The sequence below is a fragment of the Klebsiella sp. HMSC16A12 genome (genome assembly GCF_001808265.1).
Classification (GTDB): domain Bacteria; phylum Pseudomonadota; class Gammaproteobacteria; order Enterobacterales; family Enterobacteriaceae; genus Klebsiella; species Klebsiella pneumoniae.
In genome coordinates, this window is the sequence record NZ_KV792620.1 from 34066 (window position 1) to 91736 (window position 57671).

51 protein-coding genes (1 of these 51 running past the window's edge) are annotated in these 57671 nt (G+C 56.6%); 36 read left to right on the top strand and 15 right to left on the bottom strand.

The genetic code is table 11. The features are described from left to right. Positions 1-38: 38 nt before the first annotated feature. Positions 39-1229 (bottom strand): maltose/maltodextrin ABC transporter substrate-binding protein MalE, encoded by a 1191-nt coding sequence (malE, locus tag HMPREF3140_RS15395; protein ID WP_002884740.1) that lies wholly within the window; start codon positions 1227-1229, stop codon positions 39-41. A 370-nt stretch (positions 1230-1599) separates the two neighbouring features. Here malE and malK point away from each other — a divergent pair, with 370 nt between their 5' ends. From malK to ubiA, 5 genes are all read left to right on the top strand, one after another. Then, entirely contained in the window at positions 1600-2709 is a 1110-nt protein-coding gene (gene malK, locus HMPREF3140_RS15400) for a maltose/maltodextrin ABC transporter ATP-binding protein MalK (RefSeq protein ID WP_002884743.1), read from the top strand. An 83-nt stretch (positions 2710-2792) separates the two neighbouring features. Further along, positions 2793-4082 carry a maltoporin gene (locus HMPREF3140_RS15405; protein WP_002884747.1) on the top strand — a complete coding sequence of 430 codons (1290 nt, stop codon included), beginning with the start codon at positions 2793-2795 and terminating at the stop codon, positions 4080-4082. Between the two features lie 114 nt (positions 4083-4196). Next, positions 4197-5120 (top strand): maltose operon protein MalM, encoded by a 924-nt coding sequence (gene malM / locus HMPREF3140_RS15410; protein WP_004151749.1) that lies wholly within the window; start codon positions 4197-4199, stop codon positions 5118-5120. Between the two features lie 187 nt (positions 5121-5307). Next, positions 5308-5805 (top strand): chorismate lyase, encoded by a 498-nt coding sequence (gene ubiC, locus HMPREF3140_RS15415; RefSeq protein ID WP_002884807.1) that lies wholly within the window; start codon positions 5308-5310, stop codon positions 5803-5805. Positions 5806-5817: 12 nt separating this feature from the next. Continuing rightward, the gene (gene ubiA / locus HMPREF3140_RS15420) at positions 5818-6684 is read left to right on the top strand and encodes a 4-hydroxybenzoate octaprenyltransferase (protein ID WP_032412762.1); all 867 of its coding nucleotides are present in this window, start codon (positions 5818-5820) and stop codon (positions 6682-6684) included. A gap of 48 nt (positions 6685-6732) precedes the next feature. Here the strand turns inward: ubiA and plsB are convergent, their stop codons facing one another. Next, positions 6733-9156 (bottom strand): glycerol-3-phosphate 1-O-acyltransferase PlsB, encoded by a 2424-nt coding sequence (gene plsB, locus HMPREF3140_RS15425; RefSeq protein ID WP_004178269.1) that lies wholly within the window; start codon positions 9154-9156, stop codon positions 6733-6735. 128 nt (positions 9157-9284) lie between these two features. Here plsB and HMPREF3140_RS15430 point away from each other — a divergent pair, with 128 nt between their 5' ends. The 3 genes from HMPREF3140_RS15430 to dinF all read left to right on the top strand — a co-directional run bounded on the left by HMPREF3140_RS15430 (position 9285) and on the right by dinF (position 11770). Beyond that, positions 9285-9653, top strand: coding sequence for a diacylglycerol kinase (locus HMPREF3140_RS15430; RefSeq protein ID WP_002884819.1), 369 nt, complete (start codon positions 9285-9287; stop codon positions 9651-9653). A 122-nt stretch (positions 9654-9775) separates the two neighbouring features. Then, a complete protein-coding gene (lexA, locus tag HMPREF3140_RS15435; protein WP_002884822.1) occupies positions 9776-10384 on the top strand; it encodes a transcriptional repressor LexA in 609 nt (202 codons plus the stop codon). A 69-nt stretch (positions 10385-10453) separates the two neighbouring features. Next, positions 10454-11770 (top strand): MATE family efflux transporter DinF, encoded by a 1317-nt coding sequence (gene dinF, locus HMPREF3140_RS15440; RefSeq protein WP_004151748.1) that lies wholly within the window; start codon positions 10454-10456, stop codon positions 11768-11770. Between the two features lie 19 nt (positions 11771-11789). Here dinF and HMPREF3140_RS28840 read toward each other — a convergent pair whose 3' ends face one another. After that, a complete protein-coding gene (locus HMPREF3140_RS28840) occupies positions 11790-11939 on the bottom strand; it encodes a hypothetical protein (RefSeq protein WP_020802408.1) in 150 nt (49 codons plus the stop codon). A 65-nt stretch (positions 11940-12004) separates the two neighbouring features. Between HMPREF3140_RS28840 and HMPREF3140_RS15450 the strand changes: the two genes are divergently transcribed. After that, positions 12005-12214 (top strand): CsbD family protein, encoded by a 210-nt coding sequence (locus HMPREF3140_RS15450; protein WP_004151747.1) that lies wholly within the window; start codon positions 12005-12007, stop codon positions 12212-12214. Positions 12215-12309: 95 nt separating this feature from the next. Here the strand turns inward: HMPREF3140_RS15450 and zur are convergent, their stop codons facing one another. Continuing rightward, on the bottom strand, positions 12310-12825 hold the full coding sequence (gene zur / locus HMPREF3140_RS15455) for a zinc uptake transcriptional repressor Zur (RefSeq protein WP_002884931.1): 516 nt from the start codon (positions 12823-12825) through the stop codon (positions 12310-12312). A 249-nt stretch (positions 12826-13074) separates the two neighbouring features. On the opposite strand from zur, the gene HMPREF3140_RS15465 reads away from it, so the two are divergent. The 3 genes from HMPREF3140_RS15465 to pspG all read left to right on the top strand — a co-directional run bounded on the left by HMPREF3140_RS15465 (position 13075) and on the right by pspG (position 15044). After that, entirely contained in the window at positions 13075-13563 is a 489-nt protein-coding gene (locus tag HMPREF3140_RS15465) for a cupin domain-containing protein (RefSeq protein WP_002884935.1), read from the top strand. 100 nt (positions 13564-13663) lie between these two features. Beyond that, the gene (dusA, locus tag HMPREF3140_RS15470; RefSeq protein ID WP_025368550.1) at positions 13664-14662 is read left to right on the top strand and encodes a tRNA dihydrouridine(20/20a) synthase DusA; all 999 of its coding nucleotides are present in this window, start codon (positions 13664-13666) and stop codon (positions 14660-14662) included. Between the two features lie 139 nt (positions 14663-14801). Next, positions 14802-15044 (top strand): envelope stress response protein PspG, encoded by a 243-nt coding sequence (pspG, locus tag HMPREF3140_RS15475; protein ID WP_002884940.1) that lies wholly within the window; start codon positions 14802-14804, stop codon positions 15042-15044. Positions 15045-15226: 182 nt separating this feature from the next. On the opposite strand, the gene HMPREF3140_RS15480 is transcribed toward pspG, so the two are convergent. Next, positions 15227-16210: a quinone oxidoreductase gene (locus HMPREF3140_RS15480; protein ID WP_002884941.1), complete on the bottom strand. Its 984-nt coding sequence runs from the start codon at positions 16208-16210 to the stop codon at positions 15227-15229. Between the two features lie 169 nt (positions 16211-16379). On the opposite strand from HMPREF3140_RS15480, the gene dnaB reads away from it, so the two are divergent. The 6 genes from dnaB to HMPREF3140_RS15510 all read left to right on the top strand — a co-directional run bounded on the left by dnaB (position 16380) and on the right by HMPREF3140_RS15510 (position 22087). Then, positions 16380-17795: a replicative DNA helicase gene (gene dnaB, locus HMPREF3140_RS15485; protein WP_002884942.1), complete on the top strand. Its 1416-nt coding sequence runs from the start codon at positions 16380-16382 to the stop codon at positions 17793-17795. Between the two features lie 31 nt (positions 17796-17826). Further along, positions 17827-18906, top strand: a complete 1080-nt coding sequence (gene alr, locus HMPREF3140_RS15490) for an alanine racemase (protein ID WP_004214117.1) — start codon at positions 17827-17829, stop codon at positions 18904-18906. 176 nt (positions 18907-19082) lie between these two features. Continuing rightward, positions 19083-20276: an aromatic amino acid transaminase gene (gene tyrB, locus HMPREF3140_RS15495; RefSeq protein WP_032412764.1), complete on the top strand. Its 1194-nt coding sequence runs from the start codon at positions 19083-19085 to the stop codon at positions 20274-20276. 190 nt (positions 20277-20466) lie between these two features. Then, entirely contained in the window at positions 20467-21180 is a 714-nt protein-coding gene (gene aphA, locus HMPREF3140_RS15500; RefSeq protein ID WP_004151745.1) for an acid phosphatase AphA, read from the top strand. A 130-nt stretch (positions 21181-21310) separates the two neighbouring features. Continuing rightward, the gene (locus HMPREF3140_RS15505; protein ID WP_002884951.1) at positions 21311-21727 is read left to right on the top strand and encodes a secondary thiamine-phosphate synthase enzyme YjbQ; all 417 of its coding nucleotides are present in this window, start codon (positions 21311-21313) and stop codon (positions 21725-21727) included. A gap of 3 nt (positions 21728-21730) precedes the next feature. Further along, entirely contained in the window at positions 21731-22087 is a 357-nt protein-coding gene (locus HMPREF3140_RS15510) for an MmcQ/YjbR family DNA-binding protein (protein ID WP_002884953.1), read from the top strand. Here HMPREF3140_RS15510 and uvrA read toward each other — a convergent pair whose 3' ends face one another. Next, positions 22088-24913 carry an excinuclease ABC subunit UvrA gene (uvrA, locus tag HMPREF3140_RS15515; protein ID WP_004146620.1) on the bottom strand — a complete coding sequence of 942 codons (2826 nt, stop codon included), beginning with the start codon at positions 24911-24913 and terminating at the stop codon, positions 22088-22090. Positions 24914-25164: 251 nt separating this feature from the next. On the opposite strand from uvrA, the gene ssb1 reads away from it, so the two are divergent. Beyond that, entirely contained in the window at positions 25165-25689 is a 525-nt protein-coding gene (ssb1, locus tag HMPREF3140_RS15520) for a single-stranded DNA-binding protein SSB1 (protein ID WP_004151744.1), read from the top strand. Between the two features lie 124 nt (positions 25690-25813). On the opposite strand, the gene HMPREF3140_RS15525 is transcribed toward ssb1, so the two are convergent. Continuing rightward, the gene (locus HMPREF3140_RS15525; RefSeq protein ID WP_002885017.1) at positions 25814-27394 is read right to left on the bottom strand and encodes an MltF family protein; all 1581 of its coding nucleotides are present in this window, start codon (positions 27392-27394) and stop codon (positions 25814-25816) included. A 586-nt stretch (positions 27395-27980) separates the two neighbouring features. On the opposite strand from HMPREF3140_RS15525, the gene HMPREF3140_RS15535 reads away from it, so the two are divergent. After that, positions 27981-30239 carry a TonB-dependent siderophore receptor gene (locus HMPREF3140_RS15535; RefSeq protein WP_004177845.1) on the top strand — a complete coding sequence of 753 codons (2259 nt, stop codon included), beginning with the start codon at positions 27981-27983 and terminating at the stop codon, positions 30237-30239. A gap of 263 nt (positions 30240-30502) precedes the next feature. Here the strand turns inward: HMPREF3140_RS15535 and HMPREF3140_RS15540 are convergent, their stop codons facing one another. Next, entirely contained in the window at positions 30503-30871 is a 369-nt protein-coding gene (locus HMPREF3140_RS15540; protein WP_004177844.1) for a helix-turn-helix transcriptional regulator, read from the bottom strand. Positions 30872-30904: 33 nt separating this feature from the next. Then, positions 30905-32665 carry a tannase/feruloyl esterase family alpha/beta hydrolase gene (locus HMPREF3140_RS15545; RefSeq protein WP_032412768.1) on the bottom strand — a complete coding sequence of 587 codons (1761 nt, stop codon included), beginning with the start codon at positions 32663-32665 and terminating at the stop codon, positions 30905-30907. Between the two features lie 625 nt (positions 32666-33290). Here HMPREF3140_RS15545 and bamA point away from each other — a divergent pair. Beyond that, the gene (gene bamA / locus HMPREF3140_RS15560) at positions 33291-35714 is read left to right on the top strand and encodes an outer membrane protein assembly factor BamA (RefSeq protein ID WP_004146635.1); all 2424 of its coding nucleotides are present in this window, start codon (positions 33291-33293) and stop codon (positions 35712-35714) included. A 551-nt stretch (positions 35715-36265) separates the two neighbouring features. Continuing rightward, positions 36266-36619 (top strand): anti-adapter protein IraM, encoded by a 354-nt coding sequence (gene iraM / locus HMPREF3140_RS15565; RefSeq protein WP_070553033.1) that lies wholly within the window; start codon positions 36266-36268, stop codon positions 36617-36619. 38 nt (positions 36620-36657) lie between these two features. Here iraM and HMPREF3140_RS15570 read toward each other — a convergent pair whose 3' ends face one another. Genes HMPREF3140_RS15570 through HMPREF3140_RS15580 form a run of 3 tightly spaced genes read right to left on the bottom strand, consistent with a single transcriptional unit; the run spans position 36658 to position 39210 of the window. Beyond that, positions 36658-37419: an inositol monophosphatase family protein gene (locus HMPREF3140_RS15570; protein WP_032412771.1), complete on the bottom strand. Its 762-nt coding sequence runs from the start codon at positions 37417-37419 to the stop codon at positions 36658-36660. Positions 37420-37429: 10 nt separating this feature from the next. Continuing rightward, positions 37430-38443 (bottom strand): LacI family DNA-binding transcriptional regulator, encoded by a 1014-nt coding sequence (locus tag HMPREF3140_RS15575; RefSeq protein ID WP_002885046.1) that lies wholly within the window; start codon positions 38441-38443, stop codon positions 37430-37432. After that, entirely contained in the window at positions 38440-39210 is a 771-nt protein-coding gene (locus HMPREF3140_RS15580; RefSeq protein ID WP_002885048.1) for an MBL fold metallo-hydrolase, read from the bottom strand. Before HMPREF3140_RS15580 ends, HMPREF3140_RS15575 begins: the two co-directional genes overlap by 4 nt. 163 nt (positions 39211-39373) lie before the next feature. On the opposite strand from HMPREF3140_RS15580, the gene HMPREF3140_RS15585 reads away from it, so the two are divergent. The 4 genes from HMPREF3140_RS15585 to HMPREF3140_RS15600 are packed head-to-tail and all read left to right on the top strand — an operon-like array spanning position 39374 to position 43322. Further along, positions 39374-40405: an ABC transporter ATP-binding protein gene (locus tag HMPREF3140_RS15585; protein ID WP_032413068.1), complete on the top strand. Its 1032-nt coding sequence runs from the start codon at positions 39374-39376 to the stop codon at positions 40403-40405. A gap of 29 nt (positions 40406-40434) precedes the next feature. Beyond that, positions 40435-41574, top strand: coding sequence for an ABC transporter substrate-binding protein (locus HMPREF3140_RS15590; RefSeq protein ID WP_004177835.1), 1140 nt, complete (start codon positions 40435-40437; stop codon positions 41572-41574). A 60-nt stretch (positions 41575-41634) separates the two neighbouring features. After that, entirely contained in the window at positions 41635-42468 is an 834-nt protein-coding gene (locus tag HMPREF3140_RS15595; protein ID WP_004177833.1) for an ABC transporter permease, read from the top strand. Next, a complete protein-coding gene (locus tag HMPREF3140_RS15600; RefSeq protein WP_004872930.1) occupies positions 42465-43322 on the top strand; it encodes an ABC transporter permease in 858 nt (285 codons plus the stop codon). The genes HMPREF3140_RS15595 and HMPREF3140_RS15600 overlap by 4 nt, the downstream gene beginning before the upstream one ends. Before the next feature lie 46 nt (positions 43323-43368). On the opposite strand, the gene HMPREF3140_RS15605 is transcribed toward HMPREF3140_RS15600, so the two are convergent. Further along, positions 43369-43650 carry a YjcB family protein gene (locus HMPREF3140_RS15605; protein WP_002885064.1) on the bottom strand — a complete coding sequence of 94 codons (282 nt, stop codon included), beginning with the start codon at positions 43648-43650 and terminating at the stop codon, positions 43369-43371. A 506-nt stretch (positions 43651-44156) separates the two neighbouring features. Here HMPREF3140_RS15605 and HMPREF3140_RS15610 point away from each other — a divergent pair. After that, positions 44157-45761 (top strand): EAL domain-containing protein, encoded by a 1605-nt coding sequence (locus HMPREF3140_RS15610; RefSeq protein WP_004177824.1) that lies wholly within the window; start codon positions 44157-44159, stop codon positions 45759-45761. Here HMPREF3140_RS15610 and soxS read toward each other — a convergent pair. Then, positions 45746-46075, bottom strand: a complete 330-nt coding sequence (soxS, locus tag HMPREF3140_RS15615) for a superoxide response transcriptional regulator SoxS (protein ID WP_004151738.1) — start codon at positions 46073-46075, stop codon at positions 45746-45748. The genes HMPREF3140_RS15610 and soxS overlap by 16 nt on opposite strands. Before the next feature lie 84 nt (positions 46076-46159). Between soxS and soxR the strand changes: the two genes are divergently transcribed. From soxR to HMPREF3140_RS15635, 4 genes are all read left to right on the top strand, one after another. Beyond that, the gene (gene soxR, locus HMPREF3140_RS15620) at positions 46160-46618 is read left to right on the top strand and encodes a redox-sensitive transcriptional activator SoxR (protein ID WP_002885077.1); all 459 of its coding nucleotides are present in this window, start codon (positions 46160-46162) and stop codon (positions 46616-46618) included. Positions 46619-46877: 259 nt separating this feature from the next. Then, the gene (locus tag HMPREF3140_RS15625; protein WP_002885078.1) at positions 46878-47546 is read left to right on the top strand and encodes a glutathione S-transferase family protein; all 669 of its coding nucleotides are present in this window, start codon (positions 46878-46880) and stop codon (positions 47544-47546) included. Positions 47547-47934: 388 nt separating this feature from the next. Beyond that, positions 47935-49284, top strand: coding sequence for an NCS2 family permease (locus tag HMPREF3140_RS15630; RefSeq protein ID WP_002885079.1), 1350 nt, complete (start codon positions 47935-47937; stop codon positions 49282-49284). Between the two features lie 147 nt (positions 49285-49431). After that, on the top strand, positions 49432-51078 hold the full coding sequence (locus tag HMPREF3140_RS15635) for a Na+/H+ antiporter (protein ID WP_070553034.1): 1647 nt from the start codon (positions 49432-49434) through the stop codon (positions 51076-51078). A 162-nt stretch (positions 51079-51240) separates the two neighbouring features. Here the strand turns inward: HMPREF3140_RS15635 and HMPREF3140_RS15640 are convergent, their stop codons facing one another. After that, a complete protein-coding gene (locus HMPREF3140_RS15640) occupies positions 51241-52122 on the bottom strand; it encodes a LysR family transcriptional regulator (protein ID WP_004177821.1) in 882 nt (293 codons plus the stop codon). 105 nt (positions 52123-52227) lie between these two features. Here HMPREF3140_RS15640 and HMPREF3140_RS15645 point away from each other — a divergent pair, with 105 nt between their 5' ends. The 5 genes from HMPREF3140_RS15645 to HMPREF3140_RS15670 form a co-directional block, all read left to right on the top strand. Next, positions 52228-52635 (top strand): CidA/LrgA family protein, encoded by a 408-nt coding sequence (locus tag HMPREF3140_RS15645; RefSeq protein ID WP_002885086.1) that lies wholly within the window; start codon positions 52228-52230, stop codon positions 52633-52635. Further along, positions 52632-53321 carry an LrgB family protein gene (locus HMPREF3140_RS15650; protein WP_002885088.1) on the top strand — a complete coding sequence of 230 codons (690 nt, stop codon included), beginning with the start codon at positions 52632-52634 and terminating at the stop codon, positions 53319-53321. Before HMPREF3140_RS15645 ends, HMPREF3140_RS15650 begins: the two co-directional genes overlap by 4 nt. A 510-nt stretch (positions 53322-53831) precedes the next feature. After that, entirely contained in the window at positions 53832-54389 is a 558-nt protein-coding gene (locus tag HMPREF3140_RS15660; RefSeq protein WP_004192602.1) for a fimbrial protein, read from the top strand. A gap of 60 nt (positions 54390-54449) precedes the next feature. Next, positions 54450-55139: a fimbrial assembly chaperone gene (locus HMPREF3140_RS15665; protein ID WP_004210006.1), complete on the top strand. Its 690-nt coding sequence runs from the start codon at positions 54450-54452 to the stop codon at positions 55137-55139. Then, positions 55093-57671 carry the 5' portion of a fimbria/pilus outer membrane usher protein gene (locus HMPREF3140_RS15670; protein WP_032412773.1) on the top strand. The gene runs 1 nt beyond the window's last position, so the window shows 2579 of its 2580 coding nt (coding positions 1-2579); it begins with the start codon at positions 55093-55095; only part of the stop codon is in view: it crosses the right edge, with 2 bases visible at positions 57670-57671. The genes HMPREF3140_RS15665 and HMPREF3140_RS15670 overlap by 47 nt, the downstream gene beginning before the upstream one ends.

Sequence of the window (57671 nt, forward strand, 5' to 3'; positions counted from 1 at the left end):
GGTAGGGCGGGTAGGCGCACGCGCCACCCGCCGTTTTCTTACTTAGTGATACGGCTCTGTGCATCTTTCAGCGCAGCATCGACAGTCTGGCGACCGCTGGCGGCGTTGATAACCGCGGTACGAACGGCATACCAGAAGGCAGACATCTGCGGGATGTTAGGCATGATTTCGCCTTTCTGGGCGTTCGCCATGGTGGCAGCGATGCGCGGATCTTTTTCCAGTTTTTCCTGGAAGGATTTCAGCGCCACGGCACCCAGCGGTTTGTCGTTGTTAACGGCTTCCAGACCCTGATCGGTCATCAGGTAGTTTTCGAGGAACTCTTTGGCCAGCTCTTTGTTCGGGCTGGCGGCGTTGATCCCCGCGCTCAGCACGCCAACGAACGGTTTCGATGGTTTGCCTTTAAAGGTTGGCAGCAGGGTCACGCCGTAGTTAACCTTGCTCTTATCGATGTTAGACCACGCCCACGGACCGTTGATGGTCATCGCGGTTTCGCCTTTGTTGAAGGCCGCTTCCGCGATGGAGTAGTCGGTGTCGGCATTCATGTGCTTGTTCTTGATCAGGTCAACCAGGAAGGTCAGGCCCGCTTTCGCGCCTGCGCTGTCCACGCCGACGTCTTTCACATCGTACTTGCCGTTTTCAAACTTGAACGCGTATCCGCCGTCGGCAGCGATCAGCGGCCAGGTGAAGTACGGTTCCTGCAGGTTGAACATCAGCGCGCTCTTACCTTTCGCTTTCAGTTCTTTATCCAGCGCCGGGATCTCTTCCCAGGTCTTCGGCGGGTTCGGCACCAGGTCTTTGTTGTAAATCAGGGACAGGGCTTCGACTGCGATCGGGTAGGCGATCAGTTTGCCGTTATAGCGAACCGCATCCCAGGTGAACGGATAGAGTTTGTCCTGGAACGCTTTGTCCGGGGTGATTTCCGCCAGCAGGCCCGACTGCGCGTAGCCGCCGAAACGGTCATGCGCCCAGAAGATGATGTCCGGGCCGTCGCCGGTCGCCGCAACCTGCGGGAATTTCTCTTCCAGCTTGTCCGGGTGTTCTACGGAAACTTTAATGCCGGTGTCTTTTTCAAACTTTTTACCCACTTCAGCGAGGCCGTTGTAGCCTTTGTCGCCGTTAATCCAGATAACCAGCTTACCTTCTTCAATTTTTGCGAGGGCAGAGGCGGAAAACATCATCGTGGTCAGTGCCGACAGCGCGAGGATGCGAGCGCCAGTTTTGATTTTCATATACCCGTCCTTTTTGGTGTTGTACTCGTGGATACACTTCGGTGGCTTAACGATGATGAGTTTCCTTTTTTAACAACCCCTTTCCATCCTCCCCAGGTCTACGCCCCACCCGCTGGTTGTGTGATCTCCATTGCAAAAACGGCCGTATTGCGTCCTGGAGCACAGAAAAAAGCGCCCAATTTTGTCGCCTCCATCACGAAATCACGCTCCGGCCGCCATCCCCCGCGGCGAGAGCCAATCTCTCATCCTCCCATCTCCTCCCCCATAAAAAAGCCGGGGGGTGGAGGATTTGCCTGCGTAATGAATGCCGCATAGTCGACCCATCTTGAATGTGACTGTTAGTGACAGGTTGTAACGAAGGGAGAAGGGCATGGCGAGCGTACAGCTGCGAAATGTAACGAAAGCCTGGGGTGACGTGGTGGTATCGAAAGATATCAATCTCGATATCCACGAAGGGGAATTCGTCGTGTTTGTCGGGCCATCGGGCTGCGGCAAATCTACCCTGCTGCGTATGATTGCCGGGTTAGAAACTATTACCAGCGGGGACCTGTTTATCGGTGACACCCGCATGAACGAGATCCCACCGGCAGAACGCGGCGTTGGGATGGTATTCCAGTCTTATGCACTCTATCCCCACCTTTCCGTTGCGGAAAATATGTCGTTTGGCCTGAAGCTGGCCGGCGCGAAAAAAGATCTGATTAACCAGCGGGTGACTCAGGTTGCGGAAGTGCTGCAGCTGGCCCATCTGCTGGAGCGTAAACCGAAAGCCCTCTCCGGCGGTCAGCGCCAGCGCGTGGCGATTGGTCGTACGCTGGTGGCAGAGCCAAGCGTTTTCCTGCTGGATGAGCCGCTTTCCAACCTCGATGCCGCCCTGCGCGTCCAGATGCGTATCGAAATCTCCCGTCTGCATAAGCGACTGGGCCGCACCATGATCTATGTCACCCACGATCAGGTGGAAGCGATGACCCTCGCCGACAAGATCGTGGTCCTCGACGCCGGCCGTGTGGCGCAGGTTGGGAAACCGCTGGAGCTCTATCACTATCCGGCTGACCGCTTCGTTGCCGGCTTCATTGGTTCACCGAAGATGAACTTCCTGCCGGTCAAAGTCACCGCGACGGCTATCGATCAGGTGCAGGTTGAACTGCCGAACCGTCAGCAAATCTGGCTACCGGTGGACAGCGCCAACGTGCAGGCGGGCGCCAATATGTCCTTAGGTATTCGACCGGAGCATTTATTGCCCAGCGATATCGCCGATGTAACCCTTGAAGGCGAGGTCCAGGTCGTCGAACAGCTCGGTCACGAAACGCAAATTCATATCCAGATCCCCGCCATCCGTCAGAACCTGGTTTACCGCCAGAACGACGTGGTGTTGGTAGAAGAGGGAGCCACATTCGCTATCGGTTTGCCGCCAGAACGTTGCCATTTATTCCGTGAGGATGGCACCGCTTGTCGTCGGCTGCATAAAGAGCCGGGCGTGTAAGGCTTCCCATTAAAAAAGCGCGAACCCGGCTGGCGATATACCGGCGAAGCGTGCAAAGAAAAGCAATGATCTCAGGAGATAGAATGATGATTACTCTGCGCAAACTTCCTCTGGCGGTCGCCGTCGCAGCAGGCGTGATGTCTGCTCAGGCGCTGGCTGTCGATTTCCATGGCTACGCGCGTTCCGGCATTGGCTGGACCGGCAGCGGCGGCGAGCAACAGTGCTTCAAAGCGACCGGCGCTCAAAGTAAATACCGTCTTGGTAACGAATGTGAAACCTATGCGGAACTGAAGCTGGGCCAGGAGCTGTGGAAGGAAGGGGATAAGAGTTTTTATTTCGATACTAACGTTGCCTATTCCGTGAATCAGGAAGATGACTGGGAAAGCACCTCTCCGGCGTTCCGTGAAGCCAACATCCAGGGTAAAAACCTGATTGACTGGCTGCCGGGCTCCACGCTGTGGGCGGGTAAACGCTTCTATCAGCGTCATGACGTTCACATGATCGACTTCTACTACTGGGATATCTCCGGCCCGGGTGCAGGTCTGGAAAACGTTGACCTTGGCTTCGGTAAGCTCTCTCTGGCCGCTACCCGTAACTCAGAAAGCGGCGGCTCTTATACTTTCTCCAGCGATGACACCAAAAAATATGCTGCGAAAACTGCCAACGACGTCTTTGATATCCGTCTGGCGGGTCTGGAAACCAACCCGGGCGGCGTGCTGGAGTTAGGGGTCGATTACGGCCGTGCTAACCCGCAGGATGACTATCGCCTGGAAGACGGCGCGTCGAAAGACGGCTGGATGTGGACCGGTGAACATACTCAGTCTATCTGGGGCGGCTTCAACAAGTTTGTGGTTCAGTACGCCACTGACGCAATGACCTCCTGGAACAGCGGCCACTCTCAGGGGACCAGCATCGATAACAACGGCAGCATGATCCGCGTTCTGGATCACGGCGCGATGGACTTCAACGATGACTGGGGCCTGATGTACGTGGCAATGTACCAGGACGTGGATCTGGACAGCAAGAACGGTTCTACCTGGTACACCGTGGGTGTCCGTCCGATGTACAAATGGACGCCGATCATGAGCACCCAGCTGGAAATCGGTTACGACAACGTGAAATCCCAGCGTACCAGCGAAAACAACAACCAGTACAAAATTACTCTGGCTCAACAATGGCAGGCAGGCAACAGCGTCTGGTCTCGTCCGGCTATCCGTATCTTCGCAACCTACGCGAAGTGGGATGAAAACTGGGGCTACAGCAACACCTCCGGTCTGCAGACGAAAGACAGCAGCGGAAGCGGCGCTTTCACCTCCAGCCGCGGTGACGACAGCGAAGTTACCTTCGGTGCCCAGATGGAAGTGTGGTGGTAATACCGTCCGCAGGACGGGTGTAACCTGGGAGGGGCGTCAGCCCCTCCTGATTATTCAGGGTTAGCGCGCTATTGCCTGGCTACCGCTAAACCGATGCTATCCAAGGTGAGAAGAATGAAAATGAAGAAAACTCTCGTCGCTCTGTGTTTATCCGCAGGGATGTTGGCATGCGTGCCGGGGATGAGCCTTGCCGATGTTAACTTTGTACCGCAGAACACCAGCGCCGCGCCGGCTATTCCAGCCAGCGCGCTGCAGCAGCTGATCTGGACGCCTGCCGATCAATCAAAGACGCAGAGCGTTGATTTAACTACCGGCGGTCAACGCCTGGATGTCCCGGGGATCGTCGGACCGGTCGCCGCCTGGAGCGTGCCGGCCAATATCGGTGAGCTGACCCTGACGCTCGACAGCGAACTGAACAAACATAAGCAGATTTTTGCGCCGAACGTGCTGATTCTCGACCAGAACATGACGCCCGCGGCGTTCTTCCCCAGCAATTACTTTACCTATCAGCAGCCGGGCGTGATGACCGCTGACCGCCTGGGCGGCGTGATGCGCCTGACCCCGGCGCTGGGCCAGCAAAAGCTCTATGTGCTGGTGTTTACCACTGAAAAAGATCTCCAGCAGACCACGACCCTGCTGGATCCGGCGAAAGCCTATGCCAAAGGCGCCGGCAATGCGGCCCCGGATATCCCGGATCCGATCGCTAAACATACCACCGATGGCGTGCTGAAGCTGAAAGTGAAAACTAATAGCACTTCCAGCGTGCTGGTGGGGCCGCTGTTCGGCTCCTCCGGCCCGGGTCCGGTAACCGTCGGCAACACCGCGGCGCCGGTAGCCGCGCCAGCCGCCGCCGCGGCGCCGGCCGCCAAAAGCGAACCGATGCTCAGCGATACCGAAACCTACTTCAACAATGGTATTAAGCAGGCGGTGAAACAAGGTGACATCGACAAAGCCCTGAAATTGATGAACGAAGCTGAGCGCCTCGGCTCGAAATCCGCTCGTTCCACCTTTATCAGCAGTGTAAAAGGCAAGGGGTAATCGTCTCCCCACAATGCTGATGTTTAGGCACAGCCTTTCGGTGCATCCTCCGGGATGCACCTTTTTTTGCACGCGCGGCAGCCTGTTGCATGGCTGTTGCGTGAATGATCGTATATTGACGTTTGCCCGCCACCAACCGCCTATTCTGCGATACAATGCTTTCACGTTATGTACCGGAGAATCAGGCATGTCCCATCCTGCGCTTACGCGACTGCGTGCGCTGCGCTATTTTGCCGTTATGCCATCCCTGCCGCCGCCGCTAAGTGACTGGCTGCTGCTGGAGGACTCAATGACCCAGCGCTTTGAACAACAAGGAAAGCAGGTCACCGTGACCCTGGTTAACGAAGGGTATATCGGCCGTGACGCGCTGACTGACGAAGCGGCGCTGCTGCCCGACGAGCCGCGCTACTGGCTGCGGGAGATTATACTCAATGCCGATGGCGAGCCCTGGCTGGCCGGGCGCACGGTGGCGCCGGAGTCGACGCTGTGTGGTCCGGAGCTGGCGCTACAGCAGCTCGGGCAAACTCCGCTGGGCCGATACCTGTTTACGTCGTCGACATTAACCCGCGATTTTATTGAAATTGGTCGCGATGCAGCGCTGTGGGGGCGTCGTTCCCGCCTGCGGCTGAGCGGCAAACCCCTGCTGCTGACCGAGCTTTTTTTGCCTGCGTCGCCGTTGTACTAAGAGGAAGAAAAAATGGAGTGGAGTCTGTCGCAGAATAAGCTGTTGGCGTTTCATCGCCTGATGCGCACTGACAAACCAATCGGCGCTTTGCTGCTGCTGTGGCCGACGCTGTGGGCGCTATGGGTGGCCTCGCCGGGCGTCCCGCCGCTGTGGATCCTGGCGGTATTCGTCGCCGGCGTCTGGCTGATGCGCGCCGCCGGCTGCGTGGTGAATGACTATGCCGACCGAAAATTTGATGGTCACGTAAAGCGTACCGCCCGCCGTCCGCTGCCGAGCGGCGATGTTACCGAGAAAGAGGCGCGAACGCTGTTTATCGTGCTGGTGCTGCTCTCTTTCCTGTTGGTGCTCACCCTCAACACCATGACCATTCTGCTGTCGGTGGCGGCGCTGGCGCTGTCGTGGGTCTATCCGTTTATGAAGCGCTACACTCATCTGCCGCAGGTGGTGCTGGGCGCGGCCTTTGGCTGGTCGATCCCGATGGCCTTCTCGGCCGTCAGCGAATCGCTGCCGCTGAGCTGCTGGCTGATGTTCCTCGCCAATATTCTGTGGGCGGTGGCCTACGATACCCAGTATGCGATGGTGGATCGCGATGACGACGTTAAGATCGGCATCAAGTCGACGGCGATCCTGTTTGGCGAAAACGATCGTCTGATTATCGGTATCCTGCAGGTGGCCGTACTGGCGCTGATGGGCGCGGTGGGTTGGCTGAATGGGCTGGGCTGGGAATATTACTGGTCGCTGTTCGTGGCGGCGGGTCTGTTTGGCTGGCAGCAGAAGCTTATCTTCAATCGCGACCGCGATAACTGCTTCAAAGCGTTTATGAACAATAACTACGTCGGGCTGGTGCTGTTCCTCGGCCTGGCGATGAGCTATCTGTAACCTCCTGTCCGCTGCCCCCCGGCATTCCGGGGGGCAGCAAACGCCGCGTTACGCGTCGTCCTGCGTGACGCTCTCAATGGTCAGTCGGACATCCGACGTAATCAAATCCGCCAGCATCCGATAAACCTTCAGGGTCTCTTCCGGCTCGGCGTCGCCGGTGTCGCTGATATAGCCTTCATCGCGCAGGGTCAACACCAGGGTGCTGAACACCGCTTTGTCGAAGAACTCCGGCGCATTGATGCCGTGTAGCACCGACAGACGCTGGGCCACGGTGCGACTCTCTTTTTCCAGCGAGCTGCGGTTGATCGCCGGGTTAGCGCTCAGCAGCCAGAAGGTGATGGCATAGCGCTGCAGCGTCTCGCGGGCGCCAGCGGCCAGCAGCTGCAGGGAGCGAGAGTGCGACGGGTTGAGGCTCATGACATCGCCATCGACGACGATCAGCTCCTGACGCAGCATCTCGGCAATCAGCGCATCCACCACTCCGGCCAGCTCCGCTTTTTCCCAGCGCAGGAACAGCTCGGCCTTGAGGAACGGATAGAGTGTTTCCACATGACGCAGCACTTCGGCGCGGCTGAGATGACGATGCTGAGTCACCAGAGCGGCTAACAGCGACGGCATCACCAGCATATGGGCGATATTGTTGCGATAGTAGGTCATCAGCACCGCCTGCTCGCGCGGCAGGATGATGATGTCGCCAATGGTGTCCTTCTCCACTTCGAACTTGTTCATCTGCAGTGCATGATCGATGAGCTCGCTGGCCGAAGCGGATGGGGCGGTCGCATCCGGAGAATAGGGCACATTGCGCAGCAGCGCGAGGTAGCACTCTAACTGCTGGGTGAGCTGCTCACGAGTCAGCGAACGCTGGCGGGAGGCCAGTAGCGCCGTACAGCACAGGTTCATGGCGTTGGCCGCGCCGGCGTTATTGATGCGCACCATCAGGTCAGCGGCGATGCTATTCACCGTCGGCGTCAGCCAGGAGGGGCGAACCGCTTCGATCGGGTCGATCGCTTCCCGCCAATCCGGCACATGCTGGTTAAGATAGGTCATCAGCGGCAGCGGTTCGCCGAAGTTAACGTAACCCTGGCCCAGGTTGCGCAGCTTGCTTAAACCGCGCACCATCTGCGGCAGACTCTCTTTCTCTTTAGTGGCGCCGCGCAGCTCTTTGGCGTAGGTTCCTACCTCCATCACGTGCTCATAGCCGATGTAAATCGGCACCAGGGTGATCGGTCGGGTTCCGCCGCGCAGCATCGCCTGGATGGTCATCGACAGCGTACCGGTCTTCGGATCGAGCAGACGGCCGGTACGGGAGCGGCCGCCTTCGACGAAATACTCCACGGAATAGCCGCGGCTGAACAGTTCGCCAAGGTATTCGCGGAACACGGTGGAATAGAGCTTGTTGCCCTTAAAGGTGCGGCGAATAAAGAAGGCGCCGAGGCGGCGGAAGATCGGCCCGGCCGGCCAGAAGTTGAGGTTGATGCCCGCCGCGATATGCGGAGGGACCAGCCCCTGATGGTACAGGACGTAGGAGAGCAGCAGATAGTCCATGTGGCTGCGGTGGCAGGGGACATAGACAATTTCATGGCCGTCGTGCGCCAGCTGGCGTACGCGCTCGGCGTTATGCACGTTGATGCCCTGGTACAGGCGGTTCCAGGTGAAGCCGAGAATGCGGTCGGTCAGGCGGATCATCTCGTATGAGAAGTTCGCCGCAATCTCTTCCATCAGCGCGATAGCGTTCTGCTGTGCCTTCTCGTGCGAAATTTTCTTGCTGCGCGCTTCGTCTTCCACCGCGCGGGCAATCGCTTTCGAGGCCAGCAGTTTATTAAACAGATCCTGGCGGGCCGGCAGACGCGGGCCGACGGCGGCCAGCCGCTGGCGGGCAAAATGCATGCGAGCGACGCGAGCCAGCTTCTGGGCGATGATCTTATCGGTACCGTGCTCATCCGCCATGCGGCGCAGCGAAACGGACGGCGAGAAGCGCACGAAGCTGTCGCGGCCGAGCCAGGAGACGGCGAAAAATTTCTGAATGCCGTTCAGCATCCGCAGCGGCGGATTGACTTCTCCTTTCTCGCGACCCGGCGAACGGCCGAACATGACCGAAACCGGCACCATTTGCACATCGAGGTCCGGATGGTTGCGGTGCAGATCGAGGTAATCGTGGAACAGCTTGATGGACTCTTCTTTTGGCGTGTAATAAGTAAATACGCGCGGCCCACCGTGGATGAATACGTAACGCGGCAGCAGGGCGCCGTCGATTTCCAGCGGTTCAAGCGGGTCAGGTAAATCATGCGCCAGGCATTGGGCGCGCAGCGTCAGCAGGTCCGCCTTCGAATTATAGGGCAGGACGTACATGACCGGACGCGAGGTATCGAGTCCTAATTCCTGGGCAGGCTCTGCCGGAATAGACTTGCTTTTTACCAGCACCTGTAATGGTAAATTCAGTAATTTATAGTAAATTCGTTGCCAGCCGGACATAAACGATGTGAAGCCTCTGGTTAATCATGCAAATGCGCGGCAAGAATAACAGAAAGTGGGCAAAATTTCCGTTACCACGCGGCAAACGCGCACACTCATCGACGTCATTTACGTAAAAAGGTTTTGTGATGGCCAATAATACCACCGGGTTAACCCGGATCATTAAGGCGGCAGGTTACTCCTGGAAAGGATTTCGCGCGGCGTGGATCAACGAGGCTGCGTTTCGTCAGGAAGGCGTCGCCGCTATCGTGGCCGTCGCGGTAGCCTGCTGGCTGGACGTCGACGCCATCACCCGCGTATTGCTGATTGGCTCGGTCCTGCTAGTGATGATAGTCGAAATTCTCAACAGCGCGATTGAAGCGGTTGTGGACCGTATCGGCTCGGATTTTCACGAGCTTTCAGGGCGCGCCAAAGATATGGGGTCGGCGGCGGTTCTGCTGGCGATTATCATCGCGCTGATCACCTGGGGAACGCTGCTGTGGAGCCATTATCACTAACGTTCTTCGCTAACCCTCGCAAAATATGAACAATCCGCCGATTTTTGTGTGCCATGTGGTTCCAAAATCACCGTTAGCTGTATATACTCACAGCATAACTGTATATACACCCAGGGGGCGGAATGAAAGCGTTAACGACCAGGCAGCAAGAGGTGTTTGATCTCATTAGGGATCATATCAGCCAGACGGGCATGCCGCCGACGCGTGCGGAAATTGCTCAGCGCTTGGGGTTCCGTTCCCCAAACGCGGCGGAAGAACACCTGAAAGCGCTGGCGCGTAAAGGCGCGATCGAGATCGTCTCCGGCGCTTCTCGCGGTATTCGCCTGCTGACGGAAGAAGAGCAAGGCCTGCCGCTGATCGGCCGCGTCGCCGCCGGTGAGCCGCTGCTGGCGCAGCAGCATATTGAAGGCCACTATCAGGTCGACCCGTCGATGTTTAAGCCCAACGCCGATTTCCTGCTGCGCGTCAGTGGGATGTCGATGAAAGACATCGGTATTCTGGATGGCGATTTGCTGGCGGTCCACAAAACCCAGGATGTGCGTAACGGCCAGGTGGTTGTCGCGCGTATCGATGAAGAAGTTACGGTGAAGCGTCTGAAAAAGCAGGGCAATGTCGTTGAACTGTTGCCGGAAAACAGCGAGTTTTCCCCGATCGTCGTCGATCTGCGCCAGCAGAGTTTTACCATTGAGGGTCTGGCCGTTGGCGTGATCCGTAATGGAGAATGGCTGTAGCGCCTGCCTCTGCGCAGCGTCATCTGTTGCGTGACGCTGCGACGTTTTTCCTCAATCAGGTCCTCAAACATGCTGCTCAACGCTGCCGATAAAGCGCTGTGGCGTCTTGCCCTCCCTATGATTTTCTCCAACATCACCGTCCCGCTGCTGGGGCTGGTGGATACGGCGGTGATCGGCCACCTGGACAGCCCGGTATACCTCGGCGGCGTAGCGGTCGGGGCGACGGCCACCAGTTTCCTCTTCATGCTGCTGCTGTTCCTGCGCATGAGCACCACCGGGCTCACCGCTCAGGCCTGGGGCGCCAAAGATCCGCAGCGCCTGGCGCGGGCGCTGGTGCAGCCGCTGGCCCTGGCGCTGGGCGCCGGGGTGCTGATTATCCTGCTTCGCCTGCCGCTAATTGACCTCGCTCTGCATATTGTCGGCGGCAGCGAGGCGGTGCTTGAGCAGGCGAGACGGTTTCTCGAAATTCGCTGGCTCAGCGCCCCCGCCTCGCTGGCCAACCTGGTGCTGCTCGGCTGGCTGCTGGGCGTCCAGTACGCCCGGGCGCCGGTTATTCTGCTGGTGGTGGGTAATCTGTTGAATATTGTGCTCGATCTGTGGCTGGTGATGGGCCTGCGGATGAACGTCCAGGGAGCGGCGCTGGCCACGGTCACCGCGGAGTACGCCACCCTCATTATTGGCCTGCTGATGGCGAAGCGGGTGCTGACGCTGCGCGGCGTGTCGCTGGCGATGCTGAAAAATGCCTGGCGCGGGGATCTGCGCCGTTTATTGGCGTTGAATCGGGACATCATGCTGCGCTCTCTGCTGCTGCAGCTGTGCTTTGGCGCGCTGACCGTATTCGGCGCCCGTCTGGGCAGCGACATCGTGGCGGTTAACGCCGTACTGATGACCATGCTGACCTTTACCGCCTACGCGCTGGATGGCTTTGCCTATGCCGTGGAGGCTCACTCCGGCCAGGCTTACGGCGCGCGCGACGGTAGCCAGTTGCTGGAGGTGTGGCGGGCGGCCTGCCGGCAGTCCGGCATGGTGGCGCTGGCGTTTGCCCTGATTTACAGCCTGGCGGGGCAGTACATTATCGCGTTGTTAACCTCACTGCCTTCCCTGCAGCAACTGGCCGATCGCTATCTGATCTGGCAGACGATCCTGCCGGTGGTCGGCGTCTGGTGTTATCTGCTGGACGGCATGTTTATCGGCGCGACGCGCGGCGCTGAGATGAGGAACAGTATGGCGGTCGCCGCGGCGGGGTTTGCCGTGACGCTGCTTACGCTACCGGTGCTTGGCAACCATGGTCTGTGGCTGGCGCTGGCGGTGTTCCTCGCCCTGCGCGGCCTGTCGCTGGCGCTGATCTGGCGTCGTCACTGGCGACGCGGCACATGGTTTAGTTAGTCATCTCCCGTCATTGCCGCTAGCCGTGACCTTCCCCGGTCGCGCTACGCTTACAGGGCGATTCAATAGCCCGGCTCAGCGTGGCGCAAGCCGGGAACACCCTCTTCGCGTTATCCCGCGGTGCGATGGTTAAAAATTCCGAATAACGAATCGACGCCAGCATTCTCATCTATAGTTAATACCATGTCCGGCACAAAACGGGCTGTAAACCCACCGAATGATGAGGACGTTATTATGAATAAAGACGAAATCGGCGGTAACTGGAAACAGTTTAAAGGTAAAGCCAAGGAACAGTGGGGCAAACTTACCGATGATGATATGACCGTAATCGAAGGGAAGCGCGACCAGCTGGTCGGCAAAATTCAGGAGCGTTACGGTTATGAGAAAGATCAGGCTGAGAAAGAAGTCTCAGACTGGGAGCATAAGAACGACTATCGCTGGTAGCGTTCCTTGATCCGAAGAATGAAGCATTTGTGTTAGTGCCTGTCTGAATGGCGCAGGGACGCGCCGTTAACCCTTTTTCCCGCTGCGGCAGCCGCTCAGCGGGCTTTCTTTTTGAGCTGAATAGTATGATCGTGCTGGCAGTGTCCCGGGGTGCTGCAGGCTTCGACTTCCACGCAGCCCGCGCAAAGCCCGTGAGCTTCTATCACATTGTGGCGCAGGGCAAACCCCATTCGGGCCGCCAGCGTATGCATGATATCTTCCACCCCTTCCGCCGCCTCTTCTTTTACCACGCCGCAGCGGTCGCAGATAAACATGGCCGAGCTATGGGTCGGCTGGTCGAACAGATGGCACAGCACATAGCTATTGGTTGACTCTACCTTATGGACAAAACCCTGCTCGAGTAAAAACTCCAGCGCACGGTAAACCGTCGGCGGTTTCGCCTGCGGCTCTTTCTCACGTAGCAAGTCCAGCAGATCGTAGGCGCTGATTGCCCCTTGCTGCAGGCTCATCAGGCGCAACACTTCCAGACGCTGTGGAGTCAGGCGTACGCCGCGCTGTGCGCAAAGCTTTTCAGCATGCGCTAACATCTCTTGCGAAGGGGTCTTATCCATGAGCATCCTCGGGTTGCGTGAATTTGAATCTGTTACTTTATCACGTTCCTCAGAAAACACCGAGAGCCGGCAGGTGATACGGGTCATACTTCAGGTTGTCGGCACCGGCGCCCGTCCCGAGCGCTGGCCGCTTATTCTCGAGCAGACTACGCCTTAGCCGCTCGCTAAAACCACCATGTCCGATTTAATCACAACACGCCCGACCCTGGGTATGCTATATCTGAAGTGTCTCATTTTCGGGAGAAAACGATGAAACGACCTGATTGCATTCGCCACTGGCGCGAACTGGAAGGGCCCGACGATGCTACTTATCCCGACAGCCCGGAGCGTTTTTCAATCGGCGCGCCGCTGGGGCGAGGTTTACGTCTCAACCGGCTGGGGATCCACCACGAGCGGCTGCCGCCCGGGCGGCGCACCTCTTATCCACACGCGGAGAGCGATGAGGAAGAGTTCATCTACGTGCTGGAGGGCTATCCGGAAGTGTGGATAAACGGCTATCTCTGGAAGCTGGAGCCCGGCGACAGCGTGGGTTTTCCCGCTGGTACCGGCATCTGCCACACCTTTCTCAATAACACCGAGCAGGAAGTTCGTCTGCTGGTGGTGGGCGAGGCCAACAAGAAGTACAACCGCATTTATTACCCGCTCAATCCCGGCTATGCCGCGACGCGCCAGGATCGTTGGGTTGACCATCCGCCGCAGTTCTTCGGTCCACACGACGGTAAGCCGCGGAAAAAGTAATCATTTCAGGTGAGGGGCGAAGCGCGGCGCACTATGCGCCTGTGGTGTATCTTTATGCTATAGTAGCGCCCCTTTTTACCCGGATGCTTATTTATTCGCCATGATGCCTGAATCAACGTCACCTGTTTTCCCTGCTCACCGCTTCTCCATCGCGCCGATGCTCGACTGGACCGACCGACACTGCCGCTACTTCCTGCGGCTGCTGTCGCGGCATACGCTGCTGTATACCGAAATGGTGACCACCGGGGCGATTATTCACGGCAAAGGGGACTATCTGGCCTATAGCGAAGAAGAGCACCCGGTTGCTCTGCAGCTCGGCGGCAGCGATCCCCAGGCCCTGGCGCAGTGCGCGAAGCTGGCCGAGGCGCGCGGCTATGATGAGATCAACCTCAACGTCGGCTGCCCCTCCGACCGCGTGCAGAACGGGATGTTTGGCGCTTGCCTGATGGGCAATGCGCCACTGGTGGCCGACTGCATCAAGGCGATGCGCGATGTGGTGTCGATTCCGGTCACGGTGAAAACCCGTATCGGCATTGACGACCAGGATAGCTATGAGTTTCTGTGCGATTTCATTGAGACAGTCTCCGGCAAGGGCGAGTGTGAGATGTTTATTATTCACGCCCGCAAAGCCTGGCTCTCCGGCCTGAGTCCAAAAGAGAACCGCGAGATCCCGCCGCTGGATTACCCCCGCGTCTGGCAGCTGAAGCGCGATTTCCCCCACCTTACGATGGCGATCAACGGCGGCATCAAATCGCTGGACGAAGCCAGAGCACAGCTTGAGCATATGGATGGGGTGATGGTCGGGCGTGAGGCCTATCAGAACCCGGGCATTCTGGCCTCGGTCGACCGTGAAATTTTCGGCGTCGCCGGCGCGGATGCCGATCCGGTAGCGGTGGTGCGAGCCATGTACCCCTATATTGAGCGCGAGCTCAGCAAGGGCACCTATCTGGGCCATATTACCCGCCATATGCTGGGGCTGTTTCAGGGGATCCCCGGCGCTCGCCAGTGGCGTCGCTACCTGAGCGAAAATGCGCATAAAGCCGGCGCCGATATTGCGGTGCTGGAGCATGCCCTGAAGCTGGTGGCAGATAAACGTTAATTTCTGACCAAAACCTGGTGAAATTGACCACGCCTCGCGCACCGTCGCGGGGCGTTTTGTTTTAAAGTCAAAAGCTTATGGTTGGCATGCTTTTTGTAATACCTGCAGAGTGAAGTATTCATTCTTTGGGGAGAGAACCATGCTGGAACTGCTATTTGTCATTGGATTTTTTGTCATGCTGCTGGTCACCGGCGTATCGCTGCTGGGGATTATCGCGGCAATCGTGGTGGCGACGGCGCTGATGTTCGTCGGCGGGTTGTTCGCCTTGATGATCAAATTACTGCCGTGGCTGCTGCTGGCGGTGGCGGTGGTGTGGGTTATTCGGGCGCTGAAATCCCCGAACGGAAATGCTTTTCGCGACAATAACCGTTGGCGTTACTAAGGTATTGAGGGGTGCGTCACAACCTGAACAATTTTGCAGACAACCGCGTAGGCATTGCTGCGCAAATCTGTCACTATTAGCGCGTTAACGAATTCATCGCGCTGTACCCTACATACAGCCGAACTAAAAAAAAGTAAGGGCTTCCCAGGTGGAAGCCCTAAACTTTTGCCCCTTCTGCCAACTTATGGCAGCAGCAAACTCGAACCCTGCGTCACCCGGCTCTCCAGAACTTCATGCGCCCGCCGCGCTTCGCTCAGCGGATAGATCTGACTTTCAGCCACGTCCACTTTAATCACCCCGCTGGCGATCAGCGAAAACAATTCACTGCAGGCTTCCTCCAGTTCTTCCCGGTTGGTGATATAGCCCTGCAGCGATGGGCGAGTGACGTACAGGGAGCCTTTTTGATTCAGGATCCCCAGATTAACGCCGGTCACCGGACCGGAGGAGTTACCAAAGCTGACCATCAGGCCGCGGCGCTGCAGGCAGTCCAGAGAGGCCTCCCAGGTATCTTTCCCCACCGAGTCGTAGACGACGGCCACTTTCTTACCGTCGGTGAGCGCCTTGAGCCGCTCCACGATAGACTCCTCGCGATAGTTAATCACCTGCCAGGCGCCCGCCTCTTTGGCGCGCTGCGCTTTCTGCGCGCTGCCGACGGTACCGATAAGTTTCGCCCCCAGCGCTTTCGCCCACTGACAGGCTATCAGCCCCACGCCGCCAGCGGCCGCGTGAAACAGGAACATCTCATCAGGCTTAATTTCATAGGTTTTGCGCAGCAGATACCAGACCGTTAATCCTTTGAGGAACGACGCAGCGGCCTGTTCGAAAGAGATAGCGTCCGGCAGGACCGCCGCTTTGTCGGCCAGCACATTGTGTACCGTGCTGTAGGCGCCGAGCGCCGACTGGGCGTACACCACCCGATCGCCTACCTTAATATGCGTGACCCCATGGCCAACTTTACTGACGATGCCGGCCGCCTCGGTGCCCAGGCCGCTCGGCAGCGACGGCGGCGGATAGAGGCCGCTGCGAACATAGGTGTCGATATAGTTGATGCCGATGGCTTTGTTTTCGACCTGAATCTCATGTTCTGCGGGATCGCGTGGCGTGAACTCAACCGCCTGAAGCACCTCCGGTCCCCCGTGTTTCGAAAATTCGATGCGTGTTGCCATGTTCGCTCCTGTGTTGTTCCGAGATTATTCAGTAAGCTTAACAGCCTGCGCCGGCGGCGACGGATTTTCTTACCCGCCTCAGGCCTGCCACGCTTAATGGGTTCTTTAGCGGCAATGGCTTTCTCGCTATACTGTCACGCTCTTTTCCGGATCGGTGAAATGTTAGGCTATGGCAGGAAATAAACCCTTCAACAAACCACAGACAGAAACCCGCGAACGCGATCCGCAGCTCGCCGGGCTGAAAGTCCCGCCGCACTCGATTGAAGCGGAGCAGTCGGTGTTGGGCGGTTTAATGCTGGATAACGAGCGCTGGGACGACGTCGCCGAACGCGTCGTTGCCGACGACTTTTATACCCGTCCGCACCGTCATATTTTTACCGAGATGGCGCGCCTGCAGGAGTCCGGCAGCCCGATTGACCTGATTACGCTCGCCGAGTCGCTGGAGCGTCAGGGGCAGCTGGACAGCGTGGGCGGCTTCGCCTATCTGGCCGAACTGTCCAAAAACACGCCCAGCGCGGCTAACATCAGCGCCTATGCCGACATCGTGCGCGAACGCGCGGTGGTGCGCGAAATGATTTCGGTGGCCAACGAGATCGCCGAAGCCGGCTTCGACCCGCAGGGGCGAACCAGCGAAGATCTGCTCGACCTCGCCGAATCCCGGGTTTTCAAAATCGCCGAAAGTCGGGCCAACAAAGACGAAGGGCCGAAGAACATCGCCGATGTCCTCGATGCCACTGTCGCCCGTATCGAACAGCTGTTCCAGCAGCCCCATGACGGCGTCACCGGGGTCAATACCGGCTACGACGACCTCAACAAAAAGACCGCCGGCCTGCAGCCGTCGGATCTGATTATCGTCGCCGCCCGTCCATCGATGGGTAAAACGACCTTCGCGATGAACCTCGTGGAAAACGCGGCGATGCTGCAGGACAAACCGGTATTAATCTTCAGTCTCGAGATGCCCTCGGAACAGATCATGATGCGTTCTCTGGCCTCGCTGTCGCGCGTCGATCAGACCCGCATTCGTACCGGTCAACTGGACGACGAAGACTGGGCGCGGATCTCCGGCACCATGGGCATCCTGCTGGAAAAGCGCAATATCTATATCGATGACTCCTCCGGCCTGACGCCGACGGAGGTGCGCTCCCGCGCGCGGCGTATCGCCCGCGAGCACGGCGGCATCGGACTGATTATGATCGACTACCTGCAGCTGATGCGCGTGCCGTCGCTCTCCGACAACCGTACCCTTGAGATTGCCGAAATCTCCCGCTCGCTGAAGGCGCTGGCGAAAGAGCTGCAGGTGCCGGTGGTGGCGCTGTCGCAGCTTAACCGCTCGCTGGAGCAGCGCGCCGATAAGCGCCCGGTCAACTCCGACCTGCGTGAGTCCGGCTCTATCGAACAGGATGCCGACTTAATCATGTTCATTTACCGTGATGAGGTCTATCACGAGAACAGCGATCTTAAAGGCATCGCGGAAATTATCATTGGTAAACAACGTAACGGCCCGATCGGCACCGTGCGACTGACCTTTAACGGCCAGTGGTCGCGTTTCGATAATTATGCCGGTCCTCAGTATGATGATGAGTAATCCTTCCGCCTTCTTTTATTAAGGAATTCAAATGCAAGCGGCAACTGTAGTTATCAACCGCCGCGCTCTGCGACACAACCTGCAACGTCTGCGTGAACTGGCGCCCGCCAGCAAACTGGTTGCGGTAGTGAAAGCGAACGCCTACGGACACGGTCTTCTCGAGACCGCGCGAACGCTGACCGACGCCGACGCCTTTGGCGTCGCCCGCCTGGAAGAGGCGCTGCGCCTGCGAGCGGGGGGCATCGCCCAGCCGATCCTCCTGCTGGAAGGCTTTTTTGCTGCGGAAGACCTGGCGGTGATCGCCGCCCAGCGCCTGCATACGGCGGTGCATAGCCCCGAACAGCTGGCGGCGCTGGAGCAAGCCGATCTCCCCGAGCCGGTGACCGTGTGGATGAAGCTGGATACCGGCATGCATCGCTTAGGAGTGCGCCCGGAGGAAGCCGAGGCGTTTTATCAGCGTCTGAGCCAGTGTAAAAACGTCCGCCAGCCGGTGAACGTGGTGAGCCACTTCGCGCGCGCCGATGAGCCGACCTGCGGCGCCACCGAACGCCAGCTGGATATCTTCACCACCTTTACCGAAGGCAAGCCGGGCTTGCGCTCTATCGCCGCCTCGGGCGGCATTCTGCTGTGGCCGCAATCGCATTACGACTGGGTGCGCCCCGGAATTATCCTGTATGGCGTGTCGCCGCTGGACGATCGCTCCACCGGGAAAGATTTCGGCTGCCAGCCGGTGATGACCCTGACGTCCAGCCTGATTGCGGTGCGCGAGCATAAAGCAGGGGAGCCCGTCGGCTACGGCGGCACCTGGATCAGCGAACGCGATACCCGTCTCGGCGTGGTGGCGATGGGCTATGGCGACGGTTATCCGCGCGCGGCACCGTCGGGCACGCCGGTGCTGGTCAATGGCCGGGAAGTGCCGATTGTCGGCCGGGTGGCGATGGATATGATCTGCGTTGACCTCGGACCGCAGGCCCAGGATAAAGCCGGCGACGCGGTAGTGCTGTGGGGAGAGGGGCTCCCGGTAGAGCGCATCGCCGAGATAACGAAAGTGAGTGCTTACGAACTTATTACGCGACTGACCTCCCGCGTCGCCATGAAATACTTCGACTAAGCCTCTGGCGTACCGGATAGCACAGAGGCTGATCCGGTACGCACCAGGCCTGCGGCGCTCAAAAAAGCGGTTTATACCGCTGCGCGGTCACTTTCCCCTCAACATCCTCTCGACCTGCCGTCATATCCGGTTTATTGTGTAAGAACCTGCCCCATGTAAACCTGGAGATACATCGCGTGTTTCAAAAAGTTGACGCCTACGCCGGCGACCCTATTCTTTCTCTGATGGAACGCTTCAAAGAAGACCCGCGAAGCGACAAAGTCAACCTGAGTATCGGGCTGTACTACAACGATGACGGCATTATCCCGCAGCTGCAGGCGGTGGCGGAAGCGGAAGCACGCCTGAACGCCGAGCCGCATGGCGCCTCGCTGTATCTGCCAATGGAAGGGTTGAGCGGCTACCGTCAGGCGATTGCGCCGCTGCTGTTTGGCGCAGAGCATACCGCGCTTAAGCAAAATCGCATTGCCTCTATTCAGACGGTCGGCGGTTCGGGCGCGCTGAAGGTCGGGGCCGACTTCCTCAAACGTTACTTTCCTGAGTCTCATGTCTGGGTCAGCGATCCGACCTGGGAAAACCACATCGCCATTTTTGAAGGGGCTGGCTTCGAAGTAAGTACTTACCCCTGGTTTGATAAAGCCACCAACGGCGTGCGCTTTGAGGACCTGCTGGCGACGCTGCAAACGCTGCCGGCCCGCGATATTGTGCTGCTGCACCCTTGCTGCCACAACCCGACCGGCGCCGACCTGACGCCAGCCCAGTGGGACCGCGTGGTTGAGGTATTGAAAGCGCGTCAGCTGATCCCCTTCCTCGACATCGCCTACCAGGGCTTTGGCGGGGGGCTGGAAGAGGATGCCTACGCTATTCGCGCCATCGCCAGCGCCGGGATGCCGATGCTGGTCAGCAACTCGTTCTCCAAAATTTTCTCGCTGTACGGGGAGCGCGTCGGCGGTCTGTCCGTGGTCTGTGAAGACAGCGAAACCGCGGGCCGCGTGCTGGGTCAGCTGAAGGCCACCGTGCGCCGCAACTACTCCAGCCCGCCAAGCTTTGGCGCGCAGGTGGTGGCGACGGTGCTGAACGATGCAGCTCTGAAAGCCACCTGGCAGGCGGAAGTGGACGCCATGCGCGCGCACATCCTGACCATGCGCCAGGCGCTGGTCGACGCGCTGCAGCAGGTTGCCCCGGGTAGCAAAGTGGATTACCTGCTCAAGCAGCGCGGGATGTTCAGCTATACCGGATTTAGCGCGGTGCAGGTGGATCGTCTGCGCGACGAGTTTGGCGTCTACCTGATTGCCAGCGGACGCATGTGCGTGGCGGGGTTAAACTCACGTAATGTTCAGCAGGTAGCGAAAGCTTTTGCCGCGGTAATGTAAGCCGCTCTCCAGCAGGTTGTCTCTGCCGGTCAACGGGCAGGGGCAACCCCCTCGGATGTGATCATCCTCTTTTTCTATGACATCTGCGCGAAAAAGGCTTTTCATCCATGCCGCCGGCGGGTAAGGTCGGGACGTTGATAAGCATGCACATTATTGAAAACAATAATGATTGATAGATTTAGGGATAAATATGCGCAAACTTACTCTCGCCCTTGCGGCGGCTTCTCTCCTGTTCACGCTGAACAGCGCCGTTGTGGCGCGCGCCTCCACGCCGCAGCCGCTGTGGGTCGGCACCAACGTGGCCCAGCTGGCCGAGCAGGCGCCGATCCACTGGGTTTCGGTGGCGCAAATTGAGAACAGCCTGCTGGGGCGGCCGCCGATGGCCGTCGGCTTTGATATCGATGACACCGTCCTCTTCTCCAGTCCGGGTTTCTGGCGCGGGCAAAAAACCTTCTCTCCCGGCAGCGAGGATTACCTGAAAAACCCGCAGTTCTGGGAAAAAATGAACAATGGCTGGGATGAATTCAGCATGCCGAAAGAGGTGGCGCGCCAGCTGATTGCGATGCATGTGAAGCGCGGGGACAGCATCTGGTTCGTCACCGGCCGCAGCCAGACCAAAACCGAAACCGTTTCTAAAACCCTGCAGGATGATTTTCTCATCCCGGCCGCCAATATGAATCCGGTGATTTTCGCTGGCGATAAGCCTGGCCAGAACACCAAGACCCAGTGGCTGCAGGCGAAGCAGATAAAGGTTTTCTACGGCGATTCGGATAACGATATCACCGCCGCCCGCGAAGCGGGCGCCCGTGGCATCCGCGTGCTGCGGGCCGCCAACTCCTCCTATAAGCCGTTGCCGATGGCTGGCGCGCTGGGCGAGGAAGTAATCGTCAATTCCGAATACTGATGACCGCCTGAACGCGATAAACGGCAGCGACGGCGCTGCCGTTTTTTTATGCAAAATCAGGGGTGGAAGGTTTTACCTTTTCACGTATTGCTGCACACTTAGAAGGATTCATTCGCAAAAGGAGTCAATGATGTGGTATCAGCAAACCCTGACGCTTGGGCCAAAATCCCGCGGTTTTCATCTGGTCACCGACGAAATCCTTGGCCAGATCCGCGGGCTGTCCGGGGTGAAGGTTGGCCTGCTGCACCTCCTGCTCCAGCATACTTCTGCTTCCCTGACGCTCAACGAAAACTGCGATCCCACCGTCCGCTATGACATGGAGCAGTATTTTCTCAACGCCGTACCGGACAATGCGCCGTATGAACATGACTATGAAGGCCCTGACGATATGCCGTCGCACATCAAATCATCGATGCTTGGCGTGTCGCTAATGCTGCCGGTCGAGGACGGGCGCGTCAGGCTGGGAACCTGGCAGGGCATCTGGCTGGGGGAGCATCGGATACACGGCGGTTCGCGGCGCATCGTTGCGACGCTCATGGGGGAATAAAAGATGACAATTTCGGAGTTATTACAGTACTGCATGGCGAAACCGGGAGCAGAGCAGAGCGTCCACAGCGACTGGAAAGCCACGCAGATTAAGGTCTCAGATGTGCTGTTTGCCATGGTGAAGGAGGTTGAGGACCAGCGGCCGGCGGTTGCGCTGAAGGCGAGTCCGGAGCTGGCTGAGCTGCTGCGTCAGCAGCATCGCGATGTCCGGCCCAGCCAGCATCTCAATAAAGCGCACTGGAGCACCGTCTATCTGGATGGCTCGCTGCCGGATTCGCAAATCTACTACCTGGTCGATGCGTCTTATCAGCAGGCGGTGAAAATGCTGCCGGAGCCGGTCCGGCAGCAGCTTACCCGCTAATTATTTCAGCATGGGCTTGAGGAAGCGCGCGGTGTGCGAGGCTTCGCACTCGGCGACGGTTTCCGGCGTACCGGAGACCAGGATTTCGCCGCCGCCGCTGCCGCCTTCCGGGCCGAGATCGACAATCCAGTCGGCAGTTTTAATCACATCGAGGTTGTGTTCAATCACCACGATGGTATTGCCCTGATCGCGCAGCTGGTGCAGGACTTCCAGCAACTGCTGGATATCGGCGAAGTGCAGACCGGTGGTCGGCTCATCGAGGATATACAGCGTCTGGCCGGTACCGCGCTTGGACAACTCGCGCGCCAGCTTCACGCGCTGCGCCTCGCCGCCGGACAGGGTCGTCGCCGACTGGCCAAGGCGGATATAGGTCAGGCCGACGTCCATCAGGGTTTGCAGCTTACGCGCCAGCGCCGGTACGGCATCAAAGAATTCACGCGCCTCTTCAATGGTCATATCCAGCACTTCGTGGATGGTCTTACCCTTGTACTTAATCTCCAGCGTTTCGCGGTTATAGCGTTTGCCTTTGCACTGGTCGCACGGCACGTAGATATCCGGCAGGAAGTGCATCTCAACCTTAATGACGCCGTCACCCTGGCAGGCTTCGCAGCGCCCACCGCGAACGTTAAAGCTAAAGCGCCCCGGCGTATAGCCGCGTGAGCGAGACTCCGGTACGCCGGCGAACAGCTCGCGCACCGGGGTAAACACCCCGGTATAGGTTGCCGGGTTGGAGCGCGGCGTCCGGCCGATCGGGCTCTGGTCGATATCGATCACTTTATCGAAATGTTCCAGCCCCTGGATATCGCGATACGGCGCTGGTTCGGCGATGGTCGCGCCGTTGAGCTGGCGCTGGGCAATCGGGAACAGGGTATCGTTGATCAGCGTGGATTTACCCGAGCCGGAGACGCCGGTGATGCAGGTAAACAGGCCCACTGGCAGGGTCAGCGTTACATCCTTCAGGTTGTTGCCGCGCGCGCCGGTCAGCTTGAGGACTTTTTCCGGGTTGGCGGGCACGCGCTGTTTCGGCACTTCAATTTTGCGTTTACCGCTCATGAACTGGCCGGTCAGGGATTCCGGTACCGCCATAATGGCCTCCAGCGGCCCTTCCGCTACTACCTGGCCGCCGTGAACGCCAGCGCCGGGACCGATATCGATCACATGGTCGGCGGCGCGAATGGCGTCTTCGTCGTGCTCAACGACGATCACCGTGTTGCCTAAATTACGCAGGTGGATCAGGGTGCCGAGCAGGCGTTCGTTATCGCGCTGGTGCAGGCCGATAGAGGGTTCATCCAGCACGTACATCACGCCAACCAGCCCGGCGCCAATCTGGCTTGCCAGACGGATACGCTGGGCTTCGCCGCCGGAGAGCGTTTCCGCCGAGCGGGAGAGCGTCAGGTAGTTGAGGCCGACGTTGACGAGGAATTTCAGACGATCGCCAATCTCTTTCAGCACTTTTTCGGCGATTTTCGCCCGCTGGCCGGAGAGCTTCAGATTGTTGAAGAAATCCATCGCATGGCCGATGCTCATATCGGAGATGGTCGGCAGCGGGGTGTTTTCCACAAACACGTGGCGCGCCTCGCGACGCAGACGCGTGCCGTCGCAGCTGGCGCACGGACGGTTGCTGATGAACTTCGCCAGCTCTTCGCGCACCGCGCTGGATTCCGTCTCTTTGTAACGGCGCTCCATGTTATGCAGCACGCCTTCGAACGGATGGCGGCGCACCGAGGTATCGCCGCGGTCGTTCATGTATTTGAATTCAATACTTTCTTTACCTGAACCGTACAGCACCACTTTCTGCACGTTGGCGCTGAGGGTGCCCCATGGCGCTTCGACGTCGAATTTATAGTGCTCCGCCAGCGACTTCAGCATCTGGAAGTAGTAGAAGTTACGCCGATCCCAGCCGCGGATGGCGCCGCCCGCCAGCGACAGCTCGGGATTTTGCACCACGCGATCGGGATCGAAATATTGCTGCACGCCGAGGCCGTCGCAGGTCGGGCAGGCGCCCGCCGGGTTGTTAAAGGAGAAGAGACGCGGCTCCAGCTCGCGCATGCTGTAGCCGCAGATCGGGCAGGCGAAGTTGGCGGAAAACAGCAGTTCTTCCGCTTTCTCATCATCCATATTAGCCACAATGGCGGTCCCGCCGGAGAGCTCCAGCGCGGTTTCAAACGACTCGGCCAGGCGCTGCGCCAGATCGTCGCGCACCTTGAAGCGGTCGATGACTACCTCAATGGTGTGCTTCTTCTGCAGTTCCAGCTTCGGCGGATCCGACAGATCGCAGACCTCGCCGTCGATCCGCGCGCGGATGTAGCCCTGACTGGCGAGGTTTTCCAGGGTTTTAGTGTGCTCGCCTTTGCGCTCTTTAATAATGGGCGCCAGCAGCATCAGGCGCAGGCCTTCCGGCTGGGCGAGGACATTATCGACCATCTGACTGACGGTTTGCGCCGCCAGCGGCACGTCGTGATCCGGACAGCGCGGTTCGCCGACGCGGGCGTACAGCAGACGCAGATAGTCGTGAATTTCGGTAATAGTACCCACCGTCGAGCGGGGGTTGTGAGAGGTTGATTTCTGTTCGATGGAAATCGCCGGCGACAGCCCTTCGATATGGTCGACGTCCGGCTTCTCCATCAGCGACAGGAACTGTCGCGCATAGGCGGAGAGCGATTCGACGTAGCGACGCTGGCCTTCGGCATACAGGGTGTCGAAAGCGAGTGAAGATTTGCCAGACCCGGAAAGCCCGGTGACGACAATGAGTTTGTCGCGCGGGATAACGAGGTTGATGTTTTTGAGATTATGGGTGCGGGCGCCCCGAACTTCGATCTTATCCATTCACCTTTCCCGGTAGGTAGATACACGGATTGCCTGGTTTGCTTGAAGGACAAACGGCAGAAACGGCTAATTATGACACAATTTAACCTGAATGAATATACAGTATCGGAATGCAAATTCGGGTCGAGTGTGCAACAATGTCGTAGCCGGGTACTATCTCTGGAATCAGCCTCGCAGCTATTAAAATGCTACGTGGAAATGGTACACTCGCGCGTTTACACTATTAAGAAACGTATTCAGGAGACACGAACATGGCCAGCAGAGGCGTAAACAAGGTGATTCTCGTCGGTAATCTGGGGCAGGACCCGGAAGTACGCTACATGCCAAGTGGCGGCGCTGTCGCCAACTTCACGCTGGCAACTTCCGAATCCTGGCGTGACAAGCAGACCGGCGAAATGAAAGAGCAGACCGAGTGGCACCGCGTTGTGCTGTTCGGCAAACTGGCGGAAGTCGCTGGTGAGTATCTGCGTAAAGGCTCACAGGTGTACATTGAAGGCCAGCTGCGTACCCGCAAGTGGACCGATCAATCCGGTCAGGACAAATACACCACCGAAGTGGTGGTGAACGTGGGCGGTACCATGCAGATGCTGGGCGGCCGTCAGGGCGGCGGCGCACCGGCAGGCGGCGGCCAGCAGCAGGGCGGTTGGGGTCAGCCGCAGCAGCCGCAGGGCGGCAACCAGTTCAGCGGCGGCGCGCAGTCCCGTCCGCAGCAGCAGGCCCCGGCAGCGCCTTCCAACGAACCGCCGATGGACTTCGACGACGACATCCCGTTCTAAGGCTTGCCTTAGGCGCACTGTCTGCGCAGTCGAAAACAGAAAGCCCCGGTTTCGCCGGGGCTTTTTCTTTGTTATTCCTGCACCGTCATTTCAGGATGGAATTTGACCTACGGTAACGAGCGATTCAGATGACGGGCACCTGAGCGGTGGCGGCTGTCGCCACGCTGGGCTGCGGTTTGGCTGGCTGCGCCACCGGCTCCTGCCGCGGTACGGCCGTCGCTTTCTGTTTGCGGGCCATGTCATCGACGATCAGCCGATAGGCGATGTAATACTTATAGATATTGCTGACGTAGGTTACCGTCTCGGCGCCAATTTTTTCTGCCGCCATATTTTCGACGTTACCGAACCAGACGTTCGGGTCAAATCCTCGCTGTTTAGTCATGGTGCGCAGGCGGGCGATACGCGCCGGACCCGCGTTATAGGAGGCAAAGGTAAACAGCGCTTTATCGAGCCGGGTCATGGGCTCATCGGCATAGTACCGATCCATCATCCAGCGCATGTATTTCACGCCGGCATGGATATTGGGATCCAGCTGTTTAATATCGCCCACCTTCAGCTCTTTTCCAGTGCTGGGCATCACCTGCATAACGCCGATGGCGCCGACGTGGCTCCGTACCGACTGATTCAGCCGCGACTCCTGGTATCCCTGGGCCGCCATCAGCAGCCAGTCGACGTCGTAACGATCGCCGTACTTGCGGAAGACATCTACCATCGCGAGGAATTTGCGTCGTTCCTTACTCGCCGCGGCATTTTTGACATATTTAGCATTTTTCAGGTAACGCAGCAGGAGAGTATTGCCCAGCGTGGTGCCCTGACGATTCTTTTTGACGAAGTTGTTCAGTACCGTCAGCAGCTGCGGGCTGTCTTTGCGTACCGCCCAGGCAATGTCGCCGCCGTCGCGCAGCACCACATTGTCATGGACCTGAATTTTTGGAAACACCTGTTTCCAGAACAACGCTTTATGCTGATCGACGACGATCAGCGGAATCAGCCCGGCGTTGAGCATTTCCAGCAGATCTTCATCCTCCAGCGCTTCCGGCGCCGCCTCCAGTATCACCGGTGGGCGCGACTCACCGGCAAATCGGGCGTTCAGCGCTTGCAGGCTGTCGTAATAGCTGGAGGAGCGGCGAACAAAGACGGTTTGACCAGAGAGTTGCTCCAGGCTGTCGACCTTCGGTGAAGCCGGGCCGGAGATCAGTAATTCTTTCACGTTGCTGTAGAGCGGCTGGGCGAAATCGACCTGGGCTTCCCGCGAGGGCGTGATAGTCAGATTGGCAGCCGCAATATCGCCTTTACCTTCATTAAGCGCGATAAAGAGATTGTCCCGACTGACCGGCACAAAAACGATATGCAGCTTCAGGTGGCGCTGTTTGAGCTTTTTATCCTTCGCTAGCTGTTTATTCAGCTCGTTTTCCAGCGCGATAAAAATGTCGTGCGTCGCCCCGCGCTGGGTGCCTTTATCAATAAAAAAGAAGGTCTTGCTGTAGGTGGTTAATACCCGAATGGTACGACGGTCGATCATGCCAGGCAAATCGCCTCTCCATGGCCGTAGCATATCGTCGATATGAATCGATAGCGTGTTGTCTTCGGCTGCTGCCGGCGGCGCTTTTTCCGCCTCTACTGCCGGCAGCAGAGGAGCGAATAACAGTGTCGCGAGGCAGGTGAGCCAGGCGATAAACAGACGTGATAGCGAGTAGGCGTTCATGGAGGAATACTCCGCAGGGGATGTGATTATTTTAGCAGAACGGCCGCCGTTAGCTGGGAACGACAAGGGCGTAAAAAACATAACAATGCCGACAAATAGTTTTCTCCCATTTTATCGCTTACTATTAATGTGTTTTTATCTTTAATTTGACTATGGAGATAATATGGCGAAAATGTGTGTTTTTAATGATAAATAGAAAATAATGATGATGTTTTTATTTTATTTCTCCCCATCTGTTTTGTTGTAACCTTTTGATTTTTAGTATTTATTTTATTTTTCTCCGATATTGATTATTATCATCTTGATAATGAATCTCATTTTTATTACCGTAACACGGCACATTACTCTAATGACACGCTGTCTGGATTACGCTATCAAAGAATAGCGCGCAGCGCTTTTTCTCTAATGATGAAACAGGGCACTTAATTTTATTATGCCTCACGCTTTTTTTTATTCCCATTAATGCCGGGAAGGCGCTGACCTGCGCCAAAATCTGGCGACGCGCTGAGGCAAGTATTTTATCCCATTGTTTTTTCAATTGGGGAAGGCGTTATGCCCGACAGCAACAGAAAACAGGGCATATTCTATGAAATACACGTCTCACTTCCCGCTGGGGATCGTCATTCCTCTGCTCGCCTGTAGCGTGCCGCTGCAGGCGGCAGAGAACATGACCGAACAATCGACGCCTGACGAGAGCGCCGCCACTGCCGAAAATCACGAGGAGACGATGGTCATAACCGCCGCCAGGCAGAACCTGCAGGCGCCGGGCGTGTCGACCATCACCGCAGAAGAGATCCGCAAACATCCCCCCGCCCGCGATGTGTCGGAGTTAATTCGTACGCAGCCCGGGGTAAACCTGACCGGCAACTCTACCAGCGGGCAGCGCGGCAACAACCGGCAAATTGATATCCGTGGCATGGGGCCCGAAAATACGCTGGTGCTGGTCGATGGTAAACCGGTGACCAGCCGTAACTCGGTGCGGTATGGCTGGCGCGGCGATCGTGACTCCCGCGGCGATACCAGTTGGGTGCCAGCGGAGATGATCGATCATATCGATGTGATCCGCGGCCCGGCGGCGGCGCGCTATGGTAATGGCGCGATGGGCGGGGTCGTTAACATCGTGACCAAACCGACCACGCGAGAATGGCACGGTTCGTGGAATACCTATATGAATGCTCCGCAGCACCGTAAAGAAGGGGCGACGAAACGTACTAACTTTAGCCTCAATGGTCCGCTGTCGGACAGTGTCAGCTTCAATCTCTGGGGTAATCTGAGTAAAACCCAGGCCGATGCACAGGATATTAACGCCGGGCATGAAGCGGAACGTACCGGTTCCTACGCCGGTTCTTATCCCGCCGGACGTGAAGGGGTGGTGAACAAAGATATTCATAGTAAGCTGCGCTGGGAGTTTGCCCCGATGCAGGCCCTGGAGTTTGAGGCCGGTTACAGCCGCCAGGGTAATCTCTATGCCGGCGACACACAAAACACCAATACCAGTACGCTGGTGAAGAGTATGTACGGGAAAGAGACCAACCGTCTCTACCGGCAAACTTACGGCGTAACATGGACCGGCGGCTGGGATAATGGCGTGACCAGCAACAGCTATGCCCAGTACGAACACACCCGTAACTCGCGAATGGATGAAGGGCTGGCGGGCGGTACGGAAGGGATCTTCTCCAGTAGCGAGTTTTCAGATATCGATCTGGCCGATGTCCTGCTACATAGTGAAGTGAATATTCCGTTTACGCTGGGGGTCGATCAGAATCTGACGCTGGGGACAGAATGGAATCAGCAGCGGATGAAAGATGGCGTATCGACAACTCAGGCGCTCTCTTACGGCACTATCGATGGCGTATCGGCTACCGGTCGTAGCCCGTACTCCAGCGCCGAGATCTTCTCGCTGTTTACCGAAGATAATATGGCGCTAACGGACAGCACCATGCTGACACCCGCTCTGCGCTTCGATCACCACAGCATCGTCGGCAATAACTGGAGCCCCTCACTGAACCTGTCCCAAGAGCTGACAGACGACTGGACGCTGAAGCTGGGCATTGCCCGTGCTTACAAGGCGCCTAACCTCTACCAGTTGAATCCGAACTATATTCTCTACAGCAACGGTCAAGGCTGTTACGCCAGTAGTTCCGCCTGCTATCTGATGGGGAATAGCGATCTGAAAGCGGAGACCAGCGTTAATAAAGAGATTGGTCTTGAGTACAAGCATGATGGCTATCAGGCGGGGATCACCTGGTTCCGTAACGACTATCACAATAAGATTGAGTCAGGGTATGCGGCGGTGGGTACCGCCAGCAACGGCACCACCAATATCTATCAGTGGGAAAACGTACCAAAGGCGTTAGTGGAAGGCCTGGAAGGAACGCTGAATCTGCCGGTGGGGGAGGCGGTTAACTGGAGCAATAACCTGACCTGGATGCTGCAGAGCAAGAATAAGACGACCGGCGACCGGCTGTCAGTGATCCCGCAGTTTACCCTGAACTCGACTTTGAGCTGGCAGGTTCGTGAAGATCTCTCCCTGCAGAGCACCTTTACCTGGTATGGCCGACAGAAACCAAAACGCTTCAATTATAAGGGCGAGGCGGTCAGCGGCAGCGAACTAAACGAAGTCAGCCCATACAGCATTGTCGGCCTCAGTGCGACCTGGGATGTGAACAAAAATCTGAGCTTCACCAGCGGGATAGATAACCTGTTTGATATTCGCCACTACCGGGCAGGGAATGCGCAAACGACCGGCAACGCGACGACGGGAGCTTATCTGTATGGCGCGGGTGCCGAGACCTATAACGAATCGGGGCGGACCTTCTTTATGAGCGTTAATACTCATTTCTGATGATCCTGATGAGGAGTAAACCGGGTGCAATGCGACCCGGTTTTTTTATTTCAGATGAGAGCGGAGGAGGCGGTTATAAATCGTGACAAAATCTTCACGCCCTCTACATTATTAGCTCAACATATCCTTTTATACTGATTTTCGTCGCGCAAGGTCGTTGATCCCGACCGGGTTCGATAATAGCATCCTGCTATTTCCCTTCTGTAATATCCCCTGTCCCCCTTCCATTCCCAACCGCAGCGATGCGGAGGAGGGGGACTTCCTTATTTTTGCCGCGTGATCTGATAGCGATACTGAGTGGGCGTGAGCGCATGATATTTTTTGAAGGTACGATTAAACGCACTGAGATCGTCATAACCGACCATCATACAAATATCGACTATTCGGTAACCAGGCGTCGTCAGCAATAAACGGCGACACAGCGACATGCGCTGCTGGCGGATATATTCCATTGGCGAACGATCAAAATAATGACGGAAGAGCCGAAACAAATGCCAGGGGGAATAACCAGAGATATCGCTCAGATCGTCGACGGTCAGTTTCTTATCCAGATTATTATCGATCCACAAGAGCAGGTCGCTTAATACCGATTGCTGGAGCGTTTTGCTACGCATAATTGCGGCCAATCCCATAACGCAGGGCTCCTCAGTGAGGAGCCCTGGGGTTTATTGAACAGTGAGTGTGCCGTGGCGAACCTGATAATTTTTTTGATTATCAGGGCCAATATAGTCGCTGGCGGGTTTTGCCAGCTGCAGATGACCAAAGGCGGTAGTTTGCTCTGCATGATAATTTTCGCCGTCATTCACGTCGCCGCGCCCGTTATAACGGGCAATAGCCGGGAAGGGATACACCGGACGAGTCGCGATAACAGCTGGAGCAGCGTCAGCGTAAGGCTGACTGACTTTCTGCACGCCGTGAAACTGCGTTTGCGCATCTGGTTTTTCTGTCATCGGCGGCAGGTCGGCAGCGGCTGTTGCCCGTTTGCCGGCCATGATCTCCTGCGGCGCGATGCCTTCCTCGGTCCAGCGCATCAGCGGGGTAAGGAGATCAATTTGATCGTAACCTTCGCCATTACCGCAATGGGCTACCCCAGGCAGCAGGAATAACCGCAGGAAGGTATCCGTTGCGGCATGGCCCATCTCTGCTTCTACGCCGCGATAATAGGCGATAGAAAAGGCCGGACTGACGGAGTCATCGGCCAGACCGTGCCAGAGGATAAGCTTGCCGCCGCGCTGTTGATAGGCATGAAGATTGGTATTTGCCGCGTTATAGAGCGGCGCCAGTTGGGCGACGGCGTCAAAATTCTGCTGGTTAAGCGGGAAATCCCGCATCGATTGGATCTTCTGTTTTTCTCCTGGCAGGAGCACGGATTGCAGAGCCGGTAGTACCATCATTTCCGACATTGAGTGGCCGGTCGGCGTCTCGGGCACCGGCCAGCGTAGCTCGGAACCCAGCGGCAGACCGCCCGCGACGAACTGGGCGCCGTGGCTGTCGTAAGCCCCGCGGTAGAGCTTTTTCACCACCTCGATCTCTTCCTGCGTCAGGCAGGTAGAACGATCCCGAGCATCGGCAGGACAGCGGGGGAGCCATGACTCAGAGAACTGACAGGCATACGGATTTTGCAGGATACCATCCTGCACGCCGGAAAGCGTCGGGCAGTGAGCCAGCACGGCCTGGTGAATCAGAGGAAGGCGATTTTTCAGCAGGATAGCGGTACCGTCCGGGCGCTGATTGGCGGCCACATTCCAGCCGTGGAAGAAGGAGTTCTGAAACTGGAAAAAGGCCGCTGGCGCGCCAGCGCTGATACCGTCAAAATCCTGCGGAAAGCGCTGCGCTTCCATCAATGCTTCGCGACCGCCGTCTGAGCAGCCCATAAAGTAGGCATACTTTGGCGGCTGGCGGTAAAGCGTCTGCATCACCGCTTTGGCCAGCACGGCGGTCAGGTGGTTGGCGCGCCAGGCAAAATCGATGCGCTTTTGCGGATCTTCGGCCCATGACGCATCCATCATACTGCCATGGTGCCCCATATCGGTTGCTGCCACCACAAACTCGCCGTTCATTGCCGGCAGGCAGCTGCTGGCATTCGACAGACTCAGGTTAATACTCCCGCACAGTCCGCCACAGCCGACCTGCAAAAAACGTTGACTCCAGCGTTGAGTCGGCAGGGCAATCTGCACGCCAATCTCAGGGGCGATAGTGGCGCTCACCTTGCACCAGCTTCCCTGCGCGGAGGTCTGCATTTCAGTGTGATTGATAGTGACCTTTGCGCCAACGGCCGCGCTGAAGTCGGTAGCGCTTAGCGCATCGCATGTCAGCGCGGGAAGAACGATCGGCAGACTGGCGACAGCCTGCGTGGGTGAAGCGAACGATAACCCGAAGAGGGCGCAGAGGATGATGGGCAAGATTGTCTTGAGTAAGCGTGTCATACGCAGTTCCCTGTGGCTGATGATGGGAGGCGGCAGGATGGCGAAACCTATGCCTCACCTTCCCTGGCGAGGCGCCACTGCTTGGCTATTGTAGATAACGATAGACTTTCCTTGATGCCTTGATAAGGCGACCCTACTGTATTCTGCTATTTTGAGGAAAATATGGAGATGTTTGCCAACGGCGTCTGGCGGTGAATTCGGGGTAGAATGTTGTGATATCAGTTGCATAATTTATTCAATTTCTCTTCATTAAATCTGCTGGGTTGCAGGTTATTTTTCTCCCTGTTCCTGGTGATCCCAGAGAGCATCATTCCTAACGAGATCCTTCCCCCTTTCCATTAATAAGAAAGGGGGTTTTTTATTAATAAAACGTTCAGGTAAATCTAAATATAGTACTGGTGTTGGCCATTAGAACCATGCGCCTCAGAAAAAGTTCCATCATTAAATATATTTTTAAAGATGCTTTAACATCCATTTTTTCTCCATTTTGTCGCCATAATTGCATGTAATTCTGCGCCTCGCTCAGGTTATTTTCTGTCGCATATTTTAGAGATGCATCCTGAACAAATAAGCTCAACGCCAGCAGAACACTGCTATTGCTCATTATCTCGTAGACGACACATTCATGTTAAAAAAGACTCATATCATCAGCGGATTATTGATCGCCCCTTTAACGTTATATGCCGCAACATCATATCAAGTTGATGATATCCGTTTTGAAGGGCTACAGCGCGTGACCGTCGGGGCGGCGCTATTAAGTATGCCATTGCACGCGGGAGATGCGGTGACGCCAGAAGATGTCAGCGAGGCAGTGCGCGCGCTGTATGCGAGCGGCAATTTCGAAAATGTGCAGATCCTGCGCGATGGGAAAACGCTGGTGGTGCAGGTTAAGGAACGGCCCACTATTGCCAGCGTCAGTTTTTCCGGGAATAAGGCAGTGAAGGATGATGCGCTAAAGGAAAATCTCACCGCGTCCGGTATTTCTGCAGGTAGTGCACTGGATCGAAATTCGCTTAGCGAAATAGAAAAGGGGTTGCAGGATTTCTATTACAGCGCGGGGAAATACAGTGCGCAGGTTCACGCGGTGGTGACCCCGTTACCGCGTAATCGCGTTGACTTAACGTTCGTTTTTCAGGAAGGCATCTCGGCGAAAATCGCACAAATAAACATTATCGGTAATCAGGCGTTTCGGGAAGAGACGCTCCTGGACCAGCTTCAGCTACGTGATAATGTGCCGTGGTGGAACGTGGTAGCCGATAAAAAATACCAGAAGCAGAAGCTGGAAGCCGATCTGGAAACGCTGCGCAGTTTTTATCTCGATCGCGGCTATGCGCGCTTTGCTATCGAGTCCACGCAGGTCAGTATGACGCCAGATAAAAAATCCCTGTATATCACTATCGCCCTCAATGAAGGCGAACGTTATCGGGTCGACCGAACTCAGGTGACAGGCGATCTGGCTCAGCATGGGCCGGAGATCGAGGCGCTTGCCCAGCCGCTGGCGGGGGCATGGTATAGCGGGGCGCAAGTCACCACGGTTGAAAATGAGATCAAAAAGCACTTTGGTAAGTATGGTTATGCCTGGCCGCAGGTGACGTCCACGCCGGAAATCGATGATGCGCATCACCGCGTGGTGCTGCATATTCAGGTCAACGCGGGCCGCCGCTACTCGGTACGCCAGATCCGCTTTTCCGGTAACGACACCTCCCGGGACGCGGTGCTGCGTCGTGAAATGCGCCAAATGGAAGGGGCGTGGCTCAACAACGAAAAAGTCGATCAAGGGAAGGTACGTCTTGATCGAACGGGTTTTTTTGAGAACGTTGAACAGCAGATCGTTCCGGTCAATGGAACGGCGGATCAGGTCGATGTGGTCTACAAGGTGAAGGAGCGCAACACCGGCTCATTCAATGTGGGCCTGGGATTTGGTACGGACAGCGGCGTGAGCTATCAGCTTGGCGTGACGCAGGATAACTGGCTGGGAACGGGTAATAGCGTTAGCTTCAATGGGACGCGCAACAGCTACCAGTCTTATCTTGAACTGGGGGCGACGAACCCGTGGTTTACCGTAGATGGCATCAGCCTGGGCGGAAAGATTTTTTATAACAGCTATGATGCTTCTGATGCGGATGCCGGGAGCTATAACCAGCAGAGCTATGGTTTAGGTAGTACGCTAGGGTTTCCCATTAGCGAAAATAACTCCCTGAACCTGGGACTGGATTATGTCCATAATCGCCTGACCAATATGGATCCGGAGCTGACGACCTGGCGCTACCTCAGCTCTCGGGGAATCGAGCCCAGCGTGGTGACGAAAGATGGCGACAGCGGCGCAAAATATAGCGCCAACGATTATTTTGTGAGTCTTGGATGGGGCTACAACGATCTCGATCGCGGCTTCTTCCCGCGTGCGGGAAACAAGAGCAGCCTGAGCGGTAAAGTGACGCTCCCCGGTTCGGATAATAGCTACTACAAACTCTCTTTTGACACCGCCCAGTATCTGCCGCTGAGCGAGAACAAGCGCTGGGTCTGGATGGAACGCCTGCGCGCAGGCTATGCCGGCGGGTTAGACGGCAAAAGTGTGCCGTTCTACGATAACTTTTACGCTGGCGGTTCGTCGTCAGTGCGCGGATTTTCTTCTAACACCATTGGGCCTAAAGCGGCCTATTACCGCTGTAACGGTAGCGAAAGCAGCTATAGCGCCTGCCCGCTGGACGCCTCGTCTGATGCGGTCGGCGGGAATGCTATGGCGGTGCTGAACAGCGAATTTATCATTCCAACCCCCTTTGTGAATGATAAGTACGCCGATAGTCTGCGAACCTCGCTGTTTGTTGACGCGGGGACGGTCTGGAGTACATCCTGGCACAACACCGCGCAGACGCTGGCAGCAGGGATCCCTGACTACGGCGATCCGAGTCATATTCGTCTCTCCGCGGGGATTGCCGTGCAGTGGATGTCTCCCCTCGGTCCACTGGTCTTCTCCTGGGCAGAGCCGTTTAAAAAGTACGATGGTGATAAAGCAGAACAGTTTCAGTTTAATATCGGCAAAACCTGGTAGGGCTCCAACGGGGCCTGATAGACCGGCGTGGCTATATTCTGTGGACTGTCCTCCGATATAGCGATTGAGCAGAATATACTCAACCGCTATGTCGATATTATCGCTAAGGAATACGATCTGGCGGGACACCCGCGACATTTACCCGAGCGCGGTCTGCGGGCCTCGCGGACCTGGTGACGTACGACGAGGTAACCACGCAATAAATAGCTGCCTGCTATGGTCCTCTCTTCTTGCCAAACCGCGGGTAATACTCAGTGCTGCATCATCTAATACCAATGGCTGAGGCCTCATCCAGAGGGACTAAGACGTATTGTCAATTAAGTTTATATTATCTTATTTTTTATTGTATTTTCTTTTTTAAGGTTAATTTGGCTGTTTTTCATTAGGCCTAACCATAAATTTAGAGAGGGAGATGAAACGTTACTAATAATGGAGTATGTTGTTAGGAATTGTCTTAAATCACATAATTGTCAGGGGTGCTTGCGATTTATAACAATGAATGCTATCACTATATATTGTAATAATTTGTAGCATCTTTATAAGGAAGGAATATGAAATGGACTATTCTTAATACCCTGATCTGCCCGCAATCTGGTATCGCCTTCTCGGCTATATCCAGTCTGCGTTTCTTGAAATTTATCATGTGGTACGAGGCTGATGTAATCCTGTTGCCCGGTGAGTCGATAAGACTCTATTCCTCGAGAGTTTTAATTAATGACCAGTATCATTCATTAAAAATCTATAATATTACGGTGTACGACGAGGCGCAGTGGGAAAAATTACGTGAGCGACCATCGTGCCATTACCATGCCGGTGGCGAGCGGTCTGACTCCTGTTTTTACCAGTCCTTTTGCACGATTAAGCGTTGCCCGAATAATATTCCCCGCAGTGAACCCTGGCGTTAGCCAGTCCACGCCGCCGGTCAGACACCGGCGGCGTGGCGTCATTTCGCCAGCAGGGCGGCCAGTCGAGGCTGGACGCTTGCGCAGCCGGCCAGCACGAGGTTGCCTCGCCGCAGGCCCGCATTGGCGAGAAACGCATTGCACGTTCCGCCCGCCTCCTCAATCAATAGCATGCCTGCCAGCGCATCCCAGCTGTTCATATGCGCTTCATAATAGGCGTGGAGCTGACCGGCGGCGACATGCGCCAGCATCAGGGCGCCCGCGCCAAAACGGCGATACTCCAGACCGGCGTCGAGCAGCGTGTCGATGGCCCGGGCGTAGTCGCTGGCCGGGGCCCGGCTGGAGCGCCCCATGCCGATCACCACCGCATCGGGCTCCGGCTCGCGTAGCGTCAGGCGCCGACCGTTGAGATACGCGCCTTCGCTGCGGGCGGCGAAGAAAAATTCATCGCGATCGGGGGCGTAAATGATGCCGAGCGACAGCTCGCCCTGGCACACTCGCGCCAGTGAGATGCACCAGTAATCCATGCCGAGGATAAAGTTGGTGGTGCCATCGACAGGATCCAGCACCCAGACGGTCTGGTCGTCGCCTTCAAAACCGCTCTCCTCGCCGAGGAAACCCTCCTCGGGAAAGTGGGCCTGCAGCCAGCCTTTAATCTCTTGTTCTACCGCGAGATCCGCCTGCGACACAAAGTCCTGGCGCGCTTTTTTATCGACCTGTAATCCCGCATCGCGCAGCGCCTGGGCGTGGGCGCCTGCCTGGCGAATCAAGGCGCATAATGACTCTCGTTGTGCTTCCGTCATAGTCCTGCTCTCAGATAACAAAGGGCGACGTGCGCCGGTGAATTAAGGTTACCTCCACCCAGGTGGTGCGTGAAGGTTGCGAAGGGTCGGCGGCGCGCTCCAGAAGCCGGGCGAGCGCCTGGCGGGCGATCGCCGCCACATCCTGATGTAGCGTGGTGAGCTGATAGCTATATTGCGCGGTCGTCGGCGTGTTATCAAAACCAATCAGCTGAAAATCCGCCGGAGCCTCTCTGCCGCGCTGGCGCATTCCATCGAGAAAGCCACAGGCAAGCTGGGCGTTGGCGCAGAAGATCCCCTCCAGCGCCTCGTCGGCGAGCGCCGCAGCCTGTAACCCGCCCGCGTAACCTTCTTGCTGACAGGCGAGGATCGCCAGGTGGCGTTCGACGTCCACTCCGCGCGTTTGCAGCGCCCGGCCGAACGCTTCCCCGCGCATGCGGCCGGCCCAGGTGGAAGGATGGTGGTTGAGCCAGCCAAAGCGCTGACAGCCGCTGCGCAGCAGCTGGTCGGCGGCCAGTTCGGCGCCGGCGGCGTTGTCAGAACAAACGTAATCCACGCCGGGGATCGTCGGCTGACGATTAATGCCCACGACCGGAATATGCTGCTGGACGCACTCGTTCACCAGCGCCTCCGGCGGCTGGCCGGAGGTGACGATAACGCCGGAGACGCGAAACTGAGCGAAACGGCGCAAGGTCTGCGCCAGATCCTGCTCGCTGTGGATCTCGCTCACCAGCGCCTGAAAGCCCTGGCGCTGGATCTCGTTAAGCAGCGCATCAAGCAGGGTACTGCGAAAAGGATCGCTGATGCGCGAGACGATCACGCCGATTAAGTGGCTGCGCTGGCGGTTCAGCCCCTGGGCGAGGAAGTTAACCTGATACCCCAGCTCTTCGGCGGCGCGCAGTACCCGCGCCCGGGCGTCGGGAGAGATGCTGCCGTTGTTGCTCAACGCCCGGGACACCACTGCCCGGGAGACGCCCGCTCGCCGGGCAACATCCTGGGCGGTGACGCTGGGTTTGCGTGGGTTCATAGGAGGTACGTCTCGTCAGTGGGCGTGGGACGCGGCAGCGTTAAGGTGAGTCCATCCCGGGAAACGAATAAGCCCGGCCACGGCTGACAGGCCTGCTTTAGCGCCGACAGAGAAGCATCCTCGCAGTGATAGAGCCCCATCGCCGGGAGCTGCAGCGTTCTGAACAGCATCAGGCAGGAGGGGAAATCGCCATGCGAGGCGTCATCGTCCAGGGCTGCTACCGAGGCGCACTCCTGAAACGCCAGCCCGGCGCCGGCCATCAGGGCTATCGAGTCGGCGGTCGGTCGGCCATCGCCGCTGTAAAACAGCGTCTGCCCGGCAATGGTGATGCGGATGGCGCGATTACTCAGCTCATGCTGGGTGGGGGCAGTGCGGATCTGCCAGTCCTGCCACGTCCAGGCTTCGCGGCATTCCTGCCAGTCGATGGTGAAACCAAGGTCCGCCTGCGGCCAGTTCGCCAGCGCGGCCAGCTGCATGAGCACCGGCTGCTGCGCCGGCTGGCAGTAGATAATGACTGGCTTCTGACGGGAATAACTTTTCCAGTGGTTCAGTAGCGCCGTCAGGCCGGTGCAGTGGTCCGGGTGAACGTGGGTGAAGTAGATCGCGTCGATATCGTTGACCTCGCCGCCGCGCTGCCAGAGCGCGCGGGGAACGGTGGGGCCGCAGTCGATTAACCACTGTTTGTTGTCCGCATCGATCACCCGCAGCGCGGAGGTATTTTGCGTGCAGGAAAAGGCGCTCCCGCAGCCAAGCACATCTATTTTCATTTACCCTCGCCAAAATTTTTTGCCGCTTAATTAAATTGTCATAAATACCCGACAAAGTAGGCTCACATCATGTCGAGTCAACGTTGCATTTTTTTTACAGCCAAATGAACACGTGTTCACCTTGCTAAAAAAAATGCCGCAGCAGCGCTTTCAGGTAGCGAATATGAGTTATTTACAGATCTCCGGCCTTAAAATTAGTTATGGCGATAAGGTGGTTTTACATAATATCGATCTGGCGGTAGAGCAGGGAGAGATGATTGCTCTACTGGGCCCGTCGGGATGCGGAAAAACCACGCTGCTGAACGCCCTCTGCGGCTTTATTCCGGTGCAAAGCGGCGAGGTGGCTATTGCCAGCCGAACGATCACTCATCTTGCGCCGGAGCAGCGCAATATCACCATGGTATTTCAAAGCTACGCCCTGTGGCCGCACCTGACGGTAGCGCGCAATATCGGCTATGGCCTGAAGCTGCGCAAATGGCGCGGGGCGGATATCGCGCGGCGGGTGGCGGAGCTGCTGCGAATAGTCAATCTCGAAGGGCTTGGCGAGGTGAAAGTGACCGAACTGTCGGGCGGCCAGCGGCAGCGGGTGGCGCTGGCGAGAGCCCTGGCCATAGAGCCCCAGGTGCTGGTGTTGGATGAGCCGTTATCTAATCTGGATGCCAAAGTGCGCCTGAATGTGCGCCATGAAATTAAATCTCTGCAAAAGAGACTGGGGTTCACGTCATTAATTGTCACCCACGATCAGCAGGAAGCCTTAGTGATGGCGGACCGCATTGCGGTATTAAATCAGGGGCGTATTGAACAAACCGGCACGCCGGAAGAAATATATCAACGCCCCGCGACGCCCTTCGTCGCTGATTTTATGGGGGCCGATAATAAAATAATTTCCGGTGAATTATCCGCTGCCGCAATATCCGGTTTATCTACCGCTCAGCAGGGTGACAACGTTATTTATTTTCGCAGCGCCGATGCCGCGCTCGCTGAATTAACGCAGCCTGCGCCGCAGGAGGGGCTGGCTCTGGAAGGCGTGGTGGAGCAAAGCGCGTTTCTGGGCAATCTGTATCGTCACAGCGTGCGCTGCCATGACCGCCTGCTGCTGGCGGATGCCGCGCAGTGCTGGCCGACAAAAAGCCGCGTTCGGCTCCATGTGCCAACGCCGGCCCTGCATATTTTTCCTTTACCACTATCACAGTGATATCAGCGAGTTCATTCTGGGGACAATCCATGTTGACTAAGACGAAAGCAGCGATCGTAACGACCCTCTTCCTGAGCCTTGGCGCACAGGCCGACACCATTCTCAACGTCGCCACCGCGGGCGATCAGAATATGGTGGATTATGTAAAAACCTGGCTGGGGCCAAAATTTGAAGCCGCTCATCCCGGCGTCAAGGTGCGGGTGATCGGTACCGGCCCCGGCGACGCCGGGTCGAATAAAATTAGCGAGAAGCTAACGGCCCAGCAGGAGAGCGGCGCGCAGCAGTGGGATATCGACGTCGCGGTAGTGCACCAGAAGGCGGGCGGTGAGCAGGTGGCAAAGGGATTGCTGCAAAAATACCGTCAGGATATTCAGACCGGCGGCATGGTGAGTTCGCCGAGCGCCACCCAGGCGCTGGGCGTTAACGTTGACGGATACGTGATGCCGATGTTCTTAAGCCAGACCGCTATCGCCTGGAACAGCGATCTGGTCACTACCCCGCCGGCGTCGTATGACGAGCTGGTGGCCTGGACGCAGAAACATCCGCAGGCTTTTGGCTATAACGGCATCAAGAATGGCATGTCCGGCGTCAGCTTTGTGGTGGGCTGGATCTACGCCTACGGGACCGACGCCCAGCGTCTCTCCGCCGGGCCCTATGATAAAAGCGTCGAAAAAGGCTGGCAGCAGGCCTATGAGAAGCTAAAGGCGTTCAATAAAAACGTAACTTTCACCCCGGGCAACGCCGGGACGCTCGATATGCTGAGCCGGGGGGAAATCGCCATGGGCCCGGTGTGGGTCGATATGTTCTATAGCTGGAAAGATCAGGGCAAGCTGCCGCCGTCGATCAAGCTTGCTTTACTGGCGCCGGGCATGCCGGGCCAGCCGATGTATTACGTCATCCCGGCGAAGGCGGCGAATCCGCAGCTGGCGCGCGACTTTATCGCGCTGGCCACCAGCCCGGAAGTGCAGGCGCAGGGGATCGTCAAGCAGTTCAACTGGTATCCGGGCATCGACGCCGGGCAGGTGAAGCCGAAGCTGGATGCGGCGACCTGGCAAAAGCTGTTTGCCGAAATCTCGCCGGAAGCGCTGGCGAAGTATGGCAAAAGCTTCCCAATCGCCCCCTACTTTGACGATATCAAAGAGGGTTACGAAAGCCAGGTGGCTAATTAAACCTTTTTCCAGCCCGGGCCGCCGTCCCGGGCGCTTGCTTGTGCTGACGCCAGGTTTATTATGTCCAGTTCATTAAAATATCTGCTGCTGGTTGCCCCGGCGGCGCTGATGATCGCGATCCTGTTTTTGTATCCGCTGGGGTTTTCGCTGGTCTCGGCGTTTACCGCGCCGGGACAGCCGTTCACCCTCGATCACTTCCGCAAGGTCTATGCGCTCTACGCCAGCGATGTGCTCTTTTCGCTGCTTATCGTGCTGATCTCGGTGGCGCTGTTAGCGCTGCTCGCCATTACCCTGTCGGCAGTGATTGCGCTGTCACCCTGCCGACCCGTTGTGCGTTTGTTGGGTTTTTTGTATCGCCTGCCGCTGTTTATTCCTTTTATCGTTGTTGCCCAGATGATGCGCACTTTTCTCGCCAAAAATGGCCTGATGAACAATGCGCTGGTGGCGGCCGACCTGGTCACGCCGCTGGAGACGCTCTCCTGGCTGGGATGGAAAGGGATAGTGATCACCTTTGTCTGGAAGCAACTGGCCTTTGCCACGCTGCTGATCTGCGGGGCGATGGCGGCGCTGGAGTCGTCGCAGATCCTTGCTGCACGTAATCTTGGCGCCTCCCGGCCGCGGATCCTGTTCGATATCATGCTGCCGCAGGTCCTGCCGACTATCGGCGTGGCGCTGGTGCTGTCGACGGTGACCATGATGTCGGTGCTGTCGGTACCGTTGATGATCGGCGTGGGAACCCCGACGATGCTAACCGTGGATATGGCGTTTCGCGTCAATTCCTATGGTGATTACGCGGTGGCGAATGCGCTTGGCGTGGTGTCGCTGGCGATCTGCGGCGCGCTGTCGTGGTTTTACCTGCGCCACAGCCTGCAGCAAAAAGGCGGTGAATCATGAAAGCGCTGGCCCTCGTATCAACCTCGGCATGGTGGGTGAAAGGGCGCCGTAAAGTGCGCGCCAGTCCGGTGCTGCAGACCCTGCTGCTGCTGTTTATGCTGCTGGCGATGTTTGGTCCGCTGCTGAACCTGTTGATCTGGACCGTAGCGGAAAGCTGGTATTTTCCCCATTCGCTGCCCAGCCGGTGGGGGCTGAAGTACTGGTATCAGGTTTTCAATCCATACAGCGATGTCTCCAGCTCGCTGTTAACCAGCGTGCTGATCGCTCTGTTATCGGTGGGGGTCTGTTTGCTGATTTCCGTACCCGCCGGCTATGCGCTTTCCCGGCGGAAAATGCCATTACGGATGCTGTTCATGCTGCTATTTCTTATCCCGCAGGCCTTTCCTAACCTGACGGTATACATGAATGTTGCCCGATTGTTTTATCAGTGGGGATTGAACGGCAGTATCGCAGGGGTGGTGCTGGTGCATAGCGTCCACGGCCTGATGTATTCGGTGTGGATCTGTGTAGCCGCGTTTTCAGCCATCGACCCGCTGCTGGCGCGGGCGTCGCGTAACCTTGGCGCCGGGCCAGTGTATACCTTCTGGCACATTGTGCTGCCGCAGGCGGCGCCGGGGATCGTTGCCGCCAGCATCTTTGTTTTTCTGGAGTCGCTGGATGAGTTTACCGGCACTTTCTTCGTCGGGGCGCCGGATATCACCACGCTGCCGCTGCTGCTCTATAACGCCAGCATGTCGGGTAACTATCAGGTCTCGTCGATTACCGCGCTGATTTTGCTGGCCCCATCGCTGCTCTTTATGGTGGTGATCCATAAATTTATGCGTCCGGAGATGATGGCGAAATTAGGGAAATAAGGGCTGCAGAAAACGAAAAAGCTTCCCGTCGGGAAGCTTTTTAACCTCAGGTCATCATCATTGGCCATTCTGGCGGTGTCTGACTCATGACTTCAATCATCACATCTTTGATATTGCCCCAGATTTTGGCAATATCGAGCAGGGTGATACCGAGCAAACCGGTGGCGAACCAGCAGGCGGCGGCCAGGCCGAGGCAGCTGCAGATCACCGCCAGACCGGCGTAATCGCTTTTGCGAAGCTGAATATTCAGTGAGCTGGCGAGAAACATCAGTACCGCGCTCACCAGGGGCCAGCGCAATAATACGACACTGGTAGTAATGGAAGCCATTAACCTATCCTCAAAGAAAGTCGGGAGCCATGGACGACCTGGCGCGACTGACGATGGCATAGCGCTCTGGTCTCAACTGGCGTACTAGAGAGTGATGAAACGCCATTTCTGTTTCATCAACTTGTGTGAACTATATCACACTTGGCGCTTTATTCACCAGTCAAAAAATGAGCTTTTGCTGCGTTTAATAACTATGAAGTTTGTGTGGGTATTGGTGAGCAATCCCGGGAAGCATATTTTCATTCACTGCCTAATGATTATTATTCTGCGGGTTTTATTACCTGTTCTTGTTTATTACACGGAGAAACCGAGTCAGATGCGCGTCTATTCTTAATCTTGCCGGAATATCTTCCGAATACCTGATAAATAAGTATTATTCATCACCATCAGAGGTAAAACTGACGCTCGTGAGGGCTGTCGGATGTCAGCTGATGTCTATCGCAATCGCGATTGCTAACGTGTTCGGGCTACCTTAATTAAGGCATATCGCATGGATGTAAGCGTAAATGGGTGACAGTGCGCCGCATAAGGCGCTAAGACTCATCGGAACAGGTTTGGTTATTTTATTGCCAGTGGTGCTGGCATTGTGGTTTGCCCAGCTGCGGGCTAAAGCCGAAACCATTGATCAATTACACTCATTTTCGCAGCTGGCGCTGCAAAAAACGGAAATGGTCATCCGGGAAGCGGATCAGGCTCGGGCTAAAGCCAGCCAGTATCGCGGTGAGTTGTGTTCAGCGGATCACCAGCGTTATTTACTGCATATTGTGCGCGGCCTGCTGTATGTGGAAGATCTGATCTACGCTAACGGCCAGCGCTTTATCTGTTCAACGTCCGTTCATCAGCAAACCGGCTGGCGGATGCCGGCGGCTAATTACACCAAAAAGCCGGATGTCGCGATTTACTATTACCGGGACACGCCGTTTTATCCGGGCTTTGCCATGAATTATATGCAGAAGGGGCCCTATGTTGTGGTGGTTAATCCCTTCTCGTACAGCTCGGTGATCGCCAGCGACCGCGATTTAGCCTATGGCGTTTTCGATACCAAAACCAACCTCTTTTTCTCGGTAAGTAACAATGTCGAGCCCGCGGAACTCCATGCGTTAATTCGCGAAGGCGATACCTTTTTTAATCAGAATGGCCGGGTGTATACGATCGCCCGCTCCGCTATTCGCCCCATCGCCGTCATTATGTCCACCTCGCGGGCCAGCTACTATCACAACTTTTGTGACCAGGCCAGTCTGACGCTGCCGCTGGGGATAATTTGCAGTATTTTACTGGTGCTGGTGTGGTCGCGCACCCGCCGACAGTATCACTCGCCGCGCAATATGCTGCAGCGGGCTCTGAGCTGCCGCCAGCTGCGCCTGCACTACCAGCCGATTATCGATATTAAAAATAACCGCTGCGTTGGGGCGGAAGCGCTGCTGCGCTGGCCTGGGTTTGACGGTCCGGTGATGAACCCGGCGGAGTTTATTCCGCTGGCGGAAAATGAAGGCATGATTGCCCAGGTCACGGACTACGTGGTGGATGAACTGTTTTATGAAATGGGTGAGTTTCTGGCCAGCCATCCACAGTTGTATATAGCCATCAATCTCTCTGCGTCGGATTTCCATTCGGCGCGGCTGATTTCACAGATCAGTGAGAAAGCGCACAGCTACGCGGTCTGTATCGGACAAATCAAAATCGAAGTGACCGAGCGCGGGTTTATCGACGTACCGAAGACCACGCCGGTGATCCAGGCGTTCCGCGAAGCAGGCTATGAAATTGCCATCGACGATTTCGGCACCGGCTACTCGAATCTGCATAATCTGCACGCGCTGAACGTCGATATCCTTAAAATCGATAAAACCTTCGTCGATACGCTCACCACCAACAACACCAGCCACCTGATTGCTGAGCATATCATCGAGATGGCGCGCGGGTTGCGGTTAAAGACGATTGCAGAAGGCGTGGAGACGCCGGAGCAGGTAAGCTGGCTCTACAAGCGCGGCGTACAGTATTGCCAGGGCTGGCTGTTTGCGAAAGCGATGCCGGCGCGGGAGTTTATGCAGTGGTTAGCCAATGCTCCCGCGCCCGCGAACGTGCCTCAGCCGCCGCGTCACGCGGAGATCTGATGGCGATAGTCGCTGGGAGTGCGGTCAAACTCGCGGCGGAACACCCGGGAGAAGGTTTGCTGCGAGACGTAGCCCAGATCCATGGCGATATCAAAGATCGGCCGCTGGGTGGTTCGCAACGCTTCCGCCGCCAGCAGCAGGCGGCGCTGGCGAATATAGTCCCCCAGCGTCTGATGCATCACGGTACGGAACATCCGCTGCAGGTACCACTTCGAGTATCCTGACTTTCTGGCGACTATATCAATGTTAAGTGGTTGATCGATATGTTCATCAATCCATTCAATCAAAGTTTGAATAATATCCTGATGGGACATAAAGCGGCCTCTCTCAATTCTCGATTCGTCGTTTTGTCTGCAGGCGAGTATAATTCCTCAAGTTAACTTGAGGTAAAGCGCTTTATGGAAAAGAAATCACCCCGCATCAAAATGCTGTTGACGCCTGGAGAAGTGGCAAAACGAACCGGCGTGGCGGTCTCGGCCCTCCATTTTTATGAGAGTAAAGGATTGATCCACAGTCAGCGGAATGCCGGCAATCAACGGCGCTACCGGCGTGACGTTCTGCGCGCGGTGGCGATTATCAAAATTGCGCAACGTATTGGCATCCCGCTGGCCACTATCGGCGACGCGTTTGGCGTGCTGCCGGAAGGGCACAATCTCAGCGCAAAAGAGTGGAAGATGCTGTCATCGCAGTGGCGTGAGGAGCTGGATCGGCGCATTCATACCCTGACGGCGCTACGCGACCAGCTCGACGGCTGTATCGGCTGCGGCTGTTTATCGCGACGCGACTGCCCGCTGCGCAACCCGGGCGATAAACTGGGGGAAGAGGGAACCGGCGCCCGGCTGCTGGAAGACGAGTGATAAAACTAAAGCGCCACAACTGGGCGCTTTAGTTGTTTTCCGGTCTTGGTCTTTCGCATTATCTCGCTGGTTCGCGAGAGGGTTTCCCCCGACGTCGACGTCCCTCAGTATTGCGCAATCTGTTGATGGAGGTTCCGGTTTGCGTCGACACTTTAACTATGGCATCTGCCGTCGCTTTTTCCTCACTATTTTGCTGAAATTTTCCCGGCAATGAGCGCCTGTTTCTATAGTTAATTTGAACAAACTACGGGAGAGGCTCATGCTGACGGTACATCATCTTAATCAATCACGATCGCAACGCGTACTGTGGGCACTGGAAGAGCTGCAGCTGCCTTATCAGATAGTCCGCTATCAGCGGGAGAAAACGATGCTGGCGCCGGCGGCGCTGAAAAAAATCCATCCGTTGGGCAAATCACCGGTACTGGAAGATAACGGCTATGTGCTGGCGGAGTCCGGGGCGATCCTCGAGTATTTGCAGGAAACCTGGGACAGCGGCGGGTTGTTGAAGCCGCAGGGAATTGACGACAAACTGCAGTACCGCTTCTGGCTGCACTATGCCGAAGGCTCGCTGATGCCGCTGCTGTTAATGAAGCTGGTGTTCGCCAGCCTTGGCAAACCCCCTGTGCCCTTTGGCGTTCGCTCGCTGGGTTCGCTGCTGGGCAAGGGGATACAGAAAACGTGGCTCGATCCGCAGCTGGCCACCCATGCGCGGTTCATTGACGACCATCTTGCCGCGCGGCCATGGTTCGCTGGCGAGCGGCTGAGCATGGCCGATATCCAGATGAGCTTCCCGGTGATGGCATTGTTGGCGCGCGGCGGCATGCATGACCTTGTCCATATCGAGGCCTGGCGTCAGCGAGTGGAACAGCGACCGGCCTGGCAACGCGCCATCGAGCGCGGCGGCCCCTTCACCTTACCCGGCGCCTGAGATATCAGCGGATCCGATGACGTCGATAAATGAAAGCAACTCACTAAAAAATTGTTAGCGGATTGCGCATAGACGATAACGTTTGCGCATCGGCTGGTCATTTTCTGTTCGTCATAAGCGAAATTTAGCGAAATACGATAAACATCGGTTGAAAAGGGTTATCTAAAGGCCGGATAATCGTTTGCCTTTCTGTTTCGCTCCCCCTTTTTTCTGCTGTCCGGGGGAGGCGATAAGGTTGACCACCGTAGTGTATGCGCGGAGTTAAACGTTTGCTTTTTTGCGGCCCCCCTGGCGCTGCGATTCGGTACATGGAGATCGCGTTTAACTGGCAGTGGACGGTCCACCACGCATATCAACGAACGATAAAAATTTTCAGGGGAAGTTTTCTATGTCTACGCCTTCAGCGCGTACCGGCGGTTCATTGGACGCCTGGTTTAAAATTTCGGCGCGCGGCAGCACCGTGCGTCAGGAGATTGTTGCAGGTCTTACTACCTTTCTGGCGATGGTGTACTCCGTCATCGTGGTGCCGGGCATGCTCGGTAAAGCGGGCTTCCCGCCGGCCGCGGTGTTTGTCTCGACCTGTCTGGTAGCGGGCGTTGGCTCGCTGGCGATGGGATTATGGGCGAATCTGCCGATGGCGATCGGTTGCGCTATCTCGTTGACCGCCTTCACCGCCTTCAGCCTGGTGCTGGGGCAGCAGATCAGTATTCCGGTAGCCCTCGGCGCAGTATTCCTGATGGGGGTCCTGTTTACGGTGATCTCGGCAACCGGCATCCGCAGCTGGATCTTGCGTAACCTGCCGCAGGGCGTGGCGCACGGTACCGGGATCGGCATTGGCCTGTTCCTGCTGCTGATCGCCGCCAACGGTGTTGGTCTGGTGATCAAAAACCCGCTGGACGGTTTGCCGGTGGCGTTGGGCAACTTTGACAGTTTCCCGGTGGTGATGTCGCTGATTGGCCTCGCGGTGATCATTGGTCTGGAAAAAATGAAGGTGCCGGGCGGCATTCTGCTGACCATTATCGGCGTGTCGATTGTCGGCCTGATTTTCGATCCCAACGTCCATTTCTCCGGCATTTTCGCTATGCCATCCCTGAGCGATGGCCAAGGTAATTCCCTGATCGGCAGCCTGGATATCGTCGGCGCGCTCAACCCGGTCGTGCTGCCAAGCGTGCTGGCGCTGGTGATGACGGCGGTCTTTGACGCCACCGGTACCATCCGTGCCGTGGCTGGCCAGGCGAACCTGCTGGATAAGGACGGACAGATCATCAACGGCGGTAAAGCGCTGACCACCGACTCCCTGAGCAGCGTCTTCTCCGGTTTAGTCGGGGCGGCGCCGGCGGCGGTTTATATCGAATCGGCGGCGGGTACCGCGGCCGGTGGTAAAACCGGTCTGACCGCGGTGACGGTCGGTGTCCTGTTCCTGCTGATCCTGTTCCTCTCCCCGCTCTCTTATCTGGTGCCGGCCTACGCGACCGCGCCGGCGCTGATGTACGTTGGCCTGCTGATGCTGAGCAACGTGGCGAAAATCGATTTCAATGACTTTGTTGACGCGATGGCTGGCCTGATCACCGCGGTGTTTATCGTGCTGACCTGTAACATCGTGACGGGCATCATGATCGGTTTCGCGACCCTGGTTATTGGCCGTCTGGTCTCCGGCGAGTGGCGCAAACTGAACCTCGGCACGGTGATTATCGCTGTGGCGCTGGTGGTGTTCTACGCCGGCGGCTGGGCGATTTAAACCCTTCGTGCTCCTCACGGGCGGCTCAGGCCGCCCGTTTTATTTTTAAGCCACATCCTGTTTCCATTTGCGTTAATCTGGGTAGCGTATGATTCACAGGCACGACGCCTTACAGGTATAAAAGAAAACGCAGCAAACAGGGAACACATGGAAATATTCTTTACCATCCTCATCATGACCCTTGTGGTCTCACTCTCCGGGGTAGTGACGCGCGTACTGCCCTTTCAGGTTCCACTTCCACTGATGCAAATCGCCATTGGCGCGCTTCTGGCGTGGCCGACCTTTGGTTTGCACGTTGAATTTGATCCAGAGCTGTTTCTGGTACTGTTTATCCCGCCGCTGCTATTCGCCGACGGCTGGAAAACGCCAACCCGCGAATTTATTGAACACGGGCGCGAGATCCTCGGCCTGGCGCTAGCGCTGGTGGTCGTGACGGTGGTCGGCATCGGCTTTCTGATCTACTGGATTGTGCCGGGCATTCCGCTGATCCCGGCGTTCGCGCTGGCGGCCGTGCTGTCGCCGACCGACGCCGTGGCGCTTTCGGGCATCGTTGGGGAAGGGCGGATACCGAAGAAAATCATGGGCATTCTGCAGGGGGAGGCGCTAATGAACGACGCCTCCGGCCTGGTCTCGCTCAAGTTTGCCGTCGCGGTGGCGATGGGCACCATGGTCTTTACCGTTGGCGGCGCCACCGTAGAATTTCTGAAGGTGGCGATTGGCGGCGTGCTGGCCGGGTTTGTGGTGAGCTGGTCGTATGGCCGCTCGATGCGCTTCCTCAGCCGCTGGGGCGGGGATGAACCCGCCACGCAGATTGTCCTGCTGTTCCTGCTTCCGTTTGCCTCCTATCTGATTGCCGAACATATCGGTGTCTCCGGCATCCTGGCGGCGGTGGCGGCGGGGATGACCATCACCCGTTCCGGCGTGATGCGCACCGCGCCCTTGGCCATGCGCCTGCGCGCCAACAGCACCTGGGCAATGTTGGAGTTTGTCTTCAACGGCATGGTCTTCCTGTTGTTGGGCCTGCAGCTGCCGGATATCCTCTCCAGTTCGCTGGTGGCGGCGGAGGCCGACCCCAACGTTGAGACCTGGATGCTGTTTACCGACATTATCCTGATCTATGCCGCGCTGATGCTGGTGCGTTTTGGCTGGCTGTGGTCGATGCGTAAGCTCAGTCAGCGCTTCCTGAAGAAGAAGCCGATGGAGTTTGGCTCCTGGACTACGCGCGAGCTGCTGATCTCCCCCGTTGCCGGGGTGCGCGGGGCGATTACCCTCGCCGGTGTGCTCTCCATTCCTCTGCTGCTGCCGGACGGGAATGTCTTTCCGGCGCGCTATGAGCTGATTTTCCTCGCCGCCGGGGTGATCCTGTTCTCGCTGTTCGTCGGGGTGATTGCGCTGCCGATCCTGCTACGTCACATTGAATCGAGCGATAATGTGCAGCAGCGGAAAGAGGAGCGTCTGGCGCGCGCGGCAACGGCTGACGTGGCGATTGTGGCGATCCAGAAGATGGAAGAGCGTCTGGCGGCGGATACCAAAGAGAATATCGATACCCAGCTGCTGACCGAAGTCAGTTCGCGGGTGATCGGTAACCTGCGCCGGCGCGCCGATGGGCGTAACGACGTGGAAACCTCTATGCTCGAAGAGAGTCTGGAACGCCGCTTCCGCCTGGCGGCGCTGCGCTCTGAGCGCGGCGAGCTGTATCATCTGCGCGCCACCCGGCAGATCAGTAACGAGACGCTGCAGAAGCTGCTCCACGATCTCGACCTGCTGGAAGCGCTGTTAATCGAAGATCAATAACCTGTAATCCGGATAGCGCGACGCTTATTCGGACTACTGGCGAGACTGCAGTAAATGTGTAGCCCCGATAAGCGTTAGCGCGACCGGGGGAAACCCGGGCAGCGGCGCAAGCGCCTGACCCGGGCTACCCCTTCCCTTGCGGAACGCGTTGTCACCAGGGAATTATTCCAGCCAGAACGCTTTGCTGCACGCCAGCCAGGCCTCAGCGCTACGCGACATATATACGCCTTCCCGCCAAATCATCCCCAGCTCCCAGCGCAGCTCGCTTTGCAACGGGATCCAGCAAAAATTCTGCCGGTCGAGACGCTGGCAAATCGGTTCCGGCAGGATCGCTACGCCAATGCCCGCCTGCACCATGGCGGCGAGAAAATCCCACTGGCCGCTGCGCACTGCGATACGTGGCTTCACGTCATGCTCGGCAAACAGCCGCATCAGCTGCTGGCTAAGGGCAAATTCCTCGTTGTAGATAACCAGCGGATGCGACGCCAGCTCGGCCGGCGAGAGCGAGGTTTTACCTTCCCACTCCGCGGTCCTTGGCGTCAGGACGCACAGCGGGTGATTGAACAACGGCAGAATGGTGAGGCTGCTATCCTCCTCGACAGGCAGGGCGGTCATCGCCATATCAAGTTCGCCATTGCTGACCGCCTGCTGGACCGTCAGGCCGCCAAACTCGGCGATCTTCAGCTCGACGCCCGGATAGCGCTGGCGGAAGCGACTGATCGGCTCGGCCATCAGCATCCCGACCATCGGCGGAATGCCAAGCCGCAGCACCCCTTTATGCAGGTGGTTGATATCGCTCAGCTCTGACTCCAGCTGGCTGAACTCGCCCAAGATCGCCTGGCCGCGTTCAAAAACGACGCGCCCGGTATCGGTGAGCAGTAGTTTGCGGCCGTCGCGGATCAACAGCGTGCAGTTCAGCTCATCTTCGAGATTCTTGAGCATCTTGCTGATGGTGGGCTGTGTGACAAACAGCTTTTCCGCCGCGCGAGTAAAACTCTGCTGACGAACCACTTCAACGAAATAGCGCAGCGTTCGGATATCCATAATTATTCCCTGAGACTATACCTGCGATGATTTTAATTCATTTCTGTCCGCTTCGGCGGCTCTCTATACTGCTCGCCTGACTTCTTTTTTTCAGGACTATCGCACATGGCCTTCGCGCCAGCTCGCGTTGCCCCCGCCGTGGCGCAACGACTTCAGATCCCGGTACAGGTACTTCTCTACGTCGGGTTATTCATCTTCGCACAATATCTGGTGAACAGGTGGCAGGTACCGCTGCCGGCTAACCTGGTCGGCATGGTGATGCTCCTGCTGCTGATCGTCTGCCGGGTGATACCGGTAAGCTGGGTGCGCGCCGGCGCCCGCTGGCTGCTGGCGGAGATGCTGCTGTTTTTCGTCCCGGCGGTGGTCGCGGTGGTGAACTACGCCCAGCTGTTGATGGTCGATGGTTGGCGGATATTTCTGGTGATTGCCTTAAGCACGCTGATGGTGCTCGGCGCCACCGCCTGGGTCGTTGACAAGGTCTATCGTTACGAAGTGGGCAGGTTAAAAAAATGAGCGATGCCGTGCTGAGTATCCTGTGCCTGGTGGCGACGCTGGTCCTCTATTACGCCAACAAAAAACTGTATCGACGTTTTCATAAACTCCCTCTGATGCCGCTGGTGTTCACGCCGATCCTGCTGGTGCTGATTCTGGTGGTAGGCCATATCTCTTATCAGAGCTATATGGGAGAGACCCACTGGCTGCTGTGGCTGCTGGGCCCGGCGACCATCGCCTTTGCCGTTCCGGTGTATGAAAATGTCGCGGTGATTAAACGCCACTGGATGTCGCTCAGCGCCGGGGTGGTGACGGCGGTAGTGGTGGCTGTCACCAGTTCCGTATGGCTGGCGCGCGGGTTTATGTTGTCTGATGAAATTCAGCGTAGCCTGGCGGTGCGCTCGGTGACCACGCCCTTTGCGCTGGCGGCGGCGAAACCGCTCGGCGGTCAACCCGATCTGGTGGCGCTGTTTGTGGTGATCACCGGCGTGTTTGGCATGGCGGTGGGAGATATGCTGTTTTTACGTCTTGCTATCCGGGAAGGGATGGCGAAAGGAGCCGGGTTCGGCGCGGCTTCCCATGGTGCGGGAACGGCGCGCTCGTATGAGCTGGGCCAGCAGGAGGGCGTGGTGGCCAGCCTGGTGATGATGCTGTCAGGCGTAGTGGTGGTGCTGGCTGCGCCGGTCGTCCGCTGGCTGCTGTTTTAACATTATCGCCAGAGTGAATGTTAATAAATATTGAGGAGAGGAATAGCTATCGGCTATTCCCTGTTTTTGTTATTGATGCATTTAACGGTTCATCATAAAAGATTAAGCCAATTCTTATATCAGCACTGACTTTGTAACTAAATGTTTCTCTGCATGCCCGTATTTAATTATGGGGCAAATATTATATAAATATCCAATTATCTTTGCGAATTTTATAACTTTATAACTCTTTGATTTTTATGGTTTTGAGTATGGCCACGCATGCGTTGCGATGTTATGTCGCAAAAAATCAATTTTTACATTAATAATTGAGTTCTTACCTCATGCTAGTTATTATTTTTACGCGAGCTTGTATTATTGAATGGATTCAAATGCTGGTCGTTTATTTATGAATAATATTAATTGTCATAAACCATATGTCATGTAAATACACGCATGACGCCGCGCTGCTTGAATTTCATTCTCTAATATCGCTGCATAAAGCAATTGACGGACTGATTGTCGTTTATAATGGATATGGGAATAAATATGAAGATGAGTAAAAAATTTCTGGCGGGTGCCCTGATTTTCTCTGCCTGCAGCGCGCTGTCTACCGTTGCGCAGGCTGATAACACCATTACCTTTAATGGTATTGTTTCCGATACCACCTGTACGGCGACCATTGATGGCGGTGTAACGGCTATTGATATGGGCACCACCTCAGTGGCGGATCTGAAAGCGTATACCTTCGGCGCTGCCAAGAACTTCTCCTTTAGCTTAGCTGATTGCCCGACCGCGGAAGAAGGTGGCAACAGTATCGCCCGCGTCACTTTTGGCGGTGTTTCCGATACCGCGAACAGCGATTATTTTAAAAACCAGGCAACTGATGAGCCGGCAACCGGCGTCGCTGTGGCCCTTTTCGACGAAGCGGGCAATGTGATGAAGAATAACGAAGAGGGTTCTGATGTTGATATCTCTTCGGGTGCAGCAACCATTCCGTTCACCGTTAAAATGGTGAAATCGGGTGATGCCGATCCGACGAAAGGTACCGTTCAGACAACCGTGACTTATAACGTGACCTATCATTAATTCGGCTTCTTGTTGAATGGAGAAAGGGGAATCGCCTGCTATTCCCCTTAAATTAAACATATGAGATATCCTTTTTTTGCGATCGGTTTATTGCTGTCTTCTTCCTTCGCGCAGGCCAGCGTGGTCGTTGGCGGTACGCGTCTGGTTTTTGATGGTACGAAAAATAACGCTGTAATAACGGTTGAGAATAAAGATCAGAACAGCAATATCGTTCAGTCCTGGCTCTCGGTGGTTGATGCAGCCTCACCCGCCAAAGACGCATTTATTATTACGCCGCCGCTGTTTCGTCTCAAAGCCGGGGAGAAAGGATTTGTCCGCGTAGTTCGATCAGGAAAGAAATTACCCGACGATCGCGAGTCGATGTTTTGGCTCAATATTAAAGGGATCCCGGCAACAGAATATGTACCTGATAAAAATGTCGTACAGTTTGCGATTAATTCGAAAATAAAATTGATTTATCGACCCGCTGCGTTAAAAGGTAATACACCGGAAGCGTACGCTGAAAAATTACAGTGGGGGAAAGAGGGGACGTCGGTGACGGTAAAAAATAACTCACCGCTGTATATGAATTTCTCACAGGTTAGCCTTAACGGTAAAAATATTTCTGGCGCATGGTTTGCTGCCCCGTTTTCCACCTTAAAAATACCCGTGCAGAGTAGCCTGTCGGCGACAGGAAAAAAAGAGATCACATGGAGCGTGATTAATGATTATGGTATGTCAGGGAAGAAATATACCGCTATCATTCAGTAGCGTTGAGCTGCTATTTTCAACTAAAAGTATCTGCGTCGCTATTATTCTGTGCCTAAGTACTCTGCCCTCTCGCGCGGAGGCCGGCGAATATTTCAACCCAAATTTACTCGAAGTCGCCGAGAGTCCTGCGGCTTCGGTTGATCTATCCTATTTTTCGCAAGATGGCATACCGCCGGGCACCTATCACCTGGATGTTTACATCAATGATAAGTACGTCAGTTCAGACTCGCTGACTTTTCAGGAAATTAGCCATGACGCAGGCGCGACTGCTTCTCCCTGCCTGTCCGCGGAGTATCTGAATTCATGGTTGATTAATACCACCGCCTATCCGCAGTTGTTCGAGGCAGGGGAAACCTGCGCCCGGCTGTCGGCGATCCCCGGGATGACGTTCTCGGTATCTCTTGCCCAGCAGCGGATTGATTTTACCGTGCCGCAGGCCGCCATGCTGAATCGCCCCAGAGACTATATTCCCGAGAGCCAGTGGCAACAGGGGATCAATGCCGGTCTTCTTAACTATAGCGTCACCGGGCAGCGTAATGCGCCGCGGCATAACGGCGCCACTATCGACAGTCAGTTCGTCAGCCTGCAGCCTGGGCTGAATCTGGGACCATGGCGCCTGCGCAACTACAGCACCTATAGCCACAGCGATAACAACAGCCGCTGGGAGTCGGTTTACTCCTATCTTGCCCGCGATATTCACACCCTACGCAGCCAGCTGGTGGTCGGTAATACGTATACCTCTTCCGGCATTTTCGACAGTTTGAGTTTTACCGGTCTGCAGCTCAGTTCGGACAAAGAGATGCTGCCGGATAGCCTGCATGGCTTTGCGCCGACGATTCGAGGGATCGCGCGCACCACCGCGGAGGTCTCGGTTTATCAGAATGGTTACAGCATTTATAAAACCACCGTCGCTCCCGGCGCCTTTGAAATTAACGATCTGTACGCCACCGGCAGCGCCGGCGACCTGTACGTCAACATTAAAGAGTCTGACGGCAGCGAGCAAAACTTTGTGGTGCCTTTCGCGTCGCTGGCGATCCTGCAACGTGAGGGCCAGCTGGACTATGCGCTGAGCAGCGGCAGGACGCGATCGGGTAGCTCCGACGATAAAGAATATAACTTTATTCAGTCTTCCCTGGCCTATGGCGCCACCAGCAACATCACTCTTTATACTGGTTTCCAGCAGGCGGAAGATAAATATACCAACCTGTTGTTAGGCGCTGGCTTTAACCTCGGTACTATCGGTGCGCTGTCGTTTGATGGCTCTCAGTCGTGGGCCGACGTGAAAACCAGCGATACGGCCTCGTCAACCAGTAAAGAGCAAGGGCAATCGTATCGCGTCCGCTTCAGTAAAAGCTTTCTGCAGACGGGCACCAGCTTTTCCGTGGCCGGTTATCGCTACTCCACCTCGGGATATTATTCGTTTCAGGACTTTGTCGATAACTCTTCCACACAGCGCGACTGCTGTACGCAGAGCGGCAGAACGAAAGGTCGGTTTGACGCATCGTTGTCGCAGACGCTGTTTGGCTATGGTTCGCTCTCGCTTTCGTTGGTCAATGAGACCTACTGGGACAGTTCGCGTATGGAATCGGTGGGCGTGGGCTATAGCGGGTCGATTGGCAAGGCCTCCTACTTTATTAACTATTCCTATAACCGCAATGTGCAACGTACCGATGACAGCAGCAATAACCGGCCATCCAGCGATACGGTCGTCTCCCTGACGTTAAGTATTCCGCTTGGCGAGACGCTTTCGGCAAATTACACCCTGAACCATGGTCGGCATAACGACACCACGCACAGCGTGGGGCTCAACGGCTCAGCGTTCGAGGATCGCTCCCTGAACTGGAGCTTGATGGAAGGGTACAACACGAAGGATAAAAGCACCTCCGGTAACCTCAGCGTCAACTACCAGGGTTCGAAAGGGGATGTGGCTGGCGGCTATGGTTACGACCGCTACAGCAATCACTACAACTATTCGCTGCGCGGGGGCATGGTCGCCCATGCGGGCGGACTCACGCTATCACGCTTTCTGGGCGAGAGTTCTGCGCTGGTCGAAACGCCTGGCGTCAGCGATGTGACAGTGCGCGGTCAGACAAACGTGACGACGGATGCCGCCGGATATGCGGTGGTGCCTTACGTCCGTCCGTACCATCGTAACAGCCTGGCGCTGGATGAACAGGAAATACCTGGCGCTGAAGTGGATAACGTCGCCAGAACGGTGGTTCCGACGCGCAATGCGATCGTCAAAGTGAAGTACGACACGCGAATTGGCTATAAGGCGATGCTCACCCTGCGTACCCGCAATGGCGTGGTGCCTTTCGGCGCGCTGGTGACCCTCGATAATGATCACGGTAGCGCGTCGCGCAGCAATATCGTTGGCGATGAGGGGCAGGTGTATCTAACGGGGCTGCAGAAAAAAGGCCAGCTGTTAGCGCGCTGGGGGGAGAAAAGCAGTGAGCAGTGCACCGTTCATTATGACTTCTCCGGCATGGCCCTTGGCGACGATATTCTGTTCTATCAGGCCGAATGTCGGTA

Coding starts and splice junctions, on each gene's coding strand:
- malE (WP_002884740.1), bottom strand. CDS start 1,229: ATGAAAATCAAAACTGGCGCTCGCATCCTCGCGCTGTCGGCACTGACC.
- malK (WP_002884743.1), top strand. CDS start 1,600: ATGGCGAGCGTACAGCTGCGAAATGTAACGAAAGCCTGGGGTGACGTG.
- HMPREF3140_RS15405 (WP_002884747.1), top strand. CDS start 2,793: ATGATGATTACTCTGCGCAAACTTCCTCTGGCGGTCGCCGTCGCAGCA.
- malM (WP_004151749.1), top strand. CDS start 4,197: ATGAAAATGAAGAAAACTCTCGTCGCTCTGTGTTTATCCGCAGGGATG.
- ubiC (WP_002884807.1), top strand. CDS start 5,308: ATGTCCCATCCTGCGCTTACGCGACTGCGTGCGCTGCGCTATTTTGCC.
- ubiA (WP_032412762.1), top strand. CDS start 5,818: ATGGAGTGGAGTCTGTCGCAGAATAAGCTGTTGGCGTTTCATCGCCTG.
- plsB (WP_004178269.1), bottom strand. CDS start 9,156: ATGTCCGGCTGGCAACGAATTTACTATAAATTACTGAATTTACCATTA.
- HMPREF3140_RS15430 (WP_002884819.1), top strand. CDS start 9,285: ATGGCCAATAATACCACCGGGTTAACCCGGATCATTAAGGCGGCAGGT.
- lexA (WP_002884822.1), top strand. CDS start 9,776: ATGAAAGCGTTAACGACCAGGCAGCAAGAGGTGTTTGATCTCATTAGG.
- dinF (WP_004151748.1), top strand. CDS start 10,454: ATGCTGCTCAACGCTGCCGATAAAGCGCTGTGGCGTCTTGCCCTCCCT.
- HMPREF3140_RS28840 (WP_020802408.1), bottom strand. CDS start 11,939: ATGAGAATGCTGGCGTCGATTCGTTATTCGGAATTTTTAACCATCGCA.
- HMPREF3140_RS15450 (WP_004151747.1), top strand. CDS start 12,005: ATGAATAAAGACGAAATCGGCGGTAACTGGAAACAGTTTAAAGGTAAA.
- zur (WP_002884931.1), bottom strand. CDS start 12,825: ATGGATAAGACCCCTTCGCAAGAGATGTTAGCGCATGCTGAAAAGCTT.
- HMPREF3140_RS15465 (WP_002884935.1), top strand. CDS start 13,075: ATGAAACGACCTGATTGCATTCGCCACTGGCGCGAACTGGAAGGGCCC.
- dusA (WP_025368550.1), top strand. CDS start 13,664: ATGATGCCTGAATCAACGTCACCTGTTTTCCCTGCTCACCGCTTCTCC.
- pspG (WP_002884940.1), top strand. CDS start 14,802: ATGCTGGAACTGCTATTTGTCATTGGATTTTTTGTCATGCTGCTGGTC.
- HMPREF3140_RS15480 (WP_002884941.1), bottom strand. CDS start 16,210: ATGGCAACACGCATCGAATTTTCGAAACACGGGGGACCGGAGGTGCTT.
- dnaB (WP_002884942.1), top strand. CDS start 16,380: ATGGCAGGAAATAAACCCTTCAACAAACCACAGACAGAAACCCGCGAA.
- alr (WP_004214117.1), top strand. CDS start 17,827: ATGCAAGCGGCAACTGTAGTTATCAACCGCCGCGCTCTGCGACACAAC.
- aphA (WP_004151745.1), top strand. CDS start 20,467: ATGCGCAAACTTACTCTCGCCCTTGCGGCGGCTTCTCTCCTGTTCACG.
- HMPREF3140_RS15505 (WP_002884951.1), top strand. CDS start 21,311: ATGTGGTATCAGCAAACCCTGACGCTTGGGCCAAAATCCCGCGGTTTT.
- HMPREF3140_RS15510 (WP_002884953.1), top strand. CDS start 21,731: ATGACAATTTCGGAGTTATTACAGTACTGCATGGCGAAACCGGGAGCA.
- uvrA (WP_004146620.1), bottom strand. CDS start 24,913: ATGGATAAGATCGAAGTTCGGGGCGCCCGCACCCATAATCTCAAAAAC.
- ssb1 (WP_004151744.1), top strand. CDS start 25,165: ATGGCCAGCAGAGGCGTAAACAAGGTGATTCTCGTCGGTAATCTGGGG.
- HMPREF3140_RS15525 (WP_002885017.1), bottom strand. CDS start 27,394: ATGAACGCCTACTCGCTATCACGTCTGTTTATCGCCTGGCTCACCTGC.
- HMPREF3140_RS15535 (WP_004177845.1), top strand. CDS start 27,981: ATGAAATACACGTCTCACTTCCCGCTGGGGATCGTCATTCCTCTGCTC.
- HMPREF3140_RS15540 (WP_004177844.1), bottom strand. CDS start 30,871: ATGGGATTGGCCGCAATTATGCGTAGCAAAACGCTCCAGCAATCGGTA.
- HMPREF3140_RS15545 (WP_032412768.1), bottom strand. CDS start 32,665: ATGACACGCTTACTCAAGACAATCTTGCCCATCATCCTCTGCGCCCTC.
- bamA (WP_004146635.1), top strand. CDS start 33,291: ATGTTAAAAAAGACTCATATCATCAGCGGATTATTGATCGCCCCTTTA.
- iraM (WP_070553033.1), top strand. CDS start 36,266: ATGAAATGGACTATTCTTAATACCCTGATCTGCCCGCAATCTGGTATC.
- HMPREF3140_RS15570 (WP_032412771.1), bottom strand. CDS start 37,419: ATGACGGAAGCACAACGAGAGTCATTATGCGCCTTGATTCGCCAGGCA.
- HMPREF3140_RS15575 (WP_002885046.1), bottom strand. CDS start 38,443: ATGAACCCACGCAAACCCAGCGTCACCGCCCAGGATGTTGCCCGGCGA.
- HMPREF3140_RS15580 (WP_002885048.1), bottom strand. CDS start 39,210: ATGAAAATAGATGTGCTTGGCTGCGGGAGCGCCTTTTCCTGCACGCAA.
- HMPREF3140_RS15585 (WP_032413068.1), top strand. CDS start 39,374: ATGAGTTATTTACAGATCTCCGGCCTTAAAATTAGTTATGGCGATAAG.
- HMPREF3140_RS15590 (WP_004177835.1), top strand. CDS start 40,435: ATGTTGACTAAGACGAAAGCAGCGATCGTAACGACCCTCTTCCTGAGC.
- HMPREF3140_RS15595 (WP_004177833.1), top strand. CDS start 41,635: ATGTCCAGTTCATTAAAATATCTGCTGCTGGTTGCCCCGGCGGCGCTG.
- HMPREF3140_RS15600 (WP_004872930.1), top strand. CDS start 42,465: ATGAAAGCGCTGGCCCTCGTATCAACCTCGGCATGGTGGGTGAAAGGG.
- HMPREF3140_RS15605 (WP_002885064.1), bottom strand. CDS start 43,650: ATGGCTTCCATTACTACCAGTGTCGTATTATTGCGCTGGCCCCTGGTG.
- HMPREF3140_RS15610 (WP_004177824.1), top strand. CDS start 44,157: ATGGGTGACAGTGCGCCGCATAAGGCGCTAAGACTCATCGGAACAGGT.
- soxS (WP_004151738.1), bottom strand. CDS start 46,075: ATGTCCCATCAGGATATTATTCAAACTTTGATTGAATGGATTGATGAA.
- soxR (WP_002885077.1), top strand. CDS start 46,160: ATGGAAAAGAAATCACCCCGCATCAAAATGCTGTTGACGCCTGGAGAA.
- HMPREF3140_RS15625 (WP_002885078.1), top strand. CDS start 46,878: ATGCTGACGGTACATCATCTTAATCAATCACGATCGCAACGCGTACTG.
- HMPREF3140_RS15630 (WP_002885079.1), top strand. CDS start 47,935: ATGTCTACGCCTTCAGCGCGTACCGGCGGTTCATTGGACGCCTGGTTT.
- HMPREF3140_RS15635 (WP_070553034.1), top strand. CDS start 49,432: ATGGAAATATTCTTTACCATCCTCATCATGACCCTTGTGGTCTCACTC.
- HMPREF3140_RS15640 (WP_004177821.1), bottom strand. CDS start 52,122: ATGGATATCCGAACGCTGCGCTATTTCGTTGAAGTGGTTCGTCAGCAG.
- HMPREF3140_RS15645 (WP_002885086.1), top strand. CDS start 52,228: ATGGCCTTCGCGCCAGCTCGCGTTGCCCCCGCCGTGGCGCAACGACTT.
- HMPREF3140_RS15650 (WP_002885088.1), top strand. CDS start 52,632: ATGAGCGATGCCGTGCTGAGTATCCTGTGCCTGGTGGCGACGCTGGTC.
- HMPREF3140_RS15660 (WP_004192602.1), top strand. CDS start 53,832: ATGGATATGGGAATAAATATGAAGATGAGTAAAAAATTTCTGGCGGGT.
- HMPREF3140_RS15665 (WP_004210006.1), top strand. CDS start 54,450: ATGAGATATCCTTTTTTTGCGATCGGTTTATTGCTGTCTTCTTCCTTC.